49 protein-coding genes and 1 tRNA gene (1 of these 50 running past the window's edge) are annotated in these 57,671 nt (G+C 51.0%); 28 read left to right on the top strand and 22 right to left on the bottom strand.

Going from position 1 to position 57,671, the window contains the following annotated elements:
- Positions 1-68: 68 nt before the first annotated feature.
- The 9 genes from LGV68_RS06165 to LGV68_RS06125 all read left to right on the top strand — a co-directional run bounded on the left by LGV68_RS06165 (position 69) and on the right by LGV68_RS06125 (position 9,858).
- Positions 69-269 (top strand): hypothetical protein, encoded by a 201-nt coding sequence (locus tag LGV68_RS06165; RefSeq protein WP_020327876.1) that lies wholly within the window; start codon positions 69-71, stop codon positions 267-269.
- A gap of 117 nt (positions 270-386) precedes the next feature.
- Positions 387-2,315, top strand: a complete 1,929-nt coding sequence (locus tag LGV68_RS06160; protein WP_020327875.1) for an ATP-dependent DNA helicase — start codon at positions 387-389, stop codon at positions 2,313-2,315.
- A gap of 8 nt (positions 2,316-2,323) precedes the next feature.
- Positions 2,324-3,025 carry a tRNA (adenosine(37)-N6)-threonylcarbamoyltransferase complex dimerization subunit type 1 TsaB gene (gene tsaB, locus LGV68_RS06155; RefSeq protein ID WP_024373155.1) on the top strand — a complete coding sequence of 234 codons (702 nt, stop codon included), beginning with the start codon at positions 2,324-2,326 and terminating at the stop codon, positions 3,023-3,025.
- A gap of 61 nt (positions 3,026-3,086) precedes the next feature.
- A complete protein-coding gene (locus tag LGV68_RS06150) occupies positions 3,087-3,386 on the top strand; it encodes a hypothetical protein (protein WP_024373154.1) in 300 nt (99 codons plus the stop codon).
- Positions 3,387-3,404: 18 nt separating this feature from the next.
- A complete protein-coding gene (locus LGV68_RS06145; RefSeq protein ID WP_252536388.1) occupies positions 3,405-3,962 on the top strand; it encodes a Slp family lipoprotein in 558 nt (185 codons plus the stop codon).
- On the top strand, positions 3,962-4,819 hold the full coding sequence (locus tag LGV68_RS06140) for an alpha/beta hydrolase (protein WP_222791353.1): 858 nt from the start codon (positions 3,962-3,964) through the stop codon (positions 4,817-4,819). The genes LGV68_RS06145 and LGV68_RS06140 overlap by 1 nt, the downstream gene beginning before the upstream one ends.
- A gap of 105 nt (positions 4,820-4,924) precedes the next feature.
- Positions 4,925-6,622: a long-chain-fatty-acid--CoA ligase FadD gene (fadD, locus tag LGV68_RS06135; RefSeq protein WP_020327870.1), complete on the top strand. Its 1,698-nt coding sequence runs from the start codon at positions 4,925-4,927 to the stop codon at positions 6,620-6,622.
- Between the two features lie 104 nt (positions 6,623-6,726).
- A complete protein-coding gene (gene rnd, locus LGV68_RS06130) occupies positions 6,727-7,842 on the top strand; it encodes a ribonuclease D (protein ID WP_061056698.1) in 1,116 nt (371 codons plus the stop codon).
- Between the two features lie 168 nt (positions 7,843-8,010).
- The gene (locus tag LGV68_RS06125; RefSeq protein ID WP_252536387.1) at positions 8,011-9,858 is read left to right on the top strand and encodes a M3 family metallopeptidase; all 1,848 of its coding nucleotides are present in this window, start codon (positions 8,011-8,013) and stop codon (positions 9,856-9,858) included.
- 53 nt (positions 9,859-9,911) lie between these two features.
- Here LGV68_RS06125 and minE read toward each other — a convergent pair whose 3' ends face one another.
- The 3 genes from minE to minC are packed head-to-tail and all read right to left on the bottom strand — an operon-like array spanning position 9,912 to position 11,678.
- Entirely contained in the window at positions 9,912-10,175 is a 264-nt protein-coding gene (minE, locus tag LGV68_RS06120) for a cell division topological specificity factor MinE (RefSeq protein ID WP_004726580.1), read from the bottom strand.
- Between the two features lie 6 nt (positions 10,176-10,181).
- Positions 10,182-10,994 carry a septum site-determining protein MinD gene (minD, locus tag LGV68_RS06115; protein WP_020327867.1) on the bottom strand — a complete coding sequence of 271 codons (813 nt, stop codon included), beginning with the start codon at positions 10,992-10,994 and terminating at the stop codon, positions 10,182-10,184.
- Between the two features lie 21 nt (positions 10,995-11,015).
- Positions 11,016-11,678, bottom strand: a complete 663-nt coding sequence (gene minC, locus LGV68_RS06110) for a septum site-determining protein MinC (RefSeq protein WP_020327865.1) — start codon at positions 11,676-11,678, stop codon at positions 11,016-11,018.
- A gap of 201 nt (positions 11,679-11,879) precedes the next feature.
- Between minC and LGV68_RS06105 the strand changes: the two genes are divergently transcribed.
- The 4 genes from LGV68_RS06105 to LGV68_RS06090 all read left to right on the top strand — a co-directional run bounded on the left by LGV68_RS06105 (position 11,880) and on the right by LGV68_RS06090 (position 15,607).
- A complete protein-coding gene (locus LGV68_RS06105; protein ID WP_020327863.1) occupies positions 11,880-12,158 on the top strand; it encodes a YcgL domain-containing protein in 279 nt (92 codons plus the stop codon).
- 24 nt (positions 12,159-12,182) lie between these two features.
- Positions 12,183-13,154: a lytic murein transglycosylase gene (locus LGV68_RS06100; RefSeq protein WP_024373147.1), complete on the top strand. Its 972-nt coding sequence runs from the start codon at positions 12,183-12,185 to the stop codon at positions 13,152-13,154.
- A gap of 90 nt (positions 13,155-13,244) precedes the next feature.
- Positions 13,245-14,192: a LysR family transcriptional regulator gene (locus tag LGV68_RS06095; protein WP_222769589.1), complete on the top strand. Its 948-nt coding sequence runs from the start codon at positions 13,245-13,247 to the stop codon at positions 14,190-14,192.
- Positions 14,193-14,401: 209 nt separating this feature from the next.
- Positions 14,402-15,607 (top strand): NupC/NupG family nucleoside CNT transporter, encoded by a 1,206-nt coding sequence (locus LGV68_RS06090; protein ID WP_024373149.1) that lies wholly within the window; start codon positions 14,402-14,404, stop codon positions 15,605-15,607.
- Positions 15,608-15,677: 70 nt separating this feature from the next.
- On the opposite strand, the gene folD is transcribed toward LGV68_RS06090, so the two are convergent.
- Positions 15,678-16,538: a bifunctional methylenetetrahydrofolate dehydrogenase/methenyltetrahydrofolate cyclohydrolase FolD gene (gene folD, locus LGV68_RS06085; protein ID WP_020327859.1), complete on the bottom strand. Its 861-nt coding sequence runs from the start codon at positions 16,536-16,538 to the stop codon at positions 15,678-15,680.
- Between the two features lie 201 nt (positions 16,539-16,739).
- Between folD and LGV68_RS06080 the strand changes: the two genes are divergently transcribed.
- Positions 16,740-16,816 (top strand) — tRNA-Arg (locus tag LGV68_RS06080).
- 258 nt (positions 16,817-17,074) lie between these two features.
- On the opposite strand, the gene fbpC is transcribed toward LGV68_RS06080, so the two are convergent.
- The 6 genes from fbpC to LGV68_RS06050 all read right to left on the bottom strand — a co-directional run bounded on the left by fbpC (position 17,075) and on the right by LGV68_RS06050 (position 25,093).
- Entirely contained in the window at positions 17,075-18,133 is a 1,059-nt protein-coding gene (gene fbpC, locus LGV68_RS06075) for a ferric ABC transporter ATP-binding protein (RefSeq protein ID WP_252536386.1), read from the bottom strand.
- Positions 18,134-18,144: 11 nt separating this feature from the next.
- Positions 18,145-20,241, bottom strand: a complete 2,097-nt coding sequence (locus LGV68_RS06070) for an iron ABC transporter permease (protein ID WP_208563498.1) — start codon at positions 20,239-20,241, stop codon at positions 18,145-18,147.
- 104 nt (positions 20,242-20,345) lie between these two features.
- Positions 20,346-21,380 (bottom strand): ABC transporter substrate-binding protein, encoded by a 1,035-nt coding sequence (locus tag LGV68_RS06065; protein WP_222747280.1) that lies wholly within the window; start codon positions 21,378-21,380, stop codon positions 20,346-20,348.
- Positions 21,381-21,486: 106 nt separating this feature from the next.
- Positions 21,487-22,806, bottom strand: coding sequence for an MFS transporter family glucose-6-phosphate receptor UhpC (gene uhpC, locus LGV68_RS06060; protein WP_222817844.1), 1,320 nt, complete (start codon positions 22,804-22,806; stop codon positions 21,487-21,489).
- 92 nt (positions 22,807-22,898) lie between these two features.
- Positions 22,899-24,464, bottom strand: coding sequence for a signal transduction histidine-protein kinase/phosphatase UhpB (gene uhpB / locus LGV68_RS06055; protein ID WP_222739804.1), 1,566 nt, complete (start codon positions 24,462-24,464; stop codon positions 22,899-22,901).
- A 2-nt stretch (positions 24,465-24,466) separates the two neighbouring features.
- Positions 24,467-25,093: a response regulator transcription factor gene (locus tag LGV68_RS06050; protein ID WP_061056692.1), complete on the bottom strand. Its 627-nt coding sequence runs from the start codon at positions 25,091-25,093 to the stop codon at positions 24,467-24,469.
- Positions 25,094-25,373: 280 nt separating this feature from the next.
- Here LGV68_RS06050 and LGV68_RS06045 point away from each other — a divergent pair, with 280 nt between their 5' ends.
- A complete protein-coding gene (locus LGV68_RS06045) occupies positions 25,374-27,638 on the top strand; it encodes a penicillin acylase family protein (protein ID WP_252536385.1) in 2,265 nt (754 codons plus the stop codon).
- Positions 27,639-27,719: 81 nt separating this feature from the next.
- Here the strand turns inward: LGV68_RS06045 and LGV68_RS06040 are convergent, their stop codons facing one another.
- The 3 genes from LGV68_RS06040 to LGV68_RS06030 form a co-directional block, all read right to left on the bottom strand.
- Positions 27,720-28,433 carry a recombinase family protein gene (locus LGV68_RS06040; RefSeq protein WP_252536384.1) on the bottom strand — a complete coding sequence of 238 codons (714 nt, stop codon included), beginning with the start codon at positions 28,431-28,433 and terminating at the stop codon, positions 27,720-27,722.
- Between the two features lie 224 nt (positions 28,434-28,657).
- Positions 28,658-29,278 carry a LysE family translocator gene (locus tag LGV68_RS06035; protein ID WP_104965909.1) on the bottom strand — a complete coding sequence of 207 codons (621 nt, stop codon included), beginning with the start codon at positions 29,276-29,278 and terminating at the stop codon, positions 28,658-28,660.
- A gap of 319 nt (positions 29,279-29,597) precedes the next feature.
- A complete protein-coding gene (locus tag LGV68_RS06030) occupies positions 29,598-30,032 on the bottom strand; it encodes a thioesterase family protein (RefSeq protein ID WP_020327848.1) in 435 nt (144 codons plus the stop codon).
- A 174-nt stretch (positions 30,033-30,206) separates the two neighbouring features.
- Here LGV68_RS06030 and LGV68_RS06025 point away from each other — a divergent pair, with 174 nt between their 5' ends.
- Positions 30,207-30,965 (top strand): ferredoxin--NADP reductase, encoded by a 759-nt coding sequence (locus tag LGV68_RS06025; RefSeq protein WP_252536383.1) that lies wholly within the window; start codon positions 30,207-30,209, stop codon positions 30,963-30,965.
- A gap of 26 nt (positions 30,966-30,991) precedes the next feature.
- On the opposite strand, the gene LGV68_RS06020 is transcribed toward LGV68_RS06025, so the two are convergent.
- The 6 genes from LGV68_RS06020 to LGV68_RS05995 form a co-directional block, all read right to left on the bottom strand.
- Positions 30,992-31,660, bottom strand: a complete 669-nt coding sequence (locus tag LGV68_RS06020) for a lysophospholipid acyltransferase family protein (RefSeq protein ID WP_061056688.1) — start codon at positions 31,658-31,660, stop codon at positions 30,992-30,994.
- 7 nt (positions 31,661-31,667) lie between these two features.
- On the bottom strand, positions 31,668-32,600 hold the full coding sequence (locus LGV68_RS06015) for a phosphatidate cytidylyltransferase (protein WP_020327845.1): 933 nt from the start codon (positions 32,598-32,600) through the stop codon (positions 31,668-31,670).
- On the bottom strand, positions 32,593-33,291 hold the full coding sequence (locus LGV68_RS06010) for a CDP-alcohol phosphatidyltransferase family protein (RefSeq protein WP_208563492.1): 699 nt from the start codon (positions 33,289-33,291) through the stop codon (positions 32,593-32,595). Before LGV68_RS06010 ends, LGV68_RS06015 begins: the two co-directional genes overlap by 8 nt.
- Before the next feature lie 155 nt (positions 33,292-33,446).
- On the bottom strand, positions 33,447-35,267 hold the full coding sequence (locus LGV68_RS06005; protein ID WP_252536741.1) for a bifunctional diguanylate cyclase/phosphodiesterase: 1,821 nt from the start codon (positions 35,265-35,267) through the stop codon (positions 33,447-33,449).
- A gap of 119 nt (positions 35,268-35,386) precedes the next feature.
- Positions 35,387-35,809 carry an oxidoreductase gene (locus LGV68_RS06000; RefSeq protein ID WP_199252545.1) on the bottom strand — a complete coding sequence of 141 codons (423 nt, stop codon included), beginning with the start codon at positions 35,807-35,809 and terminating at the stop codon, positions 35,387-35,389.
- 387 nt (positions 35,810-36,196) lie between these two features.
- On the bottom strand, positions 36,197-37,726 hold the full coding sequence (locus LGV68_RS05995) for a bifunctional GNAT family N-acetyltransferase/carbon-nitrogen hydrolase family protein (RefSeq protein WP_020327841.1): 1,530 nt from the start codon (positions 37,724-37,726) through the stop codon (positions 36,197-36,199).
- A gap of 286 nt (positions 37,727-38,012) precedes the next feature.
- On the opposite strand from LGV68_RS05995, the gene LGV68_RS05990 reads away from it, so the two are divergent.
- Positions 38,013-38,726 carry a hypothetical protein gene (locus tag LGV68_RS05990; RefSeq protein WP_055453548.1) on the top strand — a complete coding sequence of 238 codons (714 nt, stop codon included), beginning with the start codon at positions 38,013-38,015 and terminating at the stop codon, positions 38,724-38,726.
- A 37-nt stretch (positions 38,727-38,763) separates the two neighbouring features.
- Here LGV68_RS05990 and LGV68_RS05985 read toward each other — a convergent pair whose 3' ends face one another.
- Positions 38,764-40,131 (bottom strand): L-serine ammonia-lyase, encoded by a 1,368-nt coding sequence (locus LGV68_RS05985; RefSeq protein ID WP_165880375.1) that lies wholly within the window; start codon positions 40,129-40,131, stop codon positions 38,764-38,766.
- Positions 40,132-40,539: 408 nt separating this feature from the next.
- Between LGV68_RS05985 and LGV68_RS05980 the strand changes: the two genes are divergently transcribed.
- The 8 genes from LGV68_RS05980 (at position 40,540) to LGV68_RS05945 (ending at position 50,543) form a co-directional block, all read left to right on the top strand.
- On the top strand, positions 40,540-42,009 hold the full coding sequence (locus LGV68_RS05980; protein WP_252536382.1) for a protein adenylyltransferase SelO: 1,470 nt from the start codon (positions 40,540-40,542) through the stop codon (positions 42,007-42,009).
- A gap of 115 nt (positions 42,010-42,124) precedes the next feature.
- Entirely contained in the window at positions 42,125-42,850 is a 726-nt protein-coding gene (locus LGV68_RS05975; protein WP_020327837.1) for a response regulator transcription factor, read from the top strand.
- Between the two features lies 1 nt (position 42,851).
- Entirely contained in the window at positions 42,852-44,306 is a 1,455-nt protein-coding gene (locus tag LGV68_RS05970; protein WP_020327836.1) for an ATP-binding protein, read from the top strand.
- A gap of 76 nt (positions 44,307-44,382) precedes the next feature.
- Entirely contained in the window at positions 44,383-45,630 is a 1,248-nt protein-coding gene (locus LGV68_RS05965; protein WP_075988721.1) for an ABC transporter substrate-binding protein, read from the top strand.
- Positions 45,631-45,995: 365 nt separating this feature from the next.
- Positions 45,996-47,186, top strand: a complete 1,191-nt coding sequence (locus LGV68_RS05960; protein WP_252536381.1) for a S8 family serine peptidase — start codon at positions 45,996-45,998, stop codon at positions 47,184-47,186.
- A 239-nt stretch (positions 47,187-47,425) separates the two neighbouring features.
- On the top strand, positions 47,426-48,427 hold the full coding sequence (locus LGV68_RS05955; RefSeq protein ID WP_032081811.1) for a TRAP transporter substrate-binding protein: 1,002 nt from the start codon (positions 47,426-47,428) through the stop codon (positions 48,425-48,427).
- 76 nt (positions 48,428-48,503) lie between these two features.
- Positions 48,504-49,178 (top strand): TRAP transporter small permease, encoded by a 675-nt coding sequence (locus LGV68_RS05950; RefSeq protein WP_020327832.1) that lies wholly within the window; start codon positions 48,504-48,506, stop codon positions 49,176-49,178.
- 3 nt (positions 49,179-49,181) lie between these two features.
- Positions 49,182-50,543, top strand: coding sequence for a TRAP transporter large permease (locus tag LGV68_RS05945; protein WP_020429982.1), 1,362 nt, complete (start codon positions 49,182-49,184; stop codon positions 50,541-50,543).
- Positions 50,544-50,827: 284 nt separating this feature from the next.
- Here the strand turns inward: LGV68_RS05945 and LGV68_RS05940 are convergent, their stop codons facing one another.
- Together LGV68_RS05940 and LGV68_RS05935 are read right to left on the bottom strand one after the other, a co-directional pair.
- A complete protein-coding gene (locus LGV68_RS05940; RefSeq protein ID WP_222805180.1) occupies positions 50,828-52,162 on the bottom strand; it encodes a sigma-54 dependent transcriptional regulator in 1,335 nt (444 codons plus the stop codon).
- Between the two features lies 1 nt (position 52,163).
- Positions 52,164-53,972: an ATP-binding protein gene (locus tag LGV68_RS05935; RefSeq protein WP_061056679.1), complete on the bottom strand. Its 1,809-nt coding sequence runs from the start codon at positions 53,970-53,972 to the stop codon at positions 52,164-52,166.
- Between the two features lie 522 nt (positions 53,973-54,494).
- Between LGV68_RS05935 and tig the strand changes: the two genes are divergently transcribed.
- From tig to clpX, 3 genes are all read left to right on the top strand, one after another.
- On the top strand, positions 54,495-55,799 hold the full coding sequence (gene tig / locus LGV68_RS05930; RefSeq protein ID WP_020429988.1) for a trigger factor: 1,305 nt from the start codon (positions 54,495-54,497) through the stop codon (positions 55,797-55,799).
- 107 nt (positions 55,800-55,906) lie between these two features.
- Positions 55,907-56,533, top strand: coding sequence for an ATP-dependent Clp endopeptidase proteolytic subunit ClpP (clpP, locus tag LGV68_RS05925; RefSeq protein WP_020327827.1), 627 nt, complete (start codon positions 55,907-55,909; stop codon positions 56,531-56,533).
- 82 nt (positions 56,534-56,615) lie between these two features.
- Positions 56,616-57,671 carry the 5' portion of an ATP-dependent protease ATP-binding subunit ClpX gene (gene clpX / locus LGV68_RS05920; protein ID WP_020429992.1) on the top strand. 225 nt of this gene lie beyond the right edge of the window, so 1,056 of the gene's 1,281 nt are visible here — the first part of the coding sequence; the start codon lies at positions 56,616-56,618; its stop codon lies off the right edge, out of view.

The following is a 57,671-nucleotide window of genomic DNA, read 5'->3' as shown; positions in this document are numbered from 1 at the left end:
CACGGTCTGCTACGGGTTTATTCTTCAGTAAATTCGGGCATTTTAGTGTGCATTCAAGGTGGTGTTTTATGGATAAAGAACTTCTTGCGCGTAAGTTGTATGTCGAACGTGTTTCCGCTCTGATGGGGGATCAACCCATCAATCAGGCTTTGCTTGATACTCTTTGGGAAAACAAAGCCTCGCCAGCTGAAGCGGCAAGAGTGATGTGTGAAATCGGGACGGGTTATGATGCACCGCCCTGGATGGCCCGGTATCTGAACCGGCGTTAACTCTGCTGGGTTAGCTTTACCTCTTTTTCCTGCACGTTGGCGCGAGCGTAATCCGATTCGCGCCTTGTGCGGAAACCTGCCATAATCGCGACATTCTATTTTCCGTCAGCTCTCAGGATGATCGCAAAAACCTTCTCTCAGCAAGGCGCACTCGGCAAAGCCATTCCGGGTTTTCAGGCTCGTCAGGCGCAAATTGATATGGCCGAGGCGGTCGCTAATGCCATTAAACATAGCTCGCAGCTGGTGGTCGAGGCCGGAACGGGTACGGGCAAAACCTTCGCCTATCTGGTCCCCGCACTGCTGAGCGGTAAAAAGGTGATCATCAGTACCGGCTCCAAGAACCTACAGGAGCAGCTGTTCCATCGCGATCTGCCGTTGATGGTTGGCGCGCTCGGTTTTCATGGCAATGTGGCACTGCTCAAAGGGCGGGCGAACTACTTATGTCTCGATCGCCTCAGCCGCCAGATGGTGGAGAGCCATACCAACGAAGCGGATCCGACGTTACTGACTCAGTTGGTCAAAGTACGCAGCTGGGCATCGGAAACCAAAACCGGCGATTTGGGTGAGTGCGACGATTTGCCTGAAGACAGCCTGGTGATCCCAACGATCACCTCGACCAACGATAACTGCCTTGGCAAAGAGTGCCCGAGTTATCAGGACTGTTTCGTTTCGAAAGCGCGCCGCAAAGCGATGGAGGCCGATGTGGTGGTGGTCAACCATCACCTGTTTTTGGCTGATTTAGCCATCAAAGAGACCGGCTTTGGCGAATTGATCCCAGAGGCGGACGTGTTTATTTTCGATGAAGCGCATCAACTGCCGGATATTGCCAGCCAGTATTTTGGTCAGTCGGTTTCAAGCCGCCAGATTCAGGAGCTGGCGAAAGACATCGAGATTGGTTATCGCACCGAAGCCAAAGACATGCGTCAACTGCAAAAAGTGGGCGACAAGTTAGTGCAATCGGCGATGGATTTGCGCATTGTGTTGGGTGAACCGGGTTATCGCGGTAACTGGCGCGAAGCGATGCAGTCGCCGTCTATTTCGCGCGAGATTGAACGGGTGCTTGATAGCCTCAACTTCGCCATTGATGTCCTTAAACTGGCGCTGGGTCGCAGCCAACTGCTCGATACCGCGTTTGAGCGTGCGAATCTCATCAAAGGACGCATCGAGCGAGTATGCGATGTGTCGATCACCGGTTATTCCTACTGGTATGACACCACGCCGCGCCATTTCAGCCTGCACATCACACCGCTGACGGTGGCCGATAAGTTCCATGAACAAATGGAAATGAAGCAAGGGGCGTGGATTTTTACTTCAGCAACGCTGGCGGTGAACGACGACTTCGGCCATTTTACCCATCGCTTGGGCTTGACCCCGACCGCGCAGTTTTCTCTGCCCAGCCCGTTCGATTATGAGCAGCAGGCCAAACTGTGCGTGCCACGTTATCTGCCTGAACCTAACAGTCCCGGACTTGCCGATAAACTAGTACGCATGCTGGCTCCGGTGATTGAGCAGAACCAGGGGCGCTGCTTCTTCCTGTGTACCTCACACAGCATGATGCGCGAACTGGGAGAGCGGTTTCGTGAGCAACTGACGCTGCCAGTGTTGATGCAGGGGGAAACCAGCAAGCAGAAAACTCTGGCTGAGTTTATGGAACTCGGCAACGCGCTGCTGGTGGCGACAGGGGCCTTCTGGGAAGGTATAGATGTTAGAGGCGACACACTAAGCTGTGTTATCATCGACAAACTTCCGTTTACCGCACCTGATGACCCGCTGCTCAAAGCGCGTATTGAAGACTGCAAGCTACGTGGTGGCGATCCGTTTGCGCAGGTACAACTGCCTGAAGCGGTGATCACCTTAAAGCAGGGTGTGGGACGACTTATTCGAGACCAGAAAGACAAAGGAGCGCTGATCATCTGCGATAACCGCTTGGTGACCCGCGACTATGGCGGCATTTTCCTTGCCAGTCTACCGCCGATTCCGCGTACGCGGGATCTGGATGTGGTGAAAGACTTTCTGCAACATTTATCAGAAACAGCAATAAATTAGAGATATACATGAGCGCAAAAATTCTTGCCTTAGATACCGCAACAGAAGCCTGTTCGGTTGCTTTGATGGTAGGCGACAAACTGTACAGCCGTAGTGAAGTGGCGCCGCGCGATCACACCAAAAAGATCCTGCCAATGGTGGACGAGGTGTTGAAAGAAGCCGGAGTCACGTTGCAAGAGTTGGATGCGCTGGCGTTTGGCCGTGGCCCGGGCAGCTTTACTGGTGTGCGTATTGGCATCGGAATTGCACAAGGTTTAGCGTTCGGCGCTGACTTACCAATGATTGGCATTTCGACGCTGGCTGCGTTGGCACAAGGTGCATACCGTGAACATGGTATGACTCGTGTGGCCAGTGCGATTGACGCGCGTATGAGCGAAGTGTACTGGGGCCGTTATGAGCGTCAGGAAGATGGCACTTGGCTAACCGTAGATGAAGAGTGTGTTATTCCGCCACAAGCGCTGGGTGAGAAAATCAGCGCAAGCAGCGAAATCTGGGGCACCGCCGGTACGGGTTGGGATGCCTACAGTGAAGCGCTGGCGAGTCTGCCAATCGAGCGTCAGGACAGCGGTGTACTGTATCCACAGGCGCAGGATATGGTGGTGCTGGCTAAGCATGAGCTGGAAAAAGGCAACACCGTTGCGGTGGAAAATGCCAGCCCGGTTTATCTGCGTGACACGGTAGCGTGGAAAAAGCTGCCGGGCCGTGAATAATCCCGGACGATCATAGGCAAAGGCTGGGCGTGTTCGTCCGCCTTGAATGAGCAGGAACAGCATGGTTTCAATTAATGGATTGCCTCCCGCGCGGATACCCGGTGCTAACCGGGCATCTAAAGCGAAAAAGAAGAATGAGGTAAGTAAGGGATCGTCGGAGGTGGCGCAAACCACCAAAGTCGCGACCGCTGTTTCTAATTCCATTCGTCAAATGGATCCGTCCGATATCCATCGTGCGCAGGTGCAGTATGATCTGCCGGAAGGCCGATCGCGTAAAGCGTTAGAAGAGTATATGGACGTGATGAACCAGGCGAGAAAAGAGGAACTTGCTCAAATGCTTGGGGTCGATATTTATATCTGATTGAATGGGACGTAAACGATGAAAATCTATCATTTTAAATTAGCATTGACCGGACTGGCGGCATTATTGCTGTCGGCGTGTGCGTCCCTCCCTGAACAGTTAACATCGCAAAGTGAATCGGTAGTGACCGATTACACGATCTGGACTCAGGCAGATCCCGCCCAGAAAGGCGAGGCTCGCCTCGGTGGTGTGATCGCCAGTACCAAGAATTTAACCGACAAAACCCGCTTAGAAATCGTCAATTTGCCGATTGATGACGCGGGACGGCCAAGCTTAACCAGCGAACCGCAGGGGCGCTTTGTCGCTTACGTGAAAGGTTTCCTGGATCCGGTCACATTCGGAGAAGGCCGCCTGATCACGCTGGTCGGTACAACGGCTGAGCCCGAAAGCGGCAAAGTCGGCGACTTTGAGCATCAGTTTCCGGTGATGAATGCCAACGGGTACTATCTGTGGCGTGTCACGGAACGTGTGGTGATCGACGATACCGGACCTTACATGTTTCCCTGTCGCAACTTCTACTGCCGCCATTTCGATGATTTTCCACGCGATGGCCGGGTGATCCAAGAAGTTAAATAATGCTGCAGTCGCAAAGTTATGTTTTAGCCGAAGGACGCCTGGCGGCGATCGAAGTCGGCAATACAGAAGCGGCCGAGATATCGGTCGTTTTTTTACATGGCTGGTTGGATAATGCCGCCAGTTTTCAAACGGTTATGCAATCTTTGCATCATCTCAATCCCGATTGGCACCTCTGCGCAATCGATTTACCAGGACACGGGCTATCAGACCATAAATCTGGCCACAGTTTCTATCCATTTCACGACTATATTGACGATATTTACCAACTTTTGGCTAACTTTTCATCAAACAGACTGGTGTTAGTCGGCCACTCTCTTGGTGCTTTGATTTCAAGTTGCTATAGTGCCGCCTTTCCTGACCAAGTCGCAGGATTAGTTCAGATCGAAGGCTTCGGCCCACTCGCGGAATCTCCAGCCCTCAGTGTTGAGCGATTACGTCACGGTGTGATGAGTCGTCAACGCATCCGACGCAAACCAGAACGCGGTTATACCAGCTTTGAACAAGCACTTGAGCGCCGTGTCGCGGCCAATCAAGTTGCGGCTGAGTTACTCGCACCGATTGTTGAGCGGGGTATTGAGTGCGTGGACGACCAATGGCGCTGGCGGCACGACAGCAAGCTTAAGAGTGAATCGTTGTACCGAATGTCGTGGGAACACGCACAGGCAGTGTTGGAGCATATTCGCTGCCCGCAACGGATTATATTGGGCGATCAGGGTTTTCACCATTTGAAGCAAGATCGCCACATTTCGCCTAACGATCGTTTAGAGATGTTTACCATTTCTGGTGGTCATCATTGCCATCTTGAGCAGCCTTTACTCGTCGCAGAACTAATTTTTGGCTTAGTTAACAAAATTTAAACAAGTGTTTGGGTCTTTCGTGCTCAAGCACGTCGGCTGTGCTGTAATAGCGTTCATTCTAATAATGACAACAAGATACGCCAGTCAATTACGAGGAGTATTACTGTGGATAAACCTTGGCTCTCACGTTATCCAAGCGATGTACCGGAAACCATTAATCCCGACCAATATCTGTCATTGGTTGAAATGTTCGAACAGTCAGTGCACAAATACGCCGACCAGCCAGCCTTCATCAACATGGGCTCGGTGATGACGTTTCGCAAACTGGAGGAACGTAGCCGAGCGTTTGCGGCTTACCTGCAGAATGAACTGAAACTGAAAAAAGGCGACCGCGTGGCATTGATGATGCCTAACCTACTGCAATATCCGGTGGCGCTCTTTGGTATTCTGCGCGCGGGTATGATCGCCGTGAACGTTAACCCGCTATACACTCCTCGCGAACTGGAACATCAGCTCAACGATGCCGATGCTCGCGCCATCGTGATCGTCTCTAACTTCGCCAATACTCTGGAGCAGATCGTTGCCAACACGCAGGTTAAGCACGTCGTGCTGACCAGTCTGGGCCAGATGCTGCCGCGTGCCAAAGGTACGCTGGTGGACTTTGTGGTGAAATACGTCAAAGGCATGGTACCAAAGTATGACCTGCCGGGCGCAATCTCGATGCGTAAAGCGCTGCACAAAGGTCGTCGCCTGCAATACGTGAAGCCGTTTATGTCAGGCGAGGACATTGCGTTTCTGCAGTACACTGGTGGCACAACGGGTGTGGCGAAAGGAGCGATTCTGACTCACCGCAACATGGTTGCCAACGTGCTGCAAGCCAAAGGTGCTTACGGTCCTGTGCTACGCGAAGGCCGTGAACTGGTGGTGACAGCACTGCCGCTGTATCACGTATTTGCGCTGACCGTGAACTGTCTGCTGTTTATCGAAATGGGTGGCAGCAACCTCTTGATTACCAACCCGCGCGATATTCCAGGCTTTGTCAAAGAGTTGCAGAAACATCCGTTTACAGCCATCACTGGCGTAAACACGCTGTTTAACGCTCTGGTGAACAACGAAGATTTCCATGAGCTGAATTTCGCCAACATGAAACTCTCTGTGGGCGGCGGTATGGCCGTACAACGCGCGGTGGCAGAAAAATGGAAAAAGATCACTGGTGTCCATTTGCTCGAAGGCTATGGCCTGACCGAATGTTCACCACTCGTCACGGGTAACCCGTACGATCTGGCTGATTACTCCGGTGCTATTGGTTTACCGGTGCCTTCAACCGAAGTGCGTATCGTCGATGACGAAGGCAATGTGTTGAACTACGACCAAACTGGCGAACTGCAAGTGCGTGGCCCGCAAGTGATGCAGGGTTACTGGCAGCGTCCGGAAGCGACCAAAGAAGTCATCAATGAAGAGGGTTGGTTGTCGACGGGCGACATTGTGCGCTTTGACGAAAACGGCATGATTTACATCGTCGATCGCAAGAAAGACATGATTCTGGTGTCCGGCTTCAACGTGTACCCGAACGAAATTGAAGATGTGGTGGCACTGCATGGCAAAGTGCTGGAAGTGGCCGCGATTGGCCAGCCACACGAAGTGTCGGGCGAAGTGGTGAAAATCTACGTGGTCAAGCGCGATCCGAGCTTGACCAAAGATGAGCTGATCACGCACTGCCGTAAACACCTGACCGGCTACAAAGTACCAAAACTGATTGAGTTCCGCGAAGAACTGCCAAAAACCAACGTGGGTAAAATTCTGCGTCGCGTACTGCGCGAAGAGAACGATGCTCAGCTGGCTGAGCAGAAGAAAAGCGCATAACGCACATCAAATCAAAATGATGCTACAATGCCGGCCTAACCGTCGGCATTTTTTATTCCCAAGGGTCACCGATACCCGTAAGGGAGACACAAAGTGAGCCTTTTGTGAATTATCAGATAATTGATCAACTCAACGATTTAGAACGTGTGTGTGCTCTGGCGCGAGACGCAGACGTTGTCATGCTGGACACCGAGTTTGTCCGCACCCGTACCTTCTATCCGCAACTGGGCCTGATTCAGCTGTTTGACGGTGAAAACCTGTCGCTGATCGACCCGTTGGCGCTCGATGAGATGTCACCGTTTGTCGAGCTGATGCAAGATACTTCGGTACTCAAAGTGTTGCACGCGTGCGGCGAAGATATCGAAGTATTTAAGACCAGCTTTGGCTGTGTGCCGTTCCCAATGGTGGATACGCAAATTATGGCAGCGTTTCTTGGTTACGGCCTGTCCACAGGCTTTGCTTCGCTGGCCAATGATCTGCTGAATGTGGAACTGGATAAAAGCGAGTCGCGCACCGACTGGCTGGCGCGCCCCCTGTCGCAGAAGCAGCTTGAATACGCCGCAGCGGATGTGTTTTATCTGATGCCAATGTACGAACAGTTGCTGGAGAAAGTGATTCAGGCAGGCTGGTGGGAAGCGGCGCAGCAAGAATCTGAACTGCAAGTGGAAAAGCGTACCCGCACTTCCAACCCAGAGCTGGCGTACCTTGATATCAAAGGAGCGTGGCAGCTGAAACCGAAGGAACTGGCGATACTTAAACCTCTCGCAACCTGGCGTTATCAGGAAGCGGTGAACCGCGATCTGGCACTTAATTTCGTCATTCGTGAAAACGATCTGCTGACCATCGCTCGTCTGGCTCTGCGTAGTCCGAAACGCATGGAAGAAGAAGGCATCGATCCGCATGCGATTCGTCGTCACAGCACCAAGATGATAAACATCGTTAAAGCCGCGCAGCAGACCCCGCCAGAGCAGTACCCGGAGAAAATCGTGCCGCTGATGGACTATCCGGGTTACAAACAGCTGTTTAAAAAGCTGAAAGATGAAGTGAAAAATGTCTCGCAATCATCCGGATTGGCGACGGAGTTTCTGGCTTCCAAGAAGCAGCTCAACCAATTGTTGAACTGGGTATGGAACAAAGATAAAGATCCGGAAAAATTGCCGGATGTGATGCAAGGCTGGCGCCTGCCTCTACTGGGCGAAAAGCTGGAAAAACTTGTTTAATCTGCAAAACCGGTCATCAGGCCGGTTTTTTGTTGTCAGCTTGCAGGAAAAATCAGTAAATGTGAGTTTACATCCGTTTTTGGTATGAATCTGGTTGATTATTATTTGTCTCTGGGGAGGCATGCCATAATGGGGGCTGGTAACGGACAACGTCATAAAAGGAATCCAATGACAGCGACGCAATATCTCAACGATTTAAACCATCGTTATCTTCATCTTCATCGCGTTAAAGAAGACTTTTTCTGGGATACGTACATGGGCATCAGCGATGACCATGACGGTTCGACTCAGGCGCAAACCGAGTGGACGCAATTTCTCAGCGCCGGTGAACAAATTCAGGCCATTCGCGACCAAATTACCGTTGCGCAGGCGATTACCGACGAGCAGGAAAAGCGCAGCACTCTGGCCGGGTTGGAAGGCTGGCTGGCGATGTTTGAATCGCACGCGCTGGAATCGGCAGCCGCGCAGCAACTAAAAGCCAAGCTGATTCAGTTTGAAGCGGATCTGTTTGAGAAAAAACAGAAGCACCCACTGTATTACACCAATGAGCAAGGTGAACAGATCGAAGCCTCTCTGGTGACGCTGGCGGCGACCATCCGCACCAGTGATGTGGAAGCGGTGCGTCAAAGCGCACATCAGGCGCTACTGGATTTAGAGCAGTGGTTGCTGCAAAACGGCTTTATCGAACTGGTGAAGATGCGCAACGAATTTGCCCGTACGCTCGGTTATCGCACTTTCTTTGACTACTCAGTAGCGAAGAAAGAGAAGATGACCAGCGATGAGCTGTTTGCCATTCTGGATGATTTTGAAGTGCGCACACGTGACAGCCATCAACGCAGTCTAAGTGCGCTCGCGGCAGAGAAAGGGGAGCAAGCGCTCACGGGCTATAACTTCATCTTCTCGTTTGCCGGCGATGTAATGCGCGACTTAGATCCGTATGTGCCGTTTTCTCGTTCGCTGCGCCGTTGGGTAGAGTCGTTTGGCCGCCTGAATATCGATTATTCTGGTGCAGAGCTGACACTGGATCTGCTTGATCGTAAAGGCAAATACCCGAACGGGTTCTGTCATGGCCCGATCCCGTCGTTTTACGATCAAGGTCAGTGGGTGGCGGCTAAGGTGAATTTCACCAGTAACGCGAAACCGGATCAGATCGGCAGTGGCTACGATGGTATCAATACACTCTTCCACGAAGGCGGCCACGCGGCGCACTTTGCCAACGTGAAACTGAATGCACCGTGCTTCTCTCAGGAGTTTGCCCCAACTTCGATGGCGTACGCCGAAACGCAATCCATGTTCTGCGACAGCCTGCTGACCGATGCCGACTGGCTGAAAACGTATGCCTTCAATGCTCAAGGTGATGTGGTGCCGGATGACGTCATCAAAGCCATGGTCTACAGCCGTCAGCCATTCAAAGCTTACGAAGAGCGCAGTATTTTACTGGTGCCTTACTTTGAACGTGCTTTGTATGATTTGAGCGACGATGAACTTACGCCTGGGCGCATTACTGCGTTGATGCGTGCCACTGAGCAGCGCATTATCGGCCTTGAGTGCAGCCCGCGCCCGCTGCTGGCGATCCCACACTTGTTGTCAGATGAAGCCGCGTGTGCCTATCACGGTTATTTGTTGGCACACATGGCGGTTTACCAGACACGTGCGTACTTCCTCGATAAGTTTGGTTATCTGACCGATAACCCGCACATAGGTCCGCTGCTGGCGAAGCATTACTGGCATGATGGCAACCAGGTGTCGCACAACGAAACCATTGTTCGCCTGACGGGTGAAGGGTTTAACGCCAAGTATTTAGCCGACATGTGTAACCAGTCTGCAGAGCAGGCGTGGCAAAGTCAGCTGAAGAAAATTGAAGGATTGTCTGCGCGTCAGCAGGCACCTGTCGCGTCACTCAATGCGACTATTCGCGTCGTGGATGGTGCGAAGGAGCTGGCGAGCAACCAAGAGTCTGATGAGCAGATGTGTGAGCAGTTTGAGGCGTTCATCGCTGAGCACTACGGCTGTTAACGAAATCACGCACTCTCACAACGAAAAAGAGCCGACTGAGTCGGCTCTTTTTTTTACTTTTCGTCGTCCGGTAGCTTGACGTTCAGCTCCAGCACGGAGATGTCGTCATCTTTGTGCTCGAATGACAACTCAACCATGCTCGGGTCAATCGCGACATACTTGGCAATCACTTTCAGAATGTCTTCTTTCAACTGAGGCAGGTAAGTCGGTGCCGGATCGTTCTGGCTGCGACGTTCTGCAACGATGATTTGCAAACGCTCTTTGGCGAGGCTGGCTGATGTTTTCTTCTGTGGTCGGAAAAACTCAAGTAATGACATTAAACTCTAGCCCCCAAAAAGTCGTTTAAAGATGCCTTTCTTCGGCTCGGTCAGGAAGCGGAACTCCACGGTTTGGCCCAATAGGCGTTCAACGGTGTCGTCGTAAGCTTGGCCTGCATCGGACTGTTCGTCAAAGATGACCGGCACGCCTTTGTTGGATGCGTTCAGTACGGCCTGGCTTTCCGGAATGACACCCAGCAGCGGCACATGCAGAATTTCTTCAACATCTTGTACGCTCAGCATGTCACCCTGAGTAACGCGAGCCGGGCTGTAGCGGGTCAGCAGCAGGTGCTGTTTCACAGGTTCCATGCCTTGCTCAGCGCGCAGCGATTTCGAATCCAGAATGCCAAGGATACGGTCAGAGTCGCGCACGGAAGAGACTTCAGGGTTGGTGGTCACAATCGCTTCATCGGCGTAGTACAGCGCCATCAGCGCGCCTTGCTCGATACCTGCTGGTGAGTCACAGATGATGAAATCGAAGTTCATCTCTTTTAGTTCATTCAGCACGCGCTGCACACCATCTTTGGTCAGTGCATCTTTATCGCGGGTCTGCGAAGCCGGAAGAATGAACAGGTTTTCGTTGCGTTTGTCTTTGATCAACGCCTGGTTCAGTGTTGCTTCACCATTGATGACGTTTACGAAGTCGTACACGACGCGGCGTTCACAGCCCATGATGAGATCAAGGTTACGCAGACCGATATCGAAATCGATCACCGCAGTTTTCTTACCTTTCAGCGCTAAGCCTGACGCGATTGCGGCGCTGGAGGTCGTTTTACCTACACCGCCTTTTCCTGACGTAACGACAATGATGCGTGCCATTTAATAATTTCCTTTCGAATTTTAAATTGTGAGTATTTCAAAATGGAGTGACTCTTCAGTCATGCTGAGCATCACTTTCTTCTGCCAGAACTCACTTTCAATCTGATCGCTCAGCCAGTAGTTTCCAGCGATGGATACCAGCTCAGCTTGTAAATCATGACAGATAATTCTTGCTTCTTTTTGACCACTGGCACCGGCAATCGCCCGGCCGCGCAGTGTGCCGTGAATATGAATGGAACCATCGGCAATCACTTCCGCACCCGGGCTGACGTGATTGAGGATCACCAAATCGCCATCTTTGGCGTACACCTGCTGCCCGGAGCGGATCGGTGTACGAACGATTTTGGTTGGCGCCATTTTCGCAGGCGCTTTGGTCGGGCTGTTGCTAGCGGTCATGACGGCAAAACCCGCTTCTGATGCCAGCGACTGACAGCGTTTATCTTTGCAACCCGTGACACCGACCGGGATCAATCCCGCGTCGCTGATGCCATTTTTCAGGGCCAGAAAGTCGATGTCGCCATCCACTTTCGAAATATTGATCACCACCGGAGCGTTGGCGAAGAACGCCGGAGCCTGCGAGACTTTCTGTTTCAGAAACTCGACAGTACTGGCGATTTGATTGTCAGAAAGGTGTAAAACTGACAAAGTAAAACTACTACCTTTCAGGTCAGGTGTATTAGACATCGTAACGTTGACCTCAATAAACTCTTGGCTGCATAAGAAAGAGCGTTGCCCGAGACTAGGGAAGTCATGTTATATTCAGCGCCTAGGCGCAGCAAGTTATCTTGCGGTCAAATGAGTGATTTAGGCTCAATTTTAGTAAAAGTTGACCATTTATAGACAAATTCAGCCGGAAGGCGGATTAAAGACAACAAAAGGCTTCTCATGCTTTGTTCTATCTACAAAAGTTCTAAGAAAGACGGTACCTATCTCTACATCCCGAAACGCGATGATTTTTCACAGGTCCCTGACACTCTGATGCAGATGTTCGGTAAACCTGTGTTCGTTATGCTGGTGAATCTGGAAAAGCGTCAGTTAGCGCAGGTTAATGTGGATAACGTCAAAGCGTCGCTGGAAGAACAGGGTTTCTTCTTGCAATTGCCGCCGCCTCCAGAGAATCTGTTAGAGAAATACAAAGAAGAAAAAGCTCAGCGCAAATCCTGAGCGGGATGACTCGGGGAGGGCATCTTGAAAAAATTATTGTCAGTTATTCTGGGATTAACCCTTTCAACGCCGGTTCTGGCGAATGAAATCAGCTTTGAACAGTACGTGGAAGGCCTCAAACAACAAGCGCGTCAGGAAGGGATTTCTGAACAAGTGCTGACCGATGCCTTTTCCGATGTGGAGTACAAACCTCGTGCCGTGGTGGCGGATCGCAATCAGCCAGAGAAAAAGCTCACTCTGGATGAATACATTCCGCGTGCTGTGCCTGAGTGGAAAGTGAACCAGGCGCAGGCACTGTACGAAAAGCATTACGATGAACTGCAACGCATCGGCAAAGAGTACGGCGTGCAGCCGCGATTTATTGTGGCGTTATGGGGCGTGGAAAGTAACTTTGGCGCGCACATGGGTCGTTACAGCGTGATTGATGCGTTGTCGACCATGGCCTACGAAGGTCGCCGTGAAGAATTTTTCCGTAAGGAAACCATGGCCGCACTACAAATTCTGCAGCAGGGCCACATCAAAGCCGATGAAATGAAAGGTTCATGGGCTGGTGCGATGGGTCAGTGCCAGTTTATGCCAAGTTCCTTTTTGGCGTTCGCCGCCGATGGTAATGGCGATGGCAAGAAAGACATTTGGGGTAGCAAAGAAGATGTGTTTGCTTCCACGGCCAACTATCTGAGCCAGTCCGGGTGGGATGACAAGTACACCTGGGGACGCCAGGTGAAAATTCCGAAAGGGTTTGATCACGCGCTGGAAGGTCGCCAGGCCGAGAAAGGCAAGTTCCTGCAAGAGTGGAGCAAACTCGGTGTTACCCGCTACGACGGTAAACCGCTGCCCAAGCTGGATGACGACATCAAAGCCTGGTTGATCATGCCGGACGACGAAAGTGGCCGTATTTATCTGGTGTACAACAACTACAATGTACTGATGAAGTGGAACCGCTCGTATTACTTTGCGCTCGCGGTCAGTCACTTAGCCGACCGAATCAAATTTTAACCACTAAGGGCTCTGCAGAGCCCTTAATTATATCCCCCCACACTGCAAGAGGATTAATTTGCGGTGTACTAAGCCAAATCAGGAGTTGCTGTGTTAGCAGACCGGGCCAGTCAGATGGTGATGTTCGCTGCGCTGATCAAACATCAGAGCTTTACCGCCGCTGCGCGCAATTTAGGCGTGTCGGTGTCGCACGTCAGTAAACAACTGGCACAACTCGAAGCCTCGGTGGGCATTAAACTGGTTCAGCGCACCACGCGCAGTTTTACGGTGACGGAAGCTGGTGAGTTGTTCTATCGCCATTGTGAGCAGTTGGTTGATTTGGTCAGCGATGCCGATAATGAGCTGATTAACCAGCGTGAGGAAGTCTCTGGCCTGCTGCGTCTGGGGTTGTCGCAATCCTTTGGCTCGCTGCATGTATTGCCTGCGCTTGAAGAACTGCGTCAGCAGTATCCGAATTTGCAGGTCGAAGTACATCTGTTCGACTACAAAATCGATATGCTGAGCGAAGGGCTCGATTTGTGGATCACCAGTAACGAACATCTGCCGGAAGGCTATATTGCCCAGCGCCTCGCGGACTGCAAGTTTGTGGTGGCCGCCTCCCCGGATTATCTGTTGCATCACTCCACACCGCAGACACCGAACGATCTGTTGGATCACAACTGCCTCATCTATCGCAGCTGGGATCGAGACTACACGCGTTGGGCGTTCCGTAACCGTGAGCAGCAACTGAGCATTAAAGTCTCCGGCAACTATTCGGTCGACTTGGCTGAAGCGGTGCGTGATGCCGCGGTGTCAGGGTGGGGGATTGCGTATCTGGCCACCTATCTGATCCGCGATGAATTTCGCAGTGGCAAACTTATTCAACTGCTGCCGGACTGGCAGGCCAGCCAGAATATGCCTTTCTATGCCGTTTATCCCAGTCGCCAACATCTGCCTAAGAAAACCTCGGCCGTGATCGAGTTTCTCAAACAGAAAATTGGTGAACCGTGTTACTGGGATACCCAACTGGAACCCTATGTTCGCCTGCCATCGTTGTGATGGATTGTTTCTTGTTTTCAAAACATTTTTTCCATTTGGAAAAACAACTCAATAGCAAACGTTTAGTCACCGTTAAATCAATGGGTTATGAGTAACGTGGAATGGAATGCGTTTCTGAACACAGCTGATTAACAAACCCGAGTTGCGCACACGTTTTCCTGCTATACAATCCGACGCCTTTCCTGTTCCCCTTTTATTTGGATGGCGTTATGTCTTCTCTTATTGGTGTTGTGGCAATTCTGGTCATTGCCTGGTTACTTTCTACAGATAGAAAAAATATTCAGCTGCGCACAGTGGCGCTGGCGTTTGCTCTGCAAGTGATTTTTGCGTTGTTGGTGCTGTACGTACCCGCGGGTAAAGAAGTGCTGCATGCGGTGACCGAAAGTGTGTCGAAGCTGATCAACTATGGCCAGGAAGGCATTGCGTTTATTTTTGGCGGCATTGCAACCGGCAGTGTTGGTTTTGTGTTTGCCGTAAACGTGCTGGGTATCATCATTTTCTTCTCGGCGCTGATCTCCGGTTTGTACCACATCGGCCTGATGCCGAAAGTGATCAATCTGATTGGCGGCGGCATTCAGAAACTGCTGGGTACTGGCCGTGCTGAGTCACTGTCAGCGACTGCGAACATTTTCGTCGGGATGGTCGAAGCGCCGCTGGTGGTAAAACCTTACCTGAAGCAAATGAGCGATTCGCAATTCTTCGCAGTGATGACCTGTGGTTTGGCATCGGTTGCGGGTGGCACGCTGGTGGGCTATGCATCGCTGGGTGTGGATTTGAGCTATCTGATTGCGGCCGCGTTTATGTCTGCACCAGCGGGTTTGCTGATGGCCAAACTGCTGGTACCAGAGCAGGGTACGGTCGACGTTCAGGTTGAATCGCACGAACTGGATCTGCCGCAAGCGACTAACGTGGTGGAAGCTGTGGCTGACGGTGCGATGTCCGGTGTGCGTATTGCCGTAGCGGTGGGCGGGACTTTGCTGGCGTTTGTCAGTGTGATTGCGCTGCTGAACGGCATGTTGGGCTGGGTTGGCGGACTGTTTGGTATCGAACTGAGTTTCCAACTGATTCTGGGCTATCTGTTCGCACCACTGGCTTGGCTGATTGGTATTCCATGGAACGAAGCCATCACGGCAGGTTCGCTGATCGGTAACAAGATTGTGGTGAACGAGTTTGTCGCCTTTATCCAATTGATGGATGTGAAATCGCAGCTGAGCGCACATTCGCAGGCTATCGTAACCTTCGCGCTGTGTGGCTTTGCCAATATCTCCAGCATGGCAATTCTGATTGGTGGTTTGGGCAGTCTGGTCCCTGAGCGTCGTAGCTTCATCTCCAAATACGGTTTTCGCGCGATCGCCGCTGGCGTTCTGGCGAACCTGATGAGCGCTTCGATTGCCGGCGTGATTCTGTCACTGTAAGTGCTTTCTTAAGCTAAAAAGAACCCCAGCCTAGGCTGGGGTTTTTGTTTTTGGAACTTGCTAAACAGCATCACTTATTGGTGTGGTACTGCTCGCAGGCCAGCATGGTGTTTTCAATCAGGCTGGCAACGGTCATTGGGCCAACACCACCCGGAACCGGCGTAATGAAGCTGGCGCGAGTGCGAGCTACATCGTATTCCACATCGCCAACCAGTTTACCAGTGTCGAGACGGTTGATACCGACATCGACCACGATCGCGCCTTCTTTGATCCACGCGCCAGGAATGAAATTCGGCTTACCGACCGCGACCACCAGTACATCAGCCTGACGGACGTGATGTTCCAGATCTTTGGTAAAGCGATGACAAGTTGTCGTCGTACAGCCGGCCAGCAGCAGTTCCAGTGTCATTGGGCGACCGACAATGTTCGAAGCGCCCACGATGACCGCGTGTTTGCCGCGCAGCGGAATGTTGTAGCGATCCAACAGCGTAATGATGCCTTTTGGCGTGCAAGAGCGCAGCTTAGGAATGCGCTGAGCCAAACGACCGACGTTGTAAGGATGGAAACCATCGACGTCTTTTTCCGGAACGATGCGCTCCAGCACCTGAGTGGAGTCAATGCCGGCAGGCAGAGGCAGCTGAACCAGAATGCCGTCGATTTCCGGATCGTTATTCAGTTGATCAACCAGAGCCAACAGTTCGTTTTCGGTGGCGGTTGCCGGTAAGTCAAACGACTTAGAAACAAATCCCACTTCTTCACAAGCGCGGCGTTTACTGCCCACGTAGACCTGAGAAGCCGGGTCTTCACCCACTAAAACCACAGCCAGACCAGGTGCGCGCAGCCCTGCTTGAGTGCGGGCCTTAACACGGGCCGCAACCTCGGAACGTACTGTCTGAGAAATGAGTGTTCCATCAATATTTTGAGCAGTCATGACTTTCCTTACACATTCGTAGTGAAAATTTTTGCGCGCATTGTCGCAGATATTTTGAAGAACATCTATAAGCAAACGTTTGCTTTGTTCTGTTTTTCAGCACTTATTGTCTGAGTGACAAAATTTTGGTCATTTGAAACATAATGTTAGACAAAGCCGTTGATTTACCCTCTCTAACTCGTATAATCCTCTCCCTGTAGCGCGCCCTTAGCTCAGCTGGATAGAGCACGTCCCTTCTAAGGATGTGGTCGTAGGTTCGAATCCTACAGGGCGTGCCATTTATTCCAAGCCTCAGCAGTTTCTGCTGGGGCTTTTTCGTTTCTGGCGCTCCATTGGTGAGCATATTGTATACCTGCTTCAACGAGAAATGTGTCGCTACTATCACTTCGTTTTGAGAGTAAGGTGCGAGTCGCTTTGGATTCGAGGGACAGTTTGAGTATTACTACTCACTGGTGGCTTTAAATCAGAATGTTTTCTCCACTGAGTGATAGAAATAAGAAACCCCACCGAAGTGGGGGTGATTTGCCGAAAATGAACTAGGCCTCGTCGGCAGGGAGCAAGAACAGCCCTCTCGGGTTGAACTCGAGATAAGCGTGTTTGGTCAGATCCTGGCGAAATTGGGCTGAGTTCAGTTGCAGCAGCAGCTCCTGATCGTGCCATTTGACCGTGACTTCATACATTGAACCCATGTACGCGTATTTGAGTACCTCACATGCCTGGCTGTTTTCGCCCTGCGTACTCAGGGAAATGGCTTCCGGGCGAACACCAATCTGATATTCTCCCTTCGCTTTGCCTTGCGTCGCCTCTGGGTCGGCATCAATCGCGTAACCATGAATGTGAATACGTTCACCGTCGAAATGGCCCTGAAACAGATTCGCTTCACCCATAAAGTTCGCCATAAACATCGATTTCGGCGACTTGTAGAGCTCTTGCGGCGATCCAATCTGCATGATCTCCCCGCTTTTCATCACGATCACCGTATCCGATACCGCAAAGGCTTCAGCCTGATCGTGCGTGACATACAGCGAGGTAATGTCGAAACGTTGTTGCAACTCGCGAATGGTTTCACGCATGCTGCGGCGCAGGTTGGCGTCCAGGTTACTTAAGGGTTCGTCGAATAACAGCACTTTGGGTTTGAGTACCAGAGCCCGGGCGAGGGCAACGCGTTGCTGCTGGCCACCGGAGATCTGATCGACAAAGCGCTCACCCATACCTTCCAAGTCGACGATTTTCAACGCTTCATCGACCCGCTGGCGAATTTCTTCGGCCGGAAGTTTGAGCATTTTTAGCCCATACGCCACGTTCTCATTCAAGGACATATGTGGGAAAAGGGCGTACGACTGAAACACCATACAGATGTCGCGCTGCTGAATGGAACGTTCCGTCACATCCTCACCGTCGATAAAGATTTGGCCGCTGGTGGGTTTTTCCAGTCCGGCCACCAAACGCAGCACAGTTGTTTTACCGCAACCCGACGGACCGAGCAGGGTCACCAGGCTGCCTTTCTTAATTTCCAAATCCAGATGACCGATCACGGTATTGTTACCGAATCGCTTGCAGATGTTTTTCAGTACAACGAAGTTTTGTTTTTCCATGGTGACATCTCCTAGGAATCTTGGTTGGTGGCTTTGGAGCGGGAAATTCGAGCTTCACCGACCAATAAATCAAACAACAGAATGATGGCTAACATCACCACAATCAGGACAGAGCCATACGCAATGGCAATCCCGTATTCACCGTCTTCGACGCGGTTCAGTATGTACGACGTGGCAACACGGGTTTCCGGGGTAACCAGAAAGATAATCGCGCTTACCGTCGTCATCGCACGCACAAAGCTGTAGACCAGTGTCGACAGAATCGCCGGGCGCAGCAGTGGCAGGATGATGTGACGAATGGTTTGCAGGGAACTGGCGCGCAGGCTCAATGACGCTTCATCAAGTGATTTATCGAGCTGACCAAGTCCGGCGATACCGGAGCGAATGCCCACCGGCACGTTACGCATCACCATCGAGATCACCACAATTGCCGCGGTGCCCGTCAGGTAAATAGGCGCATCGTTAAACGCCAGAATATACGACACACCCGCCACGGTGCCCGGAACGGCAAAGCAGAGCATGGTCGAGAATTCGATGACCTTTTTACCGTAGAACTGCTGACGAACCACTACATACGCAATCAGCAAGCCGAACAGGGCGGTGATTGGCGCAGCGACACCTGCGTAAATCATGGTCGTGATGAGTGACGGCCAGGCACCATCAGACATGCCGTTGCCAAACAGGTTGAGGTAGTTTTGCAGTGTGAGCGTGTAATCCACCCCCCAGTTCACGGTGAAACTACCAAAGAAGATGCTGCCGTACAGAAGCACGTTAAACACCATCCAGACATACAACGTCAAGGTGACGCCCAGTTTGAGTGACGCTGGCATATCCTGCACGTCGCCACGATAGGCTTTGCCGGAAATCGTGACGTAGGAACGTTGCCCAATCCACAGATACTGGACGACAAAGATGGCCAGAGAGAACAGCAGCAGGACAGAACCCAGCGTACTGGCAGAGGCATAATCGAGCTGTGCTCCGGCGATGTAGAAGTAGATTTGGGTCGCCAGAACGTCAAAGCTTCCGCCCAGCACCAACGGGTTACTGAAATCGGCCAACGACTGCACGAAAATAATCAGGAACGAGTTAGCGAGCGCCGGTTTCAAGAGCGGAATAATGATGCCAAAGAATGTCTGATAACGGTTGGCTTTCAGCGTGTAAGACGCCTCTTCCAGTGACGGATGGAGGGATTTGAGGGCGCCATCCAGAATCATGAACGACATTGGCGCAAACGCGAGAACCTGAGCCAGCCAAATGCCGGTAAAACCATATAACCAGTTGGTTTTTTGCAGCCCGAACCAGTCCACCATCAATTCAGTGATGTAACCAGAGCGACCCAGCATTAAGGTCACGCCGAGTCCGACGATGAACGGCGGGGTCACGATGGGCAGAATGGAAAACACGCGGGCAATAAACGCCGACCGTTTGGCGATGCGCGTGGTGTAAATGGCGAAGATCAAACCAAAGAACGTGGCACCCACCCCCACCGCAATACCCAGAACGATGGAGTTGCGGATCACCGACAGGGTATGAGATTGCGAGAGAATCTCCATAAATTGCCACGCGGTCCATTGGCCCATCTCATCTTTGAACATCGGCAGAAAAATCGCGATGCTTGGAAAAATAATGAAAATGGCAATCAGCAAAATAATGCTGATGAGCGACCCAATCACAAAATGGTCGCCGCCCAAATATTCAAGGCGGGCGAAAGCCGTGGTCATGACAGCGCCAAGCGCAATAAACAGCAAGATGGTGGAATAACCCAAACCCTGATGCGCCAGCCAGGAGCTGATCAGTATCACCAGCATGCACAGCGCGGAATAACCAATATCCAGGTAATGGCGGACTTTGTGCTGACGTCCTGCGGGTTGCAATGGGCGAACAATCAGAAGCAGAGGCAGGCTGAACCAGAGCCAGGAAATATTGACAGAGCTCCAGCCCATCGCGTCGTAAAACTCGTCTGCGGTCGATTCAAACAGACCATAGTCCAAAGCAAAGGATGGCAGAAGGATAAAGCTAAACACCATCACGCCAAGCCAGTAAAAAACGGCATCGATGCGCCGTGGCTGGCTGGTCGTGAGGTTCAAAGCCTGAATTCGCTCGTTCATGTTGGAACCTTTTTTTGAGCTGCACTCAGCCTGCCCGCCAGAACCAGCAGACTGAGTGTCAGGTGATGAAAGCCGTCAGAGGACGGTCAGAAAGAACTGATGGATTAGTTGCCCATCTTGACGTCGTTCACCCATTTGGTGATCAAACGCTTACGCTCATCGGAAGAACCGTAGGTTTCCATGTCGTAATTAATCAATTTGAGGTCTTTCGGATTGAGGGCATTCGGCGATTGCTCTGCCAAGGTGTTGGTCAGGATTTGGAACGATTCGCCTTGTTGCCATGCCAGTTCCTGACCTTCTTTCGATAGCACCCAGTCAACGAACAGTTTGGCATTGTCCAGGTTACGGGCACCTTTGATAATGCTTACACCGCCAATTTCGTAGCCAGTGCCTTCACAAGGAGAAATCAGCTCCAGTGGCGCACCTTTGGCTTGTTCAAGTGAATAGTCATGAAGGAAACCAATGCCGATGGCGATTTCGCCGCGCGCAGAGTTACGTGACGGAGTCACGCCTGATTTGGTGTATTGAGAGACGTTTTTGTCGAGTTGTTTGAAGTATTCAAAGGCCGTTGGCTCATCCCAAAGTTGAATGAAGGTGGCCAGCGCGGTGTAGGCTGTGCCTGAACTTTGTGGATCAGCAATCTGAATTTCGCCCTGATACACCGGTTTGGTCAGATCGCTCCAGCAGCGAGGAACTGGAATGCCTTTCTGAGCCAGACGCTCGGTGTTGACACCAAAGCCAAGAATGCCCATGTAGACGGCGGACGAGTAGTTCCCTTTGCGTTTGGCTGGATCGCGGAAGTTGGTCATGATGTTATCAAGCTGAGGAGACTGATAGGCTTGCAGCAAGTCCATTTCACCCGCTTGAGATTGAGGGTCGAGCGTGCCGCCGTACCAGACATCGGCACGCGGGTTATTTTTCTCAGCATCGATTTTAGCCAGCGTGCTGCCTGAGCCGTTGCGAACAAAGGATGTTTTCACATCATATTTGTCGGCAAACGCTTTGGTTTCCGCTTCACACATGGCGTTGGTGGCGCTGCAGTAGACAACCAGACGACCGGCCGCCTGAGCAGCGGGCGCGGCCATCACCGAACCGAGGATACTTAGTGCGAGCAGCGTACGTTTTGCGTTAACAATCATTGGGTTTTCCCTCTTGTTTATGCCTGCCAGAATCCCCGGTCAGGCAAAAACGCCAATCAGGTCACCAAGCGAAGCATTGTCACGTTGTTGGATGGTAGAGTTTTCATCATATTGGTAGCTCATCGTCCGAATTCGGTTGTTGAGCTTTTATAAACGGCAGCAGTTGCAAACTGATCACGGCTGCTGCCGCGGTAATCAAACAGAAAAAGCCTTCCCAGCCCCAATGCTCGATAGCCAGAGACATCGGGTAACTCGCCAGTGCGGCGCCCAGATAACTGAACAAGCCGATAAATCCGGTGGCGGTGCCTGCCAGGTCTTTTCTGGCACATTCGGCAGCGGCCATGCCGATCATCATTTGTGGGCCGAAGACGAAAAAGCCGATACAGAAAAAACATCCGGCCAGAAAGCCAATGTGGTCGACGGGGGTCAGCCACAGCGCCGCGACCGAAGCAAAAATGCCTAATGCAAAAATCAGATTCATTGGCGCACGGTTACCATGGAAATATCGGTCCGAACCCCAGCCGCCAAACAGTGAGCCCAGAAATCCGCCCACTTCAAACATCGAAACGGCGCTGTTGGCGCTCAGCACATCAAAGGAATGGCGCTCAACCAGATACAGAGCGCCCCAATCGTTAATCGCGATGCGCACGACATATACCAGCAAATAAGATCCACACAGCAGCCAGATGTAGCGATTGGTCAGTACATAGCGATAGACCGCAGCATTAAAGAGCAGGCCTTGCCCTTCCTTTTCATGTTCGAGTTCCAGTGCGTCGTTGCGCCATTGTCCGACCGAGGGCAATCCCATTTCAGTCGGCTTTTCCTGAATGCGATAGCAGAGCCAGATGCCAACCAGTACCGCCACACAGCCGGGCACGATAAACCCGTAACGCCAGCCAAAATTCAGGCTGATAAAGCCAATCGCAACCGGGATCAGCGCGCCACTCAAGTTGTGGCAGGTATTCCAGATGGACCACCAGAAGCCCCGCTCACTGCGCGAGTACCAACTGGTCAGGATCTTGGCACAGGCTGGCCAGCCCCAACCCTGAAAGAACGCGTTGACTGTCCACAGCAACGTAAACGCCAGCAAGGATGAACTGAAGCCAAAGGCGATATTGACGATGCCGGTAGCCAGCAAACCCAGCCCCATAAAGTAGCGTGAGCGCGAATGGTCTATCATCAGCCCGGACACAAACTTGGAGACGCCGTAAGTGAGGTAAAACAGGGTGCTTAACAGACCAAGATCGGAATAGTCGAGGCCTAAATCTGTCAGCATGCCCGGCAGCGCGAAGTTGAAGCTTTTACGGGTCAGGTAAAAGACGGCGTATCCGACATACATGGAAACCATCAATTGAATGCGCCAGTAGCGGTAAGCCTGATTGGTGTCCATGTTTGTGCTGTTGTTGAGTGTCGGCACAATCTTCATGCTTGTTTGTCCTTGTTGAATCTGATCCTAGAGAGAAGGAGCAGGAAAAACATGAGAAGGAGTTGTATTCATCTAGGAAATATTCCTAGTTTTTAGTCAGTAGGTGATGATTTTGTGGGCAGGTTAACAATTATGCGCGTACCGCCCTTAGGCGAAGATGGCGTGGTGACGTTGAGGCTGCCACCCAGCGCGGACACCCGCTCAGCCAATCCTTTCAGACCCTGACCACGAATGCGCCAGTCCGACGGCAGGCCAACGCCGTCGTCTTTCACTTCCAATACCATATCGCTGCCGGGGAACAGGCTGATATTAACAGTGCGTGCTTTGGCGTGTTTGGAGACGTTGTTGAGCAGCTCCTGCACGATGCGAAACAGCGTCACGCTGGTGGTATCGTCAAGTTTTTGCGGATCCACACCCATATTGAGGCCAACCTGAATGCCTTGTTGGCTGAAACGCATCTCTTGGATCAACTGACGAATGGCATGTTCCAGCCCAAGCTCATCAAGGATATGGGGTCGCAACTGCTTTAACAGTTGGCGGGTGGAATGGTGGATTCGCATCGCCAGAGACTGAATACTTGCGGCGGCGTTCCGGGCCTGTTCATCTTCGGCCAGCCGCTGCGCCAGCATGGATTGGATCTGTATCGCTGTGATGTTCTGACCGATTTCATCGTGCAGTTCTCTGGCTACCGATTTGCGAATTTGTTCCTCGACGGAAACCAGTTGGCGCGCCAGATTCTGCTTTTCTTCGAGCTCCCGTGCCAGCCGGAGGTTGACCTTCTGCACCAGTAGCGCCAACTGATGCTGACGACTGATTGCGATCCCCAGTCCCAGACCAACCAACGCCTGGCTGGACATGAAAATCAGCAGCTCCTGATCGGAGTCAAATGAGCCGCTGATCTGACGTGCAGTGGCGAGCAGGATGCAGTTCAAGCTGCTCGCCAGTACCCCTCCTTGCCAGCCATAGCGGTAGGCCATGAATATGGTTGGCAACATGATGATCAGCAGCGCAAATGGCTTCATTTGGTCCAGCAGAGTCAGTTCAGCCAGCAATCCTAAGGCGAAGAAAAACAGGCTCCAGACCAGCATTTTCGGCTTCAGTTTTACATCCTGATGGATGAGTTGCGGTGTCAGGGGTGACCAGGTCTGATGGCGCAGGTAGTCAGCAACCAGATAGAGAAACGGCGTCAACACGATTCCGCCAGTCAGCGATGCGACCGTGACGGCGGTGATGGTGTCGGCGTTGATGCGAAGTGGCTTACCGAGCAGCACGAACGTCAGTCCGGTGGCTGCGCTGTGCACGATGACCAGCGCGACAATCAACAGCAGTTTTTGCCAATAGAGAGTGAGGTGTTGCCAGCGTTTGCGGGCAAAAGAGGTCGCAAACCAGGCGACAAACGGCATCAGCAACAACACCGAATCCGCTTCGGTGGGCAGATACACCAGAATCGCACCCGCCAGTAGCAGATCGCTGAGGATCAGTACCCAGAGGTAAGCGGGCTTCACCAGCAGATAAACCGCTAATCTCAGGCCCGTGGGAAATAAGAGATACGCGTGCAGTGGGGCCTGACTCAGATATTGGCTGATGTTCCACAAACTGAACTGACTGATGCTGTAGAGCAGAAAGCTGAAGGTCAGCGTAAACATGAGTCCCGGCATACTTAGCCTTCCGCTAACAGATGGTGCTGTATGGCAAAACGAATCAGGTCGACATTATTAGTCAGGTTGAGTTTGCTGAGGATGTTTGCGCGGTGCACATGCACCGTCTTGTGGCTGAGAAACAGCGCCTGCGCAATTTCTTTAACTTCTTTACCTTGTATCAACTGGTCAAACACTTCCAGCTCGCGTTTGGTCAGATCGACCAGCACATTGTTGATGTCCGGGTTGCTGAGATTGACCAGCGCATCGGCACACAAATAGCGCTTGCCTGCCGCCACGGTGCGAATGGCGCTCGCCAGTTCACTCGGGCCACACCGTTTAGACAGATAGCCTTGAGCGCCAGCATCGAGCGCCTTCTTAACAAAAGAGGCGGAATCGTAGATGCTGAGAATGATGGCTTTGAACGCCGGATCGCGTTGGCGAAGCCTTTCTAACAGGCTCAAGCCATTTTCGTCCGGCATCGAGATGTCGATGACCGCCACATCCACAGGCGTTTGGGTTAATCCGCGAAAGGCGTCACTAGCGCTGTCAAATTCGCCGGCAACAGCAATGTCTTGCTCCAGATTCAGTAACTGAGCGAATCCGGAACGTACGATGGTATGGTCGTCAATCAGAGCTATTTTTATCATTGTTGTTTATTTATGAAGCTTTTGTGAACACTCTCAATAATGATTGGCAGTCTATCGGGTATTGCGTTGCGTTATCGAGAGGTACTGCACAGCACGATTATTTGACCATTCGGGTTGTGTAAGTCACTGACTGTCCCTCTCGCACCGTTTCTCACTGAAAAGCGTACTCAACAAAGCACCTAAAGTTGATCTGCATAGGGGATTTTATGCAAATGATATGTGTTATCATTATCGTTAAATTTTCTAAGACAATGCAATACGACAGGCAGGCTTTAACGGTATGAATCAACACGAATGGGATCAGGTTAATATTCGTTGGACGGATCATGATGTTCCGCACATCGAAGCGCAGAATTACGTAAGTTTGGGTTTTGGTTACGGTTACGTGCATGCGCGCGACCGCTTGTGTGAGCTATCCGGTCAGGTGATCACCTTGCGGGGTGAGCGCTCAAAACATTATGGTGCGGAGCGCTTTTCCACCATTGGTTTTCTCAAAACCACCAACCTGAATTCCGATCTGATGTTTCGTTTACGTTTGCCGCCTGAGTGGGTCGAAAATGAACTGGCAAAGCTCAGCACGCAAACGCGTGAGTACGTGCAAGGCTACGTGCGCGGATTGAATCACTATGTGGATCAGATGCCAGCAGAGGAGAAGCAGCGTTGGCGCGCCGATGAACCGCTGGTGACCTTTACCGAGCAAGACGTGGTAAGGGCCGCGATGCGCTTTGGCATCATGAAAGAGCTGGTGGAAATTGGCCCGCACCTTGTTTCGTCGGCGCAGCAATGGCACTCGGAATCCGCACCTGGCACGGTCGATTCACCGCATGCGACACCGGTTGAAGTGGAGGGTGGCTTTGGCAGTAACGCCTGGGCATTTGGTGGCGATGTTGTCGCAGGAGAGCGTGCGATCTTGCTTGGCAACCCCCATTCGGCCTGGAAAAGAACGCCGCATCAGCAACGCATTTACATGCATCAGTACCATTTGACCATTCCCGGCGAGCTAGACGTCGCAGGTACCTCATTTCTTGGTTTCCCGCTGCCGATGACTGGCTATAACGCCGACGTGGCGTGGAGCATTTTAGATGCGGCGTCGGTGACGCCGTTTGTGTTGCAGAAAATGGCGATTCACACGTCAGGCAATACACTGAGCTATCGAGTCGATAGTGAAAACCGTCCATTATCGATTCGCGCCGTGGCGGTCGAGGTGTTAGAAGCGTCCGGCGAGATCGCGACACGCCATTATGAGTTTCTTGAATCAGAACTCGGGGTGCTCTATCACCTGCCGCATCGCGTGGGCAAACCGCAAGGTTGGTATGCCATCACCAACCCCGGAGAGCAGAATGCGCGCGGGCTGGATCAGTTCATGGCAGCAGCGAAAACCACGTCGACCCGGGACTTTGTTGCGGCCATCGAATCGCAGCGGGGGATTTTGTGCCAGTTGGTGGTGGCCGACCGCCACGGTGAGGTGGCTTATGTGGTCGCGGGCAATGTGCCGCCGCTGAATGATGACGCCATGGCCCAGCGCCACGTTGGCGATGCGGAATCGGCGTTTAATGTGCTGGATGGTACGCGCTCCGATGCCTTTTTGCGTGGCAGCGATGGGCGACCAATGCTGGCGCCCGCCTCGTTTTACCCGACGGTTATCTCGCGCGGCATCATTCAAAACACCAACAACAGCTATAAATTTTCTGAATACGGGGCAGTTCAACCGGATTTTCCGTCGGTATTTGGCCAGCATAAAGCGGCGTATCAAGTGGGCAAACACATTGCTGCCGGGCTGCGTTATGACCCAAGGTTGATCATGTCAACGCGCCGGCTGGATGAACTCACGGCCGAAGGCCCCATCACGTCAGACAAGGTCTTGCCGATCATCTTTGATAACCGCAACTACGCCGCAGAAACGTTTCTTGATCAGATCTTAAGCGTTGGGCGTGTTTCTGCTTCCGCCACGGTGTGCCAAGCGTGCGAAGTGCTGAGTCGATGGGATCGCAAAAACAATGCGACCAGCCAAGGCGCGCTGTTATTCCATCTGTTCTGGAACCGCATTGTGCAACTCAATGTGTTGAACGTCCCCAGCAGTGGCGATCCGACACTGGGTTCTCAACTGGATACCCGTGAGGCGAATGGACCGGTGATCACACAGGCGTTGGCCGATGCCGTTGATGAGCTGAATGCGTTGGGATTTGCACTCGATACTGCGTGGGGCGAGGCACTGTTTGAGACGGCGGATAACACCAAAATCGCCTTGCATGGCGGCTCGTATCAGGAAGGGCTTCTCAATGGTGAAATGCCTGCTCCGCTTGATAAATACGGCTTCCCGCATATTTTGTTCGGCAGTGCGTATGTGCAGTTGGCGACGTGGGATGATCAGGGCATTACCGTCCAAGGCATCCTCAGTCACGGCCAGCGTGATGGCGTTGAATCTCTGGGAAGAACAACGCAATTGCAACAGTTTGCCAATAAACAACTGCACGACATTCCCTTTACTGAAGCGCAACTCGATGCGGCAACGTTCACCGAAACCGCGTCGCTGCGGATGAGTTAGTGTTCCGTCTTCGAATGGCATGACTTGAATAAAAAACGGCACCATCAGGCGCCGTTTTGTCTCCAGACGTTTGTCGGAATCTTATTCATCGCTGTCCGTTGGGCGGCCTCGGTGTCGACGACCTTCACCACGACCTTCGCCACGGTGACCACCGCGATGCATCCCATGACGGTGTTGGCCGTGACCACGGCGACGCAGCGCGCCTTCGTCATCGTGTTCGCTGACCCGGCTTTTGACGCGTTTAACCGTCGACAGGCTGCAATCGCAGATTTGTGCGACTTCTTCCAGTGTTTTGCCTTCCAGCAGCAGGCCAGCGATTTTCATGTGTTTCTCTTTGTTGGCTGGGCGGCCGCGGAATTTCTCTTTCCACGCGCGGCCATCTTCGCGCAGGGCGCGGCGGCCCATTTCTGCGGCATGTAAGCGATGGCGCGTGTCCGCTTGTCCATACCCTTCCAGCACCAGTGCAATTGCCGCGGCTGTTTCGCTGCCCGGAGTCACCGTCATGGCTGGTTTGGTGGTTTTTAGCGTGACGTTTTTCTCCATCAGCAGTTGCAATACGTGTTGGCACTGCTGGAAATCTTTGCTGATGCTGCTCAGCCAGTTGACGGCCAGCGTGTCGCCGCTTTGCAGTGTGTCGACTAAGGCGACAAAGTCTGGGCGTTCCATAGCCGGCATGCGGCCGCGAGCGGAATCTTCAATGTGTGTGGCGTCGGGGAAGGCCGCTATGAGCGCTTCCATATCTTGCTGGAAATCTGGGTTGCGTGGCGAGAAGCGCGAGTAGGTATAGATAGTCATTTCATCACCTTTTGGTTTATTTGATGTTATAGCTCATAAATATACGCGCTTGAATTATGTTGTAAACACCAAATGAACCAATGGGGTTTTCGGTTTAGTGCTAATTTTTACATTAATTGTTGAATTTAAAGGGGATTGTTAGGAGTGTAAAGCCATGTAAAGAAAGCGGGGCAAGGCCGCTTTGATAGGTCATAAATCAAAAAGGTACGTTTAGCTCACAACGTTTAGCTTACAAAGAGCCAAATGCCTACGGCCATCATCAGGGAACCGGAAACGCGATTCATTACACGGACGTTTTGCGATTTGCCCAAGGCGCGTTTTAACCCTTTACCGCCAGTGGCGTAGAGCGTCATACAGACAAATTCGGACACCATGATGATCGACACAAGGAAAATTAATTGTGGTGTCAGGCTGGCTGATTGGTCGATAAATGGCGGTAGCAACGAAATCATAAACGCCCAGCCTTTCGGGTTGGCGATCGCGGTGACAAAACCCTGAACAATTAAGCCCCAATCGCTGCCCTGATAGTGCGTGTCGGACTCGGAAGTGAGCGCCAACTTGCCTTTTGATCGCCACATTTGCACGCCAAGGTAGAACAGGTAACAGGCTCCGACGGTTTTAAAGGCGGTAAACAGCCAAGGGTAGTTGAGCATGACGGCTGCGATCCCCACCACGGCCGCGACGGCCACCACGGCAACCCCAATCAGCTCGCCAATCATCATCCACAGTGTGCGTTTGTAACCAATGCTCATACCTAGGGTAAGGGCAAGTGTCATACACATACCTGGCGTAATTGAGACTAAGAAGAAAGTGGGAATAAACATGCCCAAAAGTGCGGTGTTCATGAAAGGTTCCAAATGAAAAGAGGACTGCGGAGCCCCAACAATAAGCGCAGCCGAACGAATGCGCAATACGATTCACACGCTGGTACCATGAGAATTAGTTATAGCCACTATACCCTTCCTACTTGAAGCTGCAGCGGTGTTGGCTGCATTCATTCACCCCAATCACATAGCGTATCTATGCTCATGGGGACTCACTCATTTGCCGCCTACCTGCAACTCCAAGTTGTTTGGGTATATGCCGCCATGGCTCACATCGGCACGAATGCGGTATTTCAGGCTGCCTTGTGGATAGCAGCCTGGAGGTAGGTGTCGAATCGTATCAGGAAGGCAGATCCTGAAGGGTTTGAATGGCGTCGAGAATACGCTCTGACAGTTTGGCTTTGGTGCCGTTTTTAAAATCAAACATCACCACGGTGGCGCTGCCTGTGGTGGTCACTTTGCCCAGTTTTTTGCTCACCACCTGATACTCCATGGTGAAGCGATCTTCTTGCACATCGCTCACGCGCGATCCGATCAGCAACGTATCGGGGAAGGTGACCGGAATTTTGTAGCGACTTTGCGTTTCGCTCAGCACCGGGCCGACCTGTGTGATCGCCAAATCTTCCATCAGTTGAATGTGACGAAAGTAATCGATGCGCGCCGTTTCAAAATAGCGGAAATAGACCACGTTGTTGACGTGTTGTAAGGCATCCATTTCGCCCCATGCGACCGGGATTTCAGTCACGACCGGAAAGTCCTGCAGTAAGTTTTCCATCTTCTTTCATTCCTTGGTTGAGCTGTGATTAGACTAATTATTCTAGTCGTTATCGCATAGAGTTGTCGGTGAGTGCGTTAACAAAACATTAACCTAATAAGTAAGGTAAAAACTTTACTTAAGGCGTAAAGGGGCGTAACGTCACTCAAAGATAATCGGTGAGGAGAAAAGATCATGAGTCTATTCGCAGGTTTTAACCCAGTGCAGGTGATTGAACGTATCGACTGGACGCCGGAGCAGTTCTCACTGCGAGTGAGCGGCGCCGAGTTGCCATTTTCGGCCGGGCAGTTTACCAAGTTGGGGCTCGAAGATGATGCAGGCAATCTGGTGAGCCGAGCCTATTCTCTGGTTAATGCGCCAGGGGCTACAGCGGATGAACATGAATTTTTGATTGTGGCTCATCCACAAGGCAAGCTTTCTCCGCGCCTGCAATCACTCTCCGCTGGTGATACCGTGTGGATGGGTAATTCGGCCTACGGCGATCTGATTCAGCCTTCGATTCCTGATTTCACGCAAGATTTATGGTTATTGGCAACCGGGACGGGAATTGGTCCATTTCTGTCACTGCTCGCCGACCAGCGCCTGACCCAACCGAATATCGTGCTGGTGCACGGCGTGCGCTATGGTCGTGACCGAGTGTATCGCCGCGATATTCAGACGCTGGTGGAGCAATATCAGGGGCGCTTACGCTATCACACTGTGGTCAGCCGCGAAGCGCTTAGCGATGCGATGAGTGGACGTATTCCGGCCCTGATTGAGTCAGGTGAGCTGCAAACTGTAAGTGAGTTAGAGTTAGCGCCAGAGCACAGTTTTGTGATGATGTGTGGTAATCCGGACATGATTAAAGACACCGCCAGTACCCTACGCGACAAAGGCTTGCCGCCATTTCGTCAGGCGACGGGTGGCAACTATATTCATGAACGTTACTGGTAAAGAAAACGCGGCAATCGCCGCGTTTTTTACTCTTCAATATCGAGTTGTTCTGCGTTGGCGGTCTGCGTAATGCAGTGCTGCGCAAGTTGCTGATATTGTGTCTGCATGGTGTCGATAAATTGCTGGGCGCTGGTAAATCCCGCTTGCGGCTCTCCGATCACCACATCGCAGTTAAACGGTACCAGCATCGCCGTCCCTTTAGGCAGTGAACGCCCGAGACCCCGCATGACCACAGGCAGCACGGAGACGCCTGAGTGATCTTTCACCAAATGGTAGATGCCTTTTTTCAGGCCGCTCATGATCTCCGGTTCACCGCGGCTGCCCTCGGGGAAAATAATCAGAATTTCATCGTTACTTAATGCCGCATGACAGGCATCAAAGACGGCGTCACGCTGGGAAGCGGATGGTGCACGGCGAATCGGAATGATGCCAATGATATTGAGGGACAACCACGCCACAAAGCGATTGGCGAGAAAGTAATCGGCCGCTGCAACCGGGCGCACGCGATGCACCATATGAATCGGAAACAGCGCCAGCAACACCAGCGTATCAAGATGACTGTTGTGATTGGCGGCGATGATCATCGGCCCGTGCTCGGGGAGGTTTTGTCGCTGTAAGATATTGAGCCCCAAGCCAATAAACACCAGTGGCTTGACGATCAGCAGCACAAACAACAGTTTGAGTAATCTTGCCATGGTGGCCTCAGTAATAGAGATAGTAGATGTAATGGAAGAACAGCGGTGCGGTGAACATCAGGCTATCAATTCGATCCAGAATGCCGCCGTGGCCAGGGATAAACTGGCTGGTGTCCTTGATACGCAAATCTCGCTTGACCGATGAAATCACCAAATCGCCGATGAAGCCGCTGAAAGCGATGATCACTCCGGCCACCAAGCCTTGTATCGGGTTGAGTGGCGTCAGGTACGGCGCGGCGAAATAGGACACCACAATCACTGTCGCACTGCCACCGATAAAACCTTGCCAGGTTTTGTTCGGACTGACTTTCGGCACGATTTTGTGCTTGCCAAAACTCTTACCCCATACGTACTGACAAACATCGTTGAATTGGGTCATTACCAGCAAAAACAGCAGCATGCCTAATGAACCCGCATTCGGGTTAAGGCTGGGCAGCACCAACAGATACGCCATGTGGCTGATACAGAACACCGTCAGCATCATTGCCCAGTGAATCACGCCTGCAGAGCGAATAAAGCCTTTGGTATCGCCAATCAACACCATCACCATGGGCAGGTACAAGAAGATGTACACCGGAATGAAAATGATGAACATGCCGTACCAACCGATCGACAGCCAGTAAAACTGAAAAGGAATGGAGAGGTACGCCCAGAAAATGACGCGGCGGTCGGTCATACGGGTCGGAACGATAGACAGAAATTCTTTCAGTGCTAAAAAGCTGAGAAAACCCATGAAAAACAGTGTGTAGTTGAGTGGTAGTGCCAACACGACAAATGCGATGGCCACCATCCACCACCAGGAGCGAATGCGCAGTTTCAGCTCGAGATAGTCACGATCTGTGTGACGGCGTGACAACCACAAATAGCACACAGTGCCGACGACCAGCACAGCGACGATCGCCAGCATGACATGTTGAGAGTGAACGGGAATATTAAACATCTCGCTGAGTTTCCTGTTGCTGGGCGAATTGCGCCTGATGGTAGTGATAGATATGTTCCAGACGTCGCCAGGTGGTGATCACCAAGCCACACAACATCAGCGCGAGGGCGCAATCTAAGGTGTAACCCAAAAAATGCAGCGGCAGTTGTAGCCATTGGTATACGCACAATATCAACAGTGAAGCCGTCAGCAGAGCCATGCGATGCTGCTTCGCCATCGGGCCGCAAAAATCCGCTGGCCCGTTCATGCTCACGCCCAGCACGCGGACGTAGGCCGTCAAGACCGCGAGAATGGCGCAAATCCAGGCCAGATCCATCCCCACCAACGATTGCGTGGCAAAGCCGGCACCGACGATAAACAGCGGATCGGCAATGCGATCCGGTACATCGTTAAACAGCTCTCCGGCAGGCGTCTTTTTTCCGCCCTCAACAGCGACCATGCCATCAAATAAGTTACACAGCAGGCGCAACTGAATGCTGGCAGCGGCGAGTAACAGCAACGAAGCGGCAGGGTAAAAGTAATAGAGCAGTAAACTGATAAACCCTGCCAGTGCGAAGAGGATGCTGAGCAAAGAGATTTGATTTGGGGTGACATTCTTCTGGCTAAGCCAGATGGCGATGCGTTTGGTGGGTTTGAGTTCGCGGACGGCCAATGGTCGGCGATTAGCCTCATCCGGGGTTGGGGTATTCATAAAGCCTCTGACGATAGTGTGTTGTTTTAGTGATAAATCAATTATTAAACAAGTTGTATAAGAGGCGAAGTATTAGCATTTATTGCTGAGTTTTTGAAGCGTTGTCACGTGGGTTCTGGGACAAGTTAACGAGATTTAACCGTGAACACTCGGGATCATTCCACTGCACTGAGCGCTGGCTTTCGGTGGGCAAAGTACTGATGGCTGAAATGGGCAAATTCTTCTTTGGTGATGGGTTTAGAAAAGTAGTAGCCCTGAAATTCATCGACGCCCAGCTCCTGTAGGCGATGGAGCTGAATTTCATTTTCGACCCCTTCAGCAACGACCTTAATGCCAAGCTGATGTGATAAGGTTACGATCGCCGAAATAAAGAACTTCTGTTGGTCCAAACTGTTCAGGTCGCGAACAAACGACTTGTCGATTTTCAGCTTGTTAAAGCGCAGGTGGTTGAGGTTGTAGAGTGACGACCAACCGGTACCGAAATCGTCCAGCGACAGACGAATATTGATGTCTTCGAGCTGGCGAATGATGCTGACGCTGCGCTCGATTTCATCCAGAGTCATGGTTTCGGTGATTTCCAGCACGATGGCGTCAAGGTAGTTGATGTCGGTGGCGAAGATATCCGACACCAACGCGGGTAACTCTTCGTCAAACAGCGAATCTGACAGGTTAATGGCGACTTCAATCCGCGAATGGAAAGCGCTCCAGTCGACAGACAGGGCATGATAAACCTGTCGCATGATCCAGCGTCCCAGTTCTTTAGCCAGCCCCGATTCTTCCGCAATCGCGATCAGATATTCCGGATTCACGAAACCGTGTTGCGGATGGTTCCAGCGAATCAGTGCTTCGCAACCAAGGCGTTCGCTTTGCGGAGAAATAATCGGCTGAAAGGCCATGTAAAGCTGCTGCTGATCGTCGGTTTTGATCAGACCTTCCAGCTCTTCGGACAGTTTACGCTTTTTGCGGTGCGCTATCTCAATCTCTTTGCTGTAGTAGACCACAGGATCGGCCGGATTTTTCTTGGCGATGTTAAGTGCCAGGTCGGCGTTATTCAGGATCGCCGACGATTTTTTGAGGTAACGTTTGGTGTGCTCGCTCATCTCGTGACTCATCGCAATCCCGGTTGCGAGCGCCATACGTTTGGAAGGGTCGAGACGATTTAACACAGCACCAAGATCGCTCAATAACGCCTTGACGAAAAATTCGAAATTGAAATCACAGCGGTTAATGAGGATCGCGAACTCGTCGGCACCGACACGCGCGCACAAAAAGTGGAACTGATCGCACTTCGCTTTGAGCCGTTCACTGATTTCGGTCAGGATTTTATCGCCGTACTCGTAGCTGACGATATCATTGATCTCTTTGAAGTGGCTGATATCCAGCAAAATCAACGCGTAGTCGTCTTCACGCTTACTCAGATTTTTAATTTGTTGCAGCAGATAGTTACGGTTTTTCAGCTGAGTGAGCGGATCATGCCAGGCCATAAACTGTTGGTATTTGGCATCTTTGTATACGCGCAGCGAGATGTAGCCAAGCACCAATAAGATCAACAGCATGTCGTACAACACGGCTTGTTTATTGTCCGCGATGATGGCTCTGTTCTTGGCCGACTCTTCCCCTGTGAAATTGACGATCATCAGGTTGCGAATGCCGGGCATCAGGCTTTTCAGCTCACCAGAAAACGCCTTCAGTTCGCTGAGATTGGATTTGAGCACGGCATTTTCGTACTTGCGCAGCACATTAAACGCCTTCGCGATCACTTCACCAGAACCGTACTGCGAACGGATCTCGCGTGTTTCGTCGCTGTTGAGAAACGTATCATAACGGTTCCATAGAATGTCGTATTTGAGATTGAGTTTGCGTGACGAACGGGTGTCGTTGAGCAGGTAGGTTTCAAGCTGGGAAGAAAACTCCAGTGTTTCGATCTCCAACTGAGCCAGTGCCCAGGCAGACAACTGAGTGTGCTTGGTCAGCATGTTATAAGTGTCGTTGAACTTGACCAACGTCCAGATGGAGAAGATAAACAGTCCAAACACAAACATGATGAAAATGGCAATATGGCGGCTCATAGATACCTGCACACTCAGCGTTTTGATTACTGCAGCGTTTCTACTTGGCTGACCTGCCACACCATACGGCTGTGCAGCACCTCGTTATTTACTTCATTAAATTCGCTGAGCGGATAGATCACCCAGATTGGGCCTTTGTCGCGAATGCTCATGACGTCATCGTTCTTTTTCACGGCAAACAGCGGGTTGTACTTTTCAATGTCGTCGTAAGGGATGGTCGACCAATAATTATTCAACGCAATGACTTTTAAATCGGCTTTTGAAACGCCAATCATGTTCAGCAGTTGTTTGGCTGAGACGCCGACAAACTTGGTGTTGTCGTCGGTCCAAGGGGTGTTAGTGACAATCTCTTTGTCGGCGTGTGCCAGCAATTGTTCAAGGCTGAATTGGGCCTTTCGACCATGGTTGTCGACGGTGAGAATGGTATCGGTGCTGGCAAAACCAGACATCGAGGCAAACCACACCAGTAAAACAGCAGTTTTGCGAGAGATCAGGGCGTTAAACATGGGGCATTCCTCATCAGTAGTCGGGTACGCAAAGTGGGATATTGCTCGCAAAACGTTGCGCGCTACCCATAGATATAAAAAGATTAAGGACGAACTGCAAGAGGGGGCATAAGTGGCTAATACCAAAGGGGTAATGTATTTAACTGTATGAATTTAATCGAATTAGTGATTTGCAAATTGCGACGCTAGTTGCACTCCGCAGCGTGAAAACGATAACCCCATGATCGACAAGGCGATGAAATTTCCAAATTGAAAAAGAATGCGTTCCACCGAAATAGGGTAACGCATTCTGGTCAGACTAGTTAATGTGATGGATATCAATAACTTTCGTCACTTGGTTTGGGTAAATCCGCCATATAAATCCATGCGCCTGTGGCGCAGATTGGTCACCGAACCCTCAGTATTCAATTGCTTTAGTTTATCAAGATCCACATCGGCAAAAATGATCATCTCGGTGTTGGGACTGGCTTCCGCAATCGTCGCGTCGTGGGGAAAAAACACATCGGATGGCGAGAATACAGCGGATTGGGCGTATTGAATGTCGACGTTATCCACTCGAGGCAGATTACCGACGCTGCCGCCAATCGCGACGTAACATTCGTTCTCGATGGCACGTGCTTGTGAACAGAGTCGAACGCGTTGGTAGCCATTTTTGGTGTCCGTCCAGAATGGTACGAAGATAATTTGCACCCCTTGTTCGGCCAACATGCGACCCAGTTCGGGGAATTCACTGTCGTAACAGATCAAAATACCCACTCGGCCGGCATCGGTTTCGAACACCTGCACCTGATTACCCCCGTCGATGACCCAATCGCGTTTTTCGTGAGGCGTGATGTGAATTTTGTATTGCTCATCAATGGTGCCGTCGCGATGCAACAGGTAAGCGACGTTATACAACTGACCATCTTCGAGCACAGGCATGCTACCCGCGATAATGTTGATGTTGTAGGTGACCGCCAGTTTGGAAAAACGCAGTTTGATTTCTTCGCTGAACGAGGCCAGAAAGCGAATCGCTTCCACGGTATTCTGATCGTTTTTCAGTCCCATCAATGGTGCGTTGAAGAACTCCGGAAACAGCGCGAAATCGGCATGATAATTGGACAGGGAATCGACAAAGAATTCCGCTTGTTCAATCAAGTCCTCCACACTGAGCATGGCACGCATCTGCCATTGCACAATGCCAATGCGAACCAGCGTTTTTTCGATGTCGTGAATGGAGTTGATGTCCTCCTCGTAAAAGAAGTTATCCCATTCAAGTAGAGTCGCATAGCCGCGGGAACTGTCGTCTTCCGGCAGATAGTGGCGCATGATACGTTTGACGTCGAAATCGTTGGAGAGCTGAAAAGAGAGGATTGGATCGTACAGCTCACGGCGCTTAATTTTCTCAATGTATTCCGGCACCTCCATCGTATCAGCATAACGGCCATAGCCGGGAATACGGCCTCCCGCGAGAATCGCTTTCAGGTTAGCGCTACGGCATAAGTCTTTGCGGGCGGCGTACAAACGGCGACCCAGACGCAGACCGCGATAATCCGGATGGACGAATACATCGAGCCCATACAGGGCATCGCCGTTGGCTTTATGCTGAATGACGTTATTTTCGTTGATGATGTCGGTGTAGACATGGGGGAGGGAGAAGCGGTTGTAATCGACTTTGATGGTCAGTGCGGCACCGACGATTTTTCCGTTGTCTTCAATACAAATCTGGCCATCGGGAAACTGATGAATTAAATCCATGATGGTCATGCGTGGCCAGGCACCACCAACATCGTGAAAAACCAGATCCATCAGTTCTGCTAGTTCGGGATAATCACTTTTTTCTATCACGCGCAGTGTCAAACGCGGTGTATCACTACTCATACACTTCGTGTCCTCAGTGGCTTCCTTCTTTTATCCATACTGGACAACTTAATCCGTCAATTCAAGGCTTAGCCCGATTTTTGACCAGAGGTTTGCATACATTGGTTTGATGAATTAATAAGCAATGTATTACTAACTCGTCATCTTCCCATGATTTATGTCACGCAGTTATCGCTGCGAATGTACGCAATTTGAGTCATATTGTAAGGGAGCAATGCGTTGAGCTAGGACAATGAAAAAATACCCCTTACCCATTTTGTACACTTTAGTCAGTTCGGCACGGTTAATGAGAGATAAATGGCGAGCCTTTTTGGCGCTCTCCTGGCCTTATCTGGCTGTCACCGTCGCGACTCAAGTGTTGCAATCCCATTCTGATGAAACGGATTCAGTACCCCTGTTGTTCTTGTACTGCCTGATGGTGATGGTCGCCATGGCGTGGGCGACGGTACGCTTGCATCGGGAAATTCTGTTGAATCGGCAAAGTTCTCCGGCTGATTCGCCGCCTTCCGGTTTACGTGAAATGCGTATTCTTGGTTATTGGCTGATGATGTTTATTGCCATCATGGTGGTGGTGTTTGGGTGGGTCGTGCTAAGCAGCGCAATTGGCCTGATACATGAGAGAAGTGGCGTGTGGATTCAGATTTTGGTCGGTGCGGTGGGCACGCTGCCGATGATTTGGCTGGTCTCTCGCTGGGGGTTGGTGATTCCGGCCACCGCGATTGATGATGAACCGCGAGGTCTGCGTTTCGCCTGGCGTTTGTCTCAGGAACACAAAGGCGCGCTCTTTATTCTGACAGGCATTATCCCGATGAGCTCAGGTCTACTGATCAGCAGCCTGCCAGCTGATGGCAATTGGGCGATTGCGTTGGGGTTCGGCCTCTTTTCCTACCTGGCCTGGGCTTACGAAATTTGTATTTTATCGCTGAGTTATCAGTGGATTGTTCAACGGCAGACAATCGATAAGATGCTGCAACAGTCTCATCTTAAATTGGCGGCCTGACGGCTTGCACCGTCAGGCTCATGAGAAGAATTGAGCGTTATTCGCACGGTGGAGCCAGATGAATCAGCGCAAGGCCACCTAATGAAGTTTCGCGATACTTCTTGTTCATGTCTTTACCTGTCTGATACATAGTATCAATCACTTTATCCAATGAGATCAGACACTTGCTGGTGCGTTTTAATGCCATGCGCGATGCGTTAATCGCTTTCATTGCGCCCATCGCATTGCGTTCTATGCAAGGCACCTGCACTAAGCCGCCAATCGGGTCACAGGTCATCCCTAGCGAGTGTTCCATGGCAATTTCAGCTGCAATACACATTTGCTCATTGCTACCGCCACGCAGCGATGTCAGCCCTGCGGCGGCCATCGATGATGACACCCCGATTTCACCCTGACATCCCACCTCGGCTCCGGATATGGACGCATTGGTTTTGTACAAAATGCCAATCGCACCGGCGACAGCGAGAAAATCTTTGAGCTGTTTGGTGTCGAGTGGACGAATGAAGCGATGATAGTACATCAACACTGCGGGAATGACGCCTGCAGCGCCATTTGTCGGCGATGTGACGACTTGGCCTCCCGCCGCATTTTCTTCACTGACTGCGAAGGCGAACAGGTTAATCCAGTCCATGATCTCCATCGGATCATTTTCTATCGCCGCGTTGGCTTCGAGTTTTTTGAGCAGCGCTGGCGCGCGGCGGGTTACGTTGAGGCCGCCTTCCAAAATCCCTTCAGTATCAAACCCGCGTTGCATGCACAGCGACATCACTTTCCAGATCTGCTCGGTTTTTTGATCGATGGTGTCGATGTCGCGAAATGCCAGTTCGTTGCGCAGGACCAAACCGCCGAGGCTTAAGCCATTACGTTCGGCCTTTTTCAGCAGTTCTTCGGCGGAGTTGAACGGGAATTCGACTTTAATGGACGATTCCGCGGTGCCATGCTCGAGCTCTTTTGCGGTGGCGATAAATCCGCCGCCAATCGAGTAATACGTTTCAAAAGCGACGATTAAGCCTTTAGCATCGAAAGCAGAAAGGGTCATGCCGTTCTCGTGCAGTGGCAGATTTTCACTGTGGAATAACAGGTCGCTGGAGTAATGAAACGGGATTTCGTTGCGGCCACCTAACAGCAGCACCCCATCGTCAATCGCGCGCTGCATCGCCTGTGTCGCGCTGGTCATTTTGATGGTGTCGGGCTGATTTCCCAGCAAACCGAGCACTACCGCGCGGTCGGTGTGGTGTCCTTTTCCCGTCAGCGATAACGATCCGAACAGATCGATTTGGATACGCGCCACTTGATTGATATCCGGGATAACGGAGAGGAATTGAAAGCCCGCAATCATTGGTCCGTTGGTATGGGAACTTGACGGGCCAACGCCAATTTTAAAAATATCGAAAATCGACAACATAGGGTCACCTGCATTTGGATTCAGTCACAAAACAGCTTAGTGCTTTCTTAAAGCGTAGACGCTAACCATCGGCTGTGATGCCTTTTGTCATGCGGGATGTAACAAAAAATTAATATTTTTGGCTATTGAGAGTTTCCTTAAATTTCATCATATTGTCATTACGTTGTCATATTCAGAGGGGAGAGCCAAATGCACGTAGAAATGATTCAACCGAGTTTGTTGGGAGTGATAGGCAGAACGCTTGTGTTCTCCCTGGTTGCTTTAGTCGGCGTATTCTGCCTAGTGTAATGGAGAAAGCCCCAGCTTGAAGCTGGGGCTTTTCTTATCGTTGTCGTTCAGGCTAAAACCTAGTATTTGACTCAGGTATTTGCTAACTTGCAGGCAAATAGTCGAATGAGAGATGGTTTTATGTCGGTTTGGGACAGCGTCACTTTATCCACCCGCTTCAGCGCATTGCCCGCGGCCTTTTATACCCCGGTGCAACCGCAACCGCTGAGCAACGTTCGCTGGGTGGCGTGGAATCGCGATCTGGCTGAGCAATTTGGCTTGCCGCAAACGCCGAATGAAGAGCTGCTGTTAAGCTTGTCCGGTCAGCATCCTCTGGCTGCCTTTTCGCCGTTAGCCATGAAGTACGCCGGACACCAATTTGGTGTCTACAATCCGGATCTCGGTGATGGCCGTGGTTTACTGCTGGCCGAAATGGCGACGCAGCAAGGTGAAGTTTTTGACATTCATCTTAAAGGCGCAGGCCTGACACCTTATTCTCGTATGGGCGATGGCCGGGCTGTACTGCGCTCGTCGATCCGCGAATACTTGTGCAGCGAAGCGATGGCGGGTTTAGGTATCGCGACGACCCGGGCACTGGCACTGATGAGTAGTGACACACCGGTGTACCGAGAAAAGCAGGAACGTGGCGCGTTGTTGGTGCGTGTTGCGCAGAGCCATGTCCGTTTTGGTCACTTCGAACATTTCTTTTATACCGAACAGCATGAAGAACTCAAACTGTTGGCAGATAAAGTCATCGAGTGGTATTTCCCGCATTGGGTGAATGAAGATCAACCCTATGCCGCTATGTTCGGTCATATCGTCGATCGCACCGCTCAGATGATTGCCCACTGGCAGTCGGTTGGTTTCGCCCATGGCGTAATGAATACCGATAACATGTCGATCCTCGGTCAGACTTTCGATTATGGTCCATACGGCTTTTTAGATGACTATGAGCCGGGATACATCTGCAATCATTCCGATTACCAAGGACGCTATGCGTTTGACCAACAGCCACGTATTGCACTGTGGAACCTATCGGCACTGGCACATGCGTTGTCGCCGCTTATCGCCAGAGAGCAACTTGAAGCATCTCTCAATGCGTATGAAACCCAACTCAACGGCTATTTCAGCACATTCATGCGTGACAAACTTGGTCTTGTCAGCCGTCAGAAGGAAGATGGTGAGCTGTTCAATGATCTGTTCGAATTGCTCGAAGCGAATCGTGTGGATTACACCCGTTTTATGCGTCAGATGTCTCATCTCGATACGCAATCCGCGCAAAGTGTGGCGGATCTGTTTCTTGACCGCGACGCCGCGCTGGCCTGGCTTGACCGCTACTTGCTGCGTTGTGATCAGGAGTTGGATGAGCAAGGGCTGACGCTGAGTGCTGAAGCACGCTGCGCTAAGATGCGTCAGATCAATCCCAAGTACATTTTACGTAATTACCTGGCCCAAATTGCGATTGATAAGGCCGAAGAGGGTGATTACAGCGAAGTGTTGCGTCTGGCAGAGTTGCTCAAACATCCGTTCGATGAACAACCGGATTCAGAAGATTACGCCAAACTGCCGCCAGAATGGGGTAAAAAGCTCGAAATCAGCTGTTCGTCGTGAGGCGAAGGAAATGTGATCCCGGTCTAGGATGAGGTCAAACTTTACATAAATATCAATAATCAAGTGAGAGCTTGATGGATACACTATCCAAAATCGTGGTTTCAATAGGTGGGGAATGGGAAACACGCACATTTTAGTCGTTGATGATGACAAGGAAATCTGTGAGTTGTTGGATGAGTATCTGACTAAATCCGGATTCAGTGTATCAACGGTTTCCGATGGACGGGCTCTGGCGCAATACCTTGATCAGCAAGGTTATCCGGATCTTGTGCTGTTGGATGTGATGTTACCGGGCGATGATGGCTTCACGCTGTGCCAGAAGATTCGGCGTGATTCCAATGTACCGATCATCATGCTGACCGCTGTGTCGGATGAAACGGATCAAATCATTGGTTTGGAAATTGGTGCTGATGATTACATCGCTAAACCGTTTAGCCCACGCCAGTTGATGGCGCGCATTAAAGCACTGCTGCGCCGAGTACAGGTGAGCGAAGAGAAGCCTGAAGAACAAACGCCGACACACATTGTCTTTGGTGATTGGCGTCTGAATACGTTGACTCACCGCATCGCGCATTTGGAACGGGAAGAGGAGCATGAGTTGTCGGGCAGTGACTATGTGCTGCTGATGTTGTTTCTCAATCGCCCTAATGATGTGCTGGATCGTGACACCATTTCCTTTGCAACGCGCGGGCGTGAAGCCTTACCGTTTGAACGTGGTATTGATGTGCAGCTGAGCCGCCTGCGCCAACGACTTGGCGAAAGTGCGCAGTACCCGAACTACATCAAAACCATGCGCGGCAACGGCTATATTTTATCGGTTCCGGTTCAGTTCGAGTATTAACATGCCCATTCAGCGCGTATGGAAACGCATTAAGCCCACTTCGCTGGTGGCCCGAACTTTGTTGTTGACGCTGCTGGCGGTGATGTTGGCTCAGGGCGTTGCAACCTCGATTTGGTACAGCCAGTCCAAAGCCAATGAACTTGAAGGGATCCGCTCCGCCTCCGCCAGTATGGCGGGGATGTTTGCCTCAACGGTAACCTTTTTTCAGTCTCTGCCCGTTAAGTATCGTCATATCGTGCTCGACCAGATCCGTAATATGGGCGGCACGCGCTTTTTTGTTTCGTTTAACAAAGAGCAGCTCATTGTCGAACCGATTGAAGAGACCAGTCTGAAAGTCGCTTCGGTTGATGCGGTGCAGGAAGTGCTGCATCAAAAACTGACTAATGTCGGCAATATTCTGGTGGATTTCACCCGCCCGGAGAAGTTGCGCTTGCTGAAAAACGATATTTTTCTCAGCGATCTGCCGAAATCCTGGGCCTACCATACCCTGACGCTGGAACCACTTAATCCACCAGTGCTGGTGGTGCAGATAGAACTCGGTGAGCATGAGTGGATTTACGTCGCCGCGCTGCTACCCGCGCCCTATGTCAAACTTGATGACAATATTCTTGGTCGTGAGCAGATTTTGTTCCTGTTCTTCTCAACGACTATTTTGTTGCTGCTGACTTATCTGCTGATGCGACGTCAGGTTCGACCGTTGAAGAATCTGGCCCGCGCGGCGAATGACCTCAGCATGGATATTGCCCAGCGCCCGCTGCGCGAAGAAGGCGCGAGCGAACTGGTGACTGCAACCCGTGCTTTTAACCGTATGCAGCAGCGCATTCGCCGCTACGTGTCGGATCGCGAGCATCTCTTCGCTGCTATTTCGCACGATCTGAAAACGCCGATCACGCGTCTGCGATTGCGGGCTGAGCTGTTGGAAAGTGACGTCAAACGCGAGAAATTTAACCGCGATCTCGACGAGCTGGAAATGATGGTCAAAGGCGCGCTGCAATGTGTACGTGACACTGAGCTGCATGAAAATAACGACTATATCGATCTCAATGAGCTGATTCAGAATATCGCGGAAGGGTATAACTTCGAACGTGAAACTGTGCATTTTACCCCGGTGAACATTGAACCTTTGGTGGCGAAGCCGCTGGCGATGAAACGGGTACTGACCAATCTGATTGGTAATGGCGTCAAATATGGTGATGAAGTGACCGTCAGCATCAATGAGACCGCCGAGTGGGTGGTGATCACCATTCATGATCAGGGCCCCGGCATTCCGGAGAACAAACTGGAAGCGGTGTTTGAACCGTATTTCCGCTTGTCGGATGACGGCGAAGGGCATGGCCTTGGACTGGGTATCTGCCGCAATATTCTTCACGGCCACGGTGGCGATCTGATCATCAGCAATTCACTGCAAGGTGGTTTGATTGTCCAAGTCTTTATTCCACCGACCATCGAAGTGTGACGAATCACTTCGAAATGGGCTGTATCAAGCGTTCCTAACGTCAGCCTTGAATCATAAAACCGAGTTGGACCTAACCATGAAGCTATCAAAAACCTTACTCGCGGCCAGTTTACTGTTTTCTGCCTCGCTGGCTTATGGCGGCGAAGTGGAAGTTCTTCACTGGTGGACTTCCGGTGGCGAGGCGAAGTCCAACGCAGTACTCAAAGAGATGCTGGAAAAGCAAGGCCATACCTGGAAGGATTTTGCTGTCGCAGGGGGCGGGGGAGAAAGCGCAATGACGGTGCTCAAAACCCGGGCTGTTTCCGGCAATCCTCCGTCCGCTGCCCAGATAAAAGGGCATGATATTCAGGAGTGGGCGAGCTTGGGCTTTCTGACCAACCTGAATGATGTAGCTGAAGCCGGAGACTGGGATAACATCATCCCGCCGATGATCACCAATGTGATGAAATACAACCATGAATATGTGGCTGTGCCGGTGAACGTCCACCGGGTGAACTGGATTTGGGCAAACCCTGATGTGTTCAAAAAGTCTGGTGCGGATATCCCGAAAAATCTCGACGAGTTCTTTGCTGCGGCAGAGAAAATTAAAGCCGCTGGGTTTATTCCGCTCGCCTATGGTGGTCAGCCTTGGCAGGACGTCACGGTATTTGAAACCTTGGCGCTGGATATTCTGGGTGCGCAGGATTACGTCAAAGCATTTGTTGATCTGGATATGGCGACATTGTCGGGTGACAAGATGGTTCAAGTGTTCACCCGATTTAAACAACTGCACCGCTATATCGATGCGGCGGCGCCGGGGCGGGATTGGAACGTCGCTACTTCAATGGTGATTAATGGCCAAGCGGCGATGCAGATTATGGGTGACTGGGCAAAAGGTGAGTTCTCTGCGGCGGGAAAACAACCTGGCAAGGATTATCTCTGCCTGCCAGCACTCGGTACTGCCGGAGAGTTTATTTATAACGTCGACAGCTTTGTGTTTTTCGAACTGAGCGACAAAGAGAACATTGAAGCGCAGAAAGCGCTGGCAAAAACCATTCTGGATCCGGAATTTCAGGAGGTGTTTAACCTGAACAAAGGTTCGATTCCGGTTCGAACCGACATGGATATGTCAAAGTTTGACCAATGTGCGATAGATTCAATGCGCGAGTTTAAGTCTTCGGCGAAGACGGGGGCACTGGTGCCGAGCATGGCACACGGTATGGCAACCACAAGTTATGCTCAGGCAGCGATGTTTGACGTAGTCAGTAACTTCTTTAACGATAGCGATGCCGATCCGCATGAAGCAGCGCAGAAATTGGCAAAGGCAGTCAAAGCCGCCATGTAGTCTTGGTGAAAGTTGATGTATAAACGCGTGTCCTGCACAAAGAGGTTTCCATCTTAGCGAGAGGACAATTGTGGCTACTGGCACGTGATTTTTGGGCTAAAATTGTTGGTTGTTAACACATCATGGTGAACCCTTGATCTTTTTTGTCGATAGGGTTTACCACGATGGTTCCGGATTAAGTGCACTCTCCGCCAATACTCAGGTACTCGGGGGAGGCTTGGGTGAATAGCACGGGGGTGCGACTGAGTCAGCGAGTGGCTCAGAAGGAGGGTGCACTTACCTTTTTCAAAGTCCGCCACTAAATAACCAATCTGTCAATAGCATCTATAATTAAGCCACCTAGCCAATAAAAAGTGAACTTAGTTATGCGCTCAACCACAATTTCTCTCACTCTTGTCGCAACTCTCGTCTCACCACTGGCCTGGTCTGTGATCAATCAGGGGATTGATTTGACCGACCGTTACATCGTGGTTCTGAAGAATGATGTCTCACCCTCAAAAGCTGAAGAAGTTTTAGCCGCGATTGAGAACCAGAGAGGCGCAGTGCTGTTTCGCTACCAGAATGCGATTCAGGGTTTTGCGGTGCATATGCCGCTGACCGCGTTACAGGGACTACAACATCGCTTTCCGGATATTGATTACATTGAACCGGATATGCTGGTTCAGGCGATGCCCAGAGGTGGAAAACCAAGCAACGGCGGCGATACCGGATCGTCAACTGAGCCTCCTCAGGTAACCCCTTGGGGTGTAGCTTTCGTGGGAGGGCCAAGAACGCCTAACTCAGGCAACAAAGCATGGATTATCGACACGGGTATTGATACCAGCCATCCCGACTTAAATGTGGATGCCAGTCTGGGCATAAACTACGCGCGCGGCAAACCCAACCAAACATCCGATGGGAACGGACATGGCACCCATGTTGCGGGAACGATCGGTGCGATCAACAACCAAATTGATGTGGTCGGCATCGCCGCTGGCGTGACAGTCGTGCCAGTGCGAGTGCTGGATAACAGCGGCAGTGGCAGCATGTCGGGGGTGATTGCTGGTGTGGATTTTGTCGGCCAGCAGTGGACGGACGATAATGCGCATGCTGGTGACTGTGTCAACATGAGCTTGGGTGGTTCAGGCACTTCTCAAGCGCTGGACAGCGCGATAAATGATGTAGCTAGTAAAGGTATTATTTTCTCGATTGCGGCGGGGAACAATGGGACGGATATCTCCAACTACACGCCCGCGCAGGTGCAAAGAACTAATGTTTATACCATCGCAGCCATTGATAGCAGTTCCATTCCGCCATACTGGTCAAACTACAACACATCGGTAAGTTCATACACGGTCGGTGGCGTAACGATTCCGACTTACGTTGAATACGCCATGCCAGGGGTTAATATTGTGTCCACTCAGCTTGGGGGCGGAGTCACCAGCAAAAGCGGGACGTCGATGGCGGCTCCCCATTTCTGTGGCATGGTGTTGGCAGGGTTTGCACCAGATGAAGCCAACCAACTGATTGCGATTGGTGATAAAGAGTACGGCATATCAGGCGAGCAACAACAATAACTCAACTGATTCGAAAACGGGTGGAAACTGACCCAAACGCCATTTTCTCATGGGTCAATTTCCACCCATTTTTAAGGGTATGAATTGAAAGTCTTGTACTCATTTGCATGCTCAATAGTTGTAACTCTTTGTAAAATATAAAATGTTAACAGTTTGTAGCAAGTTGGCTTACTAATTGCTCCTACAGTTCATCCAGTACCCAGCGACGGGACTGATGAATCCAACCAAGGAGAATTATAATGTTAAAGCCTCTTACCCTGTTAACTGCCTCTATTCTTGCTGTCACTAGCTTCAATGCTGCTGCGAACAGTTGTGATCCGGGTGAAATCGTGATCAAGTTCAGCCACGTGACCAACACAGACAAACACCCGAAAGGGATTGCTGCCTCACTGCTGGAAAAGCGCGTTAACGAAGAGATGAACGGCAAAGCCTGTATGCAGGTGTTCCCTAACTCAACGCTGTACGATGATGACAAAGTACTGGAAGCATTGCTGAATGGCGACGTTCAACTGGCTGCTCCGTCTCTGTCTAAGTTTGAAAAATTCACCAAAAAGTTCCGCCTTTTCGACCTTCCGTTCCTTTTTGATGATGTTGATGCTGTAGACCGTTTCCAGAACTCTGATGCGGGTGAGAAGCTGAAAAATGCGATGAACCGTCGTGGCGTGAAAGGTCTGGAATTCTGGCACAACGGCATGAAACAGATTTCGGCCAACAAGCCAATTCTGGTGCCTGCAGACGCGAAAGGTCTGAAGTTCCGCGTTCAGGCGTCGGATGTGCTGGTTGCTCAGTTCGAACAGTTGGGTGCAAACCCACAGAAAATGTCGTTTGCAGAAGTGTATGGCGGCCTGCAGACCAAAGTTATCGATGGACAGGAAAACACTTGGTCGAACATCTACGGTCAGAAGTTCTTTGAAGTACAGGACGGCATTACTGAAACCAACCACGGTATCCTGGATTACCTGGTGGTTACGTCAACCAAGTGGTGGGACGGCCTGCCAGCAGACGTGCGTGACCAGCTGGCGACGATTCTGAAGGAAGTCACCGAAACTCGTAACGCGGAATCCAACAAAGTGGAAGAGCAGAACAAGCAATACGTCATCGAAGCGGGTGGTGTGGTGCGTGAACTGACTCCTGAGCAGCGCCAGCTTTGGGTTGATGCTCTGAAACCAGTGTGGAAGAAATTCGAGAAAGACATCGGTTCAGACTTGATCGAAGCCGCTCTAGCTTCGAACAACAAGTAACAGAAGTGGGCCTCATTGTATCGGGCAATGAGGCCATTTCTCACCATAATTAAAGCCTTATAGAGCGATGTATCACATGGAACAGTCATTCTTTTCTAAAGTCGGCAACTGGACCGATAAGGTCGAAGAGACGTTAATCGCCTTCTTCCTCGGTGCAATGACGTTGTTAACTTTCGTCAACGTTATTATGCGTTATCTATTCAACGACAATATTCTTTGGGCCCTTGAGCTTACCGTTTTCATGTTCGCATGGATGGTGCTGGTGGGCGCGTCCTACGGCGTGAAAAAGCACTTCCACATCGGCGTCGATGTGATGATTAACCTCGCGCCAGAGGGCGGGCGCAAGTTGCTGGCACTGTTTGCGGTGGGTTGTTGTCTTGCTTTCTCTATTCTGCTGCTGATTGGCTCCTGGAATTACTGGTATCCGTTTGTTAGCGAGCGTGCCTGGTACGAAACGGACGATATTCCGATGCCGGACATGTTGCAGTTTTTAGCCGATTGGTTTAACGAGGGTGAAGCTTACGAAAAAATGCCGCGCTTCATTCCTTATATGGCGCTGCCGTTGGGTATGGCGCTGCTGACTTTCCGTTTTCTGCAAGTGGGTTATCAGGTGCTGACGGGCGAACTGGACCGCATCATTGCGGGTCACGAAGCAGAAGAAGATCTTGAAGCACTGAAAGAAGAGCTGAAAGGTGCGGGTGAAGCCATGATGGCAACGCCTGAATCGCGAGACAACGGTAAGGAGAAGTAAACCATGGCGATTTTGCTGTTATTTTTGATGGTGGTTGGCTTCATGCTTGCGGGCGTGCCGATCGCGGTTTCACTGGGTCTGTCCAGTATTCTGTTTCTGATGTGGCACTCTGAAGCTTCACTGGCTTCGGTGGCACAAACCCTGTTTAACGCCTTTGAAGGGCACTACACACTGCTGGCCATCCCTTTCTTCATTCTTGCATCCAGCTTTATGTCTACCGGTGGTGTGGCAAAACGTATTATCCGCTTTGCGATTGCTATGGTGGGTTGGTTCCGTGGTGGTTTGGCGGTCGCTTCAGTCGTCGCATGTATGATGTTCGCGGCACTGTCGGGTTCTTCACCGGCCACTGTGGTGGCGATCGGTAGTATTGTTATCGCGGGGATGGTGAAAAATGGCTACACCAAAGAATTCGCAGCAGGCGTGATTTGTAACGCGGGTACGCTGGGTATTCTGATTCCGCCCTCGATTGTGATGGTGGTCTACTCGGCGGCAACCAACGTGTCGGTTGGCCGTATGTTCCTCGGCGGCGTGATTCCGGGCCTGCTGGCGGGTCTGATGCTGATCATCGCGATTTACATTACTGCCCGTGTAAAAAATCTGCCTAAACAACCGTTTGTTGGATGGAAAGAGGCGATGGCGGCCGCGAAAGATGCGAGCTGGGGTTTGCTGCTGGTTGTCATCATTCTGGGGGGTATTTACGGTGGTATCTTTACGCCAACCGAAGCGGCAGCGGTCGCGGCGGTGTACTCATTCCTGATCGCCAACTTTATCTACCGCGACATGGGACCGTTTGCCGACAAGACCAACACCAAACCAGCGATCGTCAAAGTGTTTGAGTCGCTCATTCACAAAGATACCAAAGCCACGTTGTTTGATGCCGGTAAGCTGACCATCATGCTGCTGTTCATCATCGCCAACGCGCTGATTCTGAAACACGTACTGACTGAAGAACGCGTACCACAGATGATCACGGAATCGATGCTGTCGGCAGGCTTAGGCCCGATTACCTTCCTGATCGTGGTGAACGTGTTGCTGCTGATTGGTGGCCAGTTTATGGAGCCATCAGGCCTGCTGATCATCGTGGCACCGTTGGTCTTCCCAATCGCAATCGCTCTGGGCATCGACCCGATTCACCTTGGCATCATGATGGTGGTGAACATGGAGATCGGCATGATAACTCCGCCGGTCGGGCTCAACTTGTTTGTGACCGCCGGGGTGGCGAAGATGTCGATGATGAACGTGGTCAAGGCGGCTCTGCCATGGGTTGGCGTTATGTTCCTGTTCCTCATCATCGTGACGTACGTGCCATGGGTATCAACCTGGTTACCGACTATGCTGATGGGGCCGGAAATCATTACCAAATAACAGCATGTTGCTGTGATTTAAGAAAAGTCAGACTACCTCTCTCACAGGCTTGCTCGGGTTTCTACGTGAATCCGCCAAGCCTGTTCTTCGTTCATAGAAGCGCCATTTGATTTGTTTTACCCGCCGATCGACGCTGACGCGTTGTTCTTCACAATACACGCCGTCGATCAGTATTGTTTCTGTTACACAGGGTAAGCGAAGTTTCCTGCTCATTTCCTACATCCTTGTTGCACAGAGGCCCATCAAGTTTATACGAGCAAGGAAGGGAAAAAGGGCAGGTATGCTCAGGCTTTGTACATATCTTTATCAATGCGGTATTTCTGCATTTTGTCGTACAGCGTTTTGCGCGGGATCGCCAACACTTCCATGGTGTGTTTGATACTGCCATTGCACTCGACCAGGGCTTTTTCGATGGCGACTTTTTCAAATTCAGCCACCTGATCTGCCAGGCTGAGCGAAGCAGCGGCAGGGGCGTCATCCAACTGAGCGAGTTTGCCCAACAGTACAAAACGCTCCGCGACATTGCGCAGTTCTCGCACATTTCCCGGCCAGTCATGATTCATCAGCGTCTGTAAATCCTGGCTGGCAAGCGATGTGGCGGCTTTGCCATAGCGTGCCGCAGCCACAAGGAGAAAATGATGGAATAGCGTTGGAATGTCCTCTTTACGTTCACGCAGTGGTGGTAAATCGAGCGTGACGATGTTGAGACGATAGTAAAGATCCTGACGAAAAGTGCCTTCCATCGCCGCTTGTCTCAGATCGACTTTGGTGGCGGCAATCACACGAATATTGAGAGGAATCAGTTCGTTCGAACCGACCCGTTCAATGACGCGCTCTTGCAGCACACGCAGTAAACGGATTTGTGCTTGCATTGGCATCGATTCGATTTCATCAAGGAACAGTGTGCCGCCCTGTGCATGTTCAAACTTACCGATGCGTTTGGCATCGGCACCGGTAAATGCACCTTTCTCATGACCATAAAGTTCACTTTCAATCAGGTTTTCCGGTACCGCGCCGCAGTTCACGGCGACAAAATTCTGCTCACGGCGCGAGCTCTGTTCATGCAGAGAACGGGCGATCAATTCCTTACCCGTACCTGTTTCGCCAAACAGCAGAATGTCAGCATCGGTATCGGCGATATGGGCGATGGTGTCACGCAACTCCTGAATGCTGGCGGTTTCACCAATGATGCGGGGGCCTAGTGTCTGACTGGCTTTCAGACTGCGTTTGAGCTGCTGGTTTTCCAGCATCAACTTGCGTTTTTCCATCGCCCGGCTGACGGTTTCCATCAAACGCTCCGGGGCAAAGGGCTTTTCGATGAAGTCATACGCACCATCGTGCATCGCCTGTACGGCCATCGAAATATCGCCGTGCCCTGTGATGAGGATGACAGGGACATCCGCATCCTGATGACGAATGGTGGACAGCAGATTCTGGCCACTCAACCCGGGCAGACAGATGTCAGTCACCACGACCAAAGGCAAACCATCCTGCTTTATCGCCAATAAGGCCTCTTCTGCGCTGGCAAAAAAGCGTGCGTTGATCTCAGCCAGTTCGAAGCTTTGTTCAATGGCGATGCGAATATCGGACTCATCATCGATAAAAAAAACGTCGCACATACTACTTTCCTTGCATTATTTCTGTTGCCGGCGCGGTCAATGGAGGCAAATGAATGGTAAAGCGCGCGCCGCCGAGTGGCGAAACCGATGCAGTCAGGTCGCCATTCATACTTTGTATAATTTGTTGGGAAATGGACAAGCCCAGTCCCAGACCATTTTGTTTGGTGGTGAAAAACGGTTCGAACAGATGCGCCATTTTATCCTGGCCAATGCCCGGGCCATTATCGTCGACATGAATCAATGTGCCATCGCTATCACTGAGTAATGTCATGGCCACTTTACGCGACTCTTGGCCATCAAGCGCCTGCATCGCGTTGGTCAGCAGATTGATCAGTACTTGTTCCAACTGAATCGGGTTGACGCTGGCCCACACAGGTTCCTGCGGCGTCTGAATGTTGAGCTCGATATAGTGCGACTTAAACTGTGGCTGCATCAGTTCTTTGGCATACACCACAATCGGATAGATCTGAACGTCCGCTTTCTCATCGCTGCTACTTTTGCGCGCAAAAGACTTAAGCTGCTCACTGATTTTGGCCATACGTTCAGTCAGGGCTGAGATGCGGGCAAGGTTCTCGTCTGTACGTTCTGATTTGCCATTGGCAAGAAAACGTCGGCCGTTATCAGCAAAACTGCGAATTGCGGCCAACGGATTATTCAGTTCATGGCTGATACTGGCGGACATCTGACCGAGTACCGCCAGTTTGGCCGCCTGAATCAACTCATTTTGTGTTTGGCGCAATGCCTGTTCAGTGCGAATTCGCTCGTCAATTTCGGCGTGCAGTTTGGCGGTACGTTCCATCACCAGGAATTCCAGCTTTTGTTTGGCTTCCACTTGCAACTGTTCGATCTGGCGCTGACGAACCTGGCGATGATGGGCGAGCAGTATCGCCAGATAAACGATGGCAAATACCATGGTCAGGATCATGACAAAGCCGAATACATCCCAAAATACGTTCATCTTCGGAGAGAGTACCCGAATAGTCAGATCGGGCATACTGAGTTGGCGACTGGACACAATAAAGTCGCCCTTAATCCAGCCCATTCGATGATTGAACCACTCGGTTTCCTGCGCGGAAAAATCGCCAGTGAGTCCGAGCGAGGCGATAGGTTTGTCGAGGTATTGCAAACTGCTGCGAATTTGATCCCGGGTGGTATCACTCAGATTACCGACGCTTTTAAATAGCCATGAGGGTTGGCTGGACATAAACACCACCTGATTGGTGTCGGTGGCGACAAAATAACTGCTCTGGCTTTGCCAGTTCTCCTCGATAGCGGACAGATCCATTTTGACGACCACGACCCCGAGAATTTCTGCCGCGTAAACTACTGGGTAGGCGTAATAATAGCCGCGCTGACCGGAAGTCGAACCGAGGGCAAAGTACTGGCTGTCAGCCCCCGCTATCGACTGATAGAAGTAGGGGCGCCAAGCAAAGTTACGACCGATAAAGGAACGGTCTAAGTTCCAGTTACTGGCGGCGAGCGTATTACCGTATTGATCGAGCAGATAGGTGTCCGCGGCCTGAATCACATCGTTCACTTGTTCCAGATAGCGGTTCGTTACTTCGATTTGCGCCGTGTTGGCCGGATGCAGCAGAGCGTCAACCAATTCCTTATCTTTAGAAAGCAGGCGCGGGATGTGGGCGTATTTGTCCAGCTTCGCGGTAATCAGGCTGGAGAACTTATCCAACTGAGATTGATGATCGAGCAACAAACTCTGATATTGATAACGCCAAACCAGATGCGCCGACATGGCCGTGACGACGACAAAGACAATAAAAAACAGTACGCTAAGCCTGCGAATCGACCACATCCTGATCTCTCAACTCATCCAAATCCCTGACACCGCTTCATGATACTGGGAGTTCCGCTTGCCGTGCTTAAAAAGATGACAAAATGAGAGTGCAAAACAAGAGCAAGATCTCTTTTTGAGCTTTTGAGGAAAAAAAAGCCTCGATTCCCTTGAAAAAGCCTATATTGTCCCCATTTCAGAGCCATCGACACTTTGTGTTTGGTGGATTTTTTAGCACTTGGTTGAGTTTTTAGGACATTGACCTTTCCCTGACGGGGGATTAGCTCGACAGCGAATCCTCAGGTCGGTAGAATGTTGCGTCTAAATTTTTGTCCTGAGACTAATCAGAGATACCTTTCTTCGGCCAAAATCGTCAAAGATATCACTCATTAGTCCGGTATTCAGGCCGACTGAGCTTTTGAATATCGATGCTCAATATTTACAGTTAAGTGCTCTTTTGAGTGCAACACAAGGATGCAGCCGAAACCTGGTTTTGGCTCATGACGCTCAGGAACCCTGAGCCAGTTTTGAGGTTTATAAACAATGCAAGTTACTGTTGAAACGCTAGAAGGCCTAGAGCGCCGTCTGAATATTACTGTTCCAGCTGCAAACATCGAAGATGCAGTGTCAGCTGAACTACGCAACATCGCGAAAAACCGTCGTTTCGATGGTTTCCGCAAAGGCAAAGTGCCAATGAAGATGGTTGCTAAGATGTACGGCAAAGCAGTGCGTCAAGATGTTCTTGGTGAAGTTATGCAACGTCACTTCATCGAAGCTATCGTAAAAGAAAAGATCAACCCAGCTGGCGCACCAACGTTCGCACCAGTAGAAGTGAAAGAAGGCGCAGATCTAGTCTTTACAGCAACTTTCGAAGTTTACCCAGAAGTTGAACTGAAAGGTCTGGAAAACATCACTGTTGAAAAACCAGCTGCAGAAATCACTGAAGCAGACGTAGCTGAGATGCTGGAAACTCTGCGTAAGCAACAAGCGACTTGGAAAGAAGTTGATGAAGCTGCAGAAGAAGGCAAACGCGTTTCTATCGACTTCGTTGGTTCTATCGACGGTGTTGAGTTCGAAGGCGGTAAAGCTGAGAACTTCCCTCTGGAAATGGGCGCAGGCCGCATGATCCCAGGTTTTGAAGACGGTATCGTGGGTAAAACCAAAGGTATGGAATTCGAAATCGAAGTGACTTTCCCAGAAGATTACCACGCTGAAAACCTGAAAGGTAAAGCGGCGAAATTCGCAATCAAAGTAAACAAAGTAGAAGCTCGTGAACTGCCAGAACTGAACGACGAGTTCGTTGCTAAGTTCGGTGTTGCTGAAGGCGGCGTAGACGCACTGAAAGCAGAAGTTCGTAAGAACATGGATCGCGAACTGAAGCAAGCAATCAAAGCGCGTATCAAAGAGCAAGCGATTGAAGGTCTGGTAAAAGAGAACGACATCGACGTTCCTTCTGCACTGATCGACCAAGAGATCAACGTTCTGCGTCAGCAAGCGGCACAACGTTTCGGCGGTAACATGGAAGCAGCTAGCCAGCTGCCACGTGAACTATTCGAAGAGCAAGCAAAACGCCGTGTAGTTGTTGGCCTTCTGCTGGGTGAAGTGATCAAAGCTGAAGAACTGAAAGCGGATGAAGAGAAAGTTAAAGCGCTGATCGAAGAGATGGCGACTGCTTACGAAGATCCAACTGAAGTGATTGCTTACTACGAGCAAAACGAGCAAATGATGAACAATATGCGTAACGTTGCTCTTGAAGAGCAAGCGATCGACGCGATCATTGCTAAAGCGCAAGTAACTGAGAAAGCCATTAGCTTCAACGAGCTAATGAACCCACAAGTTGCTGCTTAATAAGCAAGTTGTAACGTAGAAAGGTTGACGACACGTCGCCTATTCTGCTAACAATGGTCCGTGTGATTACCCATCATCCGGGCCATTTATTTTAGGGACATAAGACTATGAGCTACCAAGAAAAAAATGCAATGTCGCCAATCATTGACGCGCTAGTACCCATGGTGGTGGAACAAACTTCTCGTGGTGAGCGTTCTTACGACATCTATTCTCGCTTGTTAAAAGACCGCGTGATTTTTTTAACGGGGCAAGTAGAAGATCACATGGCAAACCTTGTCGTGGCTCAGCTGCTTTTCTTAGAATCTGAAAACCCTGATAAAGATATTTTCCTGTACATCAACTCTCCGGGTGGCAGTGTGACTGCGGGTATGTCGATTTACGACACCATGCAGTTCATCAAACCAAACGTGAGCACACTGTGTATCGGACAAGCTTGTTCAATGGGCGCATTCCTGCTGGCTGGTGGTGCACCAGGTAAGCGTTATGTTCTGCCTAACTCACGTGTCATGATTCACCAGCCTCTGGGCGGTTTCCAAGGCCAGGCATCAGACATTCAGATCCATGCTCAGGAAATCCTGACCATCAAAAACAAGCTGAATCGCTTGTTGGCAGACCACACAGGTCAGCCTCTTGATGTGATCGAACGTGATACCGACCGAGACAATTTTATGTCGGCACAACAAGCAGTAGACTATGGTCTGGTGGACGGACTTTTGACCCATCGCGGCGAGTAATCGAGCGGGAATTGTTTAACGCAATTTGGTTCAAATTGTTATACACTCAAACCATAACGAGTAAAGGCTAAGAGGTTAGCGAATGACAGACAAAAGCAAAGAGGGTGGTAGTAGTAAACTGCTGTACTGCTCTTTCTGTGGCAAAAGCCAGCACGAAGTTCGCAAGCTAATCGCAGGTCCATCTGTTTACATTTGTGACGAATGCGTCGACTTATGTAACGACATTATCCGTGAAGAAATCAAAGATGTTTTACCGAAGAAAGAGTCTTCGGCACTGCCGACGCCACGTCAGATTCGTGAGCATCTTGATGACTATGTGATTGGCCAAGAACACGCGAAAAAAGTGCTCGCGGTTGCAGTATATAACCACTACAAGCGTTTACGTAACGGTGATACAACGAGTGAAGGTGTGGAACTGGGTAAGAGTAATATTCTTCTTATCGGTCCAACGGGTAGTGGTAAAACACTGCTGGCGGAAACACTGGCTCGTTTCCTTGACGTACCGTTCACAATGGCGGACGCGACTACACTAACTGAAGCTGGTTATGTGGGTGAAGATGTAGAAAACATCATCCAGAAACTGCTACAGAAGTGTGACTATGACGTCGCAAAAGCTGAACGTGGTATTGTCTACATCGATGAAATCGATAAGATTTCCCGTAAAGCTGAAAACCCGTCGATCACGCGTGACGTGTCAGGCGAAGGGGTTCAACAAGCGCTTTTGAAACTGGTTGAAGGCACAGTGGCTTCTGTACCACCACAAGGTGGCCGTAAGCACCCTCAACAAGAGTTTCTACAGGTAGATACTTCTAAGATCCTCTTTATCTGTGGCGGTGCATTCGCTGGCTTGGATAAAGTGATTGAACAACGTGTCGCAACTGGTACTGGTATCGGTTTCGGCGCAGAAGTTCGTTCAAAAGACGAAAGCAAATCACTGAGTGAACTGTTTACTCAAGTGGAACCAGAAGATTTGGTGAAATACGGTTTGATCCCGGAATTCATCGGTCGTCTGCCTGTGACAGCAACACTGACAGAACTCGACGAAGAAGCTCTGATTCAGATTCTGTGCGAACCTAAGAATGCATTGACCAAGCAGTATGCGGCTCTGTTTGAGCTGGAAAATGTAGATCTCGAGTTC

The sequence above is a fragment of the Vibrio sp. LQ2 genome, from assembly GCF_023920125.1.
Classification (GTDB): Bacteria; Pseudomonadota; Gammaproteobacteria; order Enterobacterales; family Vibrionaceae; genus Vibrio; species Vibrio fluvialis.
This window is presented reverse-complemented; position numbering and strand designations above follow the sequence as displayed.

What these genes read in the sequence shown, in the direction of transcription:
- LGV68_RS06000 (WP_199252545.1), bottom strand. Translation starts at nt 35,809, where the DNA reads ATGTCTGGTTTTGCCAGCACCGATACCATTCTCACCGTCGACAACCAT.
- LGV68_RS06020 (WP_061056688.1), bottom strand. Translation starts at nt 31,660, where the DNA reads ATGGCAAGATTACTCAAACTGTTGTTTGTGCTGCTGATCGTCAAGCCA.
- LGV68_RS06165 (WP_020327876.1), top strand. Translation starts at nt 69, where the DNA reads ATGGATAAAGAACTTCTTGCGCGTAAGTTGTATGTCGAACGTGTTTCC.
- LGV68_RS06105 (WP_020327863.1), top strand. Translation starts at nt 11,880, where the DNA reads ATGCTTTGTTCTATCTACAAAAGTTCTAAGAAAGACGGTACCTATCTC.
- LGV68_RS06150 (WP_024373154.1), top strand. Translation starts at nt 3,087, where the DNA reads ATGGTTTCAATTAATGGATTGCCTCCCGCGCGGATACCCGGTGCTAAC.
- LGV68_RS05970 (WP_020327836.1), top strand. Translation starts at nt 42,852, where the DNA reads ATGCCCATTCAGCGCGTATGGAAACGCATTAAGCCCACTTCGCTGGTG.
- LGV68_RS05990 (WP_055453548.1), top strand. Translation starts at nt 38,013, where the DNA reads ATGAGAGATAAATGGCGAGCCTTTTTGGCGCTCTCCTGGCCTTATCTG.
- tsaB (WP_024373155.1), top strand. Translation starts at nt 2,324, where the DNA reads ATGAGCGCAAAAATTCTTGCCTTAGATACCGCAACAGAAGCCTGTTCG.
- LGV68_RS05965 (WP_075988721.1), top strand. Translation starts at nt 44,383, where the DNA reads ATGAAGCTATCAAAAACCTTACTCGCGGCCAGTTTACTGTTTTCTGCC.
- uhpC (WP_222817844.1), bottom strand. Translation starts at nt 22,806, where the DNA reads ATGAAGATTGTGCCGACACTCAACAACAGCACAAACATGGACACCAAT.
- LGV68_RS05975 (WP_020327837.1), top strand. Translation starts at nt 42,125, where the DNA reads ATGGGAAACACGCACATTTTAGTCGTTGATGATGACAAGGAAATCTGT.
- LGV68_RS06070 (WP_208563498.1), bottom strand. Translation starts at nt 20,241, where the DNA reads ATGAACGAGCGAATTCAGGCTTTGAACCTCACGACCAGCCAGCCACGG.
- folD (WP_020327859.1), bottom strand. Translation starts at nt 16,538, where the DNA reads ATGACTGCTCAAAATATTGATGGAACACTCATTTCTCAGACAGTACGT.
- LGV68_RS05960 (WP_252536381.1), top strand. Translation starts at nt 45,996, where the DNA reads ATGCGCTCAACCACAATTTCTCTCACTCTTGTCGCAACTCTCGTCTCA.
- LGV68_RS06045 (WP_252536385.1), top strand. Translation starts at nt 25,374, where the DNA reads ATGAATCAACACGAATGGGATCAGGTTAATATTCGTTGGACGGATCAT.
- minD (WP_020327867.1), bottom strand. Translation starts at nt 10,994, where the DNA reads ATGGCACGCATCATTGTCGTTACGTCAGGAAAAGGCGGTGTAGGTAAA.
- LGV68_RS06160 (WP_020327875.1), top strand. Translation starts at nt 387, where the DNA reads ATGATCGCAAAAACCTTCTCTCAGCAAGGCGCACTCGGCAAAGCCATT.
- LGV68_RS05950 (WP_020327832.1), top strand. Translation starts at nt 48,504, where the DNA reads ATGGAACAGTCATTCTTTTCTAAAGTCGGCAACTGGACCGATAAGGTC.
- LGV68_RS05985 (WP_165880375.1), bottom strand. Translation starts at nt 40,131, where the DNA reads ATGTTGTCGATTTTCGATATTTTTAAAATTGGCGTTGGCCCGTCAAGT.
- LGV68_RS06125 (WP_252536387.1), top strand. Translation starts at nt 8,011, where the DNA reads ATGACAGCGACGCAATATCTCAACGATTTAAACCATCGTTATCTTCAT.
- LGV68_RS05980 (WP_252536382.1), top strand. Translation starts at nt 40,540, where the DNA reads ATGTCGGTTTGGGACAGCGTCACTTTATCCACCCGCTTCAGCGCATTG.
- LGV68_RS06145 (WP_252536388.1), top strand. Translation starts at nt 3,405, where the DNA reads ATGAAAATCTATCATTTTAAATTAGCATTGACCGGACTGGCGGCATTA.
- uhpB (WP_222739804.1), bottom strand. Translation starts at nt 24,464, where the DNA reads ATGCCGGGACTCATGTTTACGCTGACCTTCAGCTTTCTGCTCTACAGC.
- LGV68_RS05935 (WP_061056679.1), bottom strand. Translation starts at nt 53,972, where the DNA reads ATGTGGTCGATTCGCAGGCTTAGCGTACTGTTTTTTATTGTCTTTGTC.
- clpP (WP_020327827.1), top strand. Translation starts at nt 55,907, where the DNA reads ATGAGCTACCAAGAAAAAAATGCAATGTCGCCAATCATTGACGCGCTA.
- LGV68_RS05945 (WP_020429982.1), top strand. Translation starts at nt 49,182, where the DNA reads ATGGCGATTTTGCTGTTATTTTTGATGGTGGTTGGCTTCATGCTTGCG.
- LGV68_RS06030 (WP_020327848.1), bottom strand. Translation starts at nt 30,032, where the DNA reads ATGGAAAACTTACTGCAGGACTTTCCGGTCGTGACTGAAATCCCGGTC.
- LGV68_RS06050 (WP_061056692.1), bottom strand. Translation starts at nt 25,093, where the DNA reads ATGATAAAAATAGCTCTGATTGACGACCATACCATCGTACGTTCCGGA.
- LGV68_RS06040 (WP_252536384.1), bottom strand. Translation starts at nt 28,433, where the DNA reads ATGACTATCTATACCTACTCGCGCTTCTCGCCACGCAACCCAGATTTC.
- LGV68_RS06025 (WP_252536383.1), top strand. Translation starts at nt 30,207, where the DNA reads ATGAGTCTATTCGCAGGTTTTAACCCAGTGCAGGTGATTGAACGTATC.
- LGV68_RS06090 (WP_024373149.1), top strand. Translation starts at nt 14,402, where the DNA reads ATGTCTTCTCTTATTGGTGTTGTGGCAATTCTGGTCATTGCCTGGTTA.
- tig (WP_020429988.1), top strand. Translation starts at nt 54,495, where the DNA reads ATGCAAGTTACTGTTGAAACGCTAGAAGGCCTAGAGCGCCGTCTGAAT.
- LGV68_RS06005 (WP_252536741.1), bottom strand. Translation starts at nt 35,267, where the DNA reads ATGCTGACCAAGCACACTCAGTTGTCTGCCTGGGCACTGGCTCAGTTG.
- LGV68_RS06035 (WP_104965909.1), bottom strand. Translation starts at nt 29,278, where the DNA reads ATGAACACCGCACTTTTGGGCATGTTTATTCCCACTTTCTTCTTAGTC.
- minC (WP_020327865.1), bottom strand. Translation starts at nt 11,678, where the DNA reads ATGTCTAATACACCTGACCTGAAAGGTAGTAGTTTTACTTTGTCAGTT.
- LGV68_RS05995 (WP_020327841.1), bottom strand. Translation starts at nt 37,726, where the DNA reads ATGAGTAGTGATACACCGCGTTTGACACTGCGCGTGATAGAAAAAAGT.
- LGV68_RS06140 (WP_222791353.1), top strand. Translation starts at nt 3,962, where the DNA reads ATGCTGCAGTCGCAAAGTTATGTTTTAGCCGAAGGACGCCTGGCGGCG.
- LGV68_RS06015 (WP_020327845.1), bottom strand. Translation starts at nt 32,600, where the DNA reads ATGTTTAATATTCCCGTTCACTCTCAACATGTCATGCTGGCGATCGTC.
- LGV68_RS05940 (WP_222805180.1), bottom strand. Translation starts at nt 52,162, where the DNA reads ATGTGCGACGTTTTTTTTATCGATGATGAGTCCGATATTCGCATCGCC.
- LGV68_RS05955 (WP_032081811.1), top strand. Translation starts at nt 47,426, where the DNA reads ATGTTAAAGCCTCTTACCCTGTTAACTGCCTCTATTCTTGCTGTCACT.
- LGV68_RS06065 (WP_222747280.1), bottom strand. Translation starts at nt 21,380, where the DNA reads ATGATTGTTAACGCAAAACGTACGCTGCTCGCACTAAGTATCCTCGGT.
- minE (WP_004726580.1), bottom strand. Translation starts at nt 10,175, where the DNA reads ATGTCATTACTTGAGTTTTTCCGACCACAGAAGAAAACATCAGCCAGC.
- LGV68_RS06010 (WP_208563492.1), bottom strand. Translation starts at nt 33,291, where the DNA reads ATGAATACCCCAACCCCGGATGAGGCTAATCGCCGACCATTGGCCGTC.
- fbpC (WP_252536386.1), bottom strand. Translation starts at nt 18,133, where the DNA reads ATGGAAAAACAAAACTTCGTTGTACTGAAAAACATCTGCAAGCGATTC.